General features: G+C 41.0%; 53 protein-coding genes, 1 pseudogene and 1 riboswitch (2 of these 55 cut by a window edge). Of the genes and pseudogenes, 22 read left to right on the plus strand and 32 right to left on the minus strand.

Annotated features, from left to right (window positions below):
• Together J7338_RS04185 and J7338_RS04190 are read left to right on the plus strand one after the other, a co-directional pair.
• Positions 1-331, plus strand: partial view of a VOC family protein gene (locus J7338_RS04185; protein WP_149980488.1) — the 3' portion only. The gene continues 68 nt to the left of window position 1, outside the view; the window shows 331 of its 399 coding nt (coding positions 69-399); its start codon lies off the left edge, out of view; the stop codon is at positions 329-331.
• Positions 332-460: 129 nt separating this feature from the next.
• On the plus strand, positions 461-745 hold the full coding sequence (locus J7338_RS04190; protein WP_145238054.1) for a hypothetical protein: 285 nt from the start codon (positions 461-463) through the stop codon (positions 743-745).
• A 45-nt stretch (positions 746-790) separates the two neighbouring features.
• Here the strand turns inward: J7338_RS04190 and J7338_RS04195 are convergent, their stop codons facing one another.
• Positions 791-2,683 (minus strand): methyl-accepting chemotaxis protein, encoded by a 1,893-nt coding sequence (locus J7338_RS04195; RefSeq protein WP_228732919.1) that lies wholly within the window; start codon positions 2,681-2,683, stop codon positions 791-793.
• A 186-nt stretch (positions 2,684-2,869) separates the two neighbouring features.
• Complete coding sequence (locus J7338_RS04200) at positions 2,870-4,357, minus strand: NAD(P)H-hydrate dehydratase (protein WP_210795892.1); 1,488 nt, start codon at positions 4,355-4,357, stop codon at positions 2,870-2,872.
• A gap of 188 nt (positions 4,358-4,545) precedes the next feature.
• Between J7338_RS04200 and J7338_RS04205 the strand changes: the two are divergent.
• Positions 4,546-4,683: pseudogene (locus J7338_RS04205) on the plus strand (VOC family protein); the annotation flags it as partial.
• A gap of 103 nt (positions 4,684-4,786) precedes the next feature.
• On the opposite strand, the gene speD reads toward J7338_RS04205, so the two are convergent.
• From speD to J7338_RS04250, 9 genes are all read right to left on the minus strand, one after another.
• Positions 4,787-5,599, minus strand: coding sequence for an adenosylmethionine decarboxylase (speD, locus tag J7338_RS04210; protein ID WP_210795893.1), 813 nt, complete (start codon positions 5,597-5,599; stop codon positions 4,787-4,789).
• An 88-nt stretch (positions 5,600-5,687) separates the two neighbouring features.
• Positions 5,688-6,101, minus strand: a complete 414-nt coding sequence (locus J7338_RS04215) for an OsmC family protein (protein WP_210795894.1) — start codon at positions 6,099-6,101, stop codon at positions 5,688-5,690.
• A gap of 81 nt (positions 6,102-6,182) precedes the next feature.
• A complete protein-coding gene (locus tag J7338_RS04220) occupies positions 6,183-6,530 on the minus strand; it encodes a DUF3802 family protein (RefSeq protein ID WP_210795895.1) in 348 nt (115 codons plus the stop codon).
• 140 nt (positions 6,531-6,670) lie between these two features.
• Positions 6,671-8,140, minus strand: coding sequence for a succinylglutamate-semialdehyde dehydrogenase (astD, locus tag J7338_RS04225; RefSeq protein ID WP_210795896.1), 1,470 nt, complete (start codon positions 8,138-8,140; stop codon positions 6,671-6,673).
• Positions 8,141-8,155: 15 nt separating this feature from the next.
• Entirely contained in the window at positions 8,156-9,172 is a 1,017-nt protein-coding gene (gene astA / locus J7338_RS04230; protein ID WP_210795897.1) for an arginine N-succinyltransferase, read from the minus strand.
• A gap of 87 nt (positions 9,173-9,259) precedes the next feature.
• Positions 9,260-10,465 carry an aspartate aminotransferase family protein gene (locus tag J7338_RS04235; protein ID WP_210795898.1) on the minus strand — a complete coding sequence of 402 codons (1,206 nt, stop codon included), beginning with the start codon at positions 10,463-10,465 and terminating at the stop codon, positions 9,260-9,262.
• A 695-nt stretch (positions 10,466-11,160) separates the two neighbouring features.
• On the minus strand, positions 11,161-12,321 hold the full coding sequence (locus tag J7338_RS04240; protein WP_210795899.1) for an HDOD domain-containing protein: 1,161 nt from the start codon (positions 12,319-12,321) through the stop codon (positions 11,161-11,163).
• Between the two features lie 55 nt (positions 12,322-12,376).
• Positions 12,377-12,958 carry an anthranilate synthase component II gene (locus J7338_RS04245; protein ID WP_210795900.1) on the minus strand — a complete coding sequence of 194 codons (582 nt, stop codon included), beginning with the start codon at positions 12,956-12,958 and terminating at the stop codon, positions 12,377-12,379.
• Positions 12,959-13,417: 459 nt separating this feature from the next.
• Positions 13,418-13,822 (minus strand): acyl-CoA thioesterase, encoded by a 405-nt coding sequence (locus J7338_RS04250; RefSeq protein WP_210795901.1) that lies wholly within the window; start codon positions 13,820-13,822, stop codon positions 13,418-13,420.
• A gap of 31 nt (positions 13,823-13,853) precedes the next feature.
• On the opposite strand from J7338_RS04250, the gene J7338_RS04255 reads away from it, so the two are divergent.
• Positions 13,854-14,558, plus strand: a complete 705-nt coding sequence (locus J7338_RS04255; RefSeq protein ID WP_210795902.1) for a 2OG-Fe(II) oxygenase — start codon at positions 13,854-13,856, stop codon at positions 14,556-14,558.
• Positions 14,559-14,645: 87 nt separating this feature from the next.
• On the opposite strand, the gene J7338_RS04260 is transcribed toward J7338_RS04255, so the two are convergent.
• The 6 genes from J7338_RS04260 to J7338_RS04285 all read right to left on the minus strand — a co-directional run bounded on the left by J7338_RS04260 (position 14,646) and on the right by J7338_RS04285 (position 23,272).
• Positions 14,646-15,878: a cysteine desulfurase-like protein gene (locus tag J7338_RS04260; protein WP_210795903.1), complete on the minus strand. Its 1,233-nt coding sequence runs from the start codon at positions 15,876-15,878 to the stop codon at positions 14,646-14,648.
• Positions 15,879-15,887: 9 nt separating this feature from the next.
• On the minus strand, positions 15,888-16,520 hold the full coding sequence (locus tag J7338_RS04265) for a 2OG-Fe dioxygenase family protein (RefSeq protein ID WP_210795904.1): 633 nt from the start codon (positions 16,518-16,520) through the stop codon (positions 15,888-15,890).
• A 229-nt stretch (positions 16,521-16,749) separates the two neighbouring features.
• Entirely contained in the window at positions 16,750-19,347 is a 2,598-nt protein-coding gene (gene acnB, locus J7338_RS04270; RefSeq protein ID WP_210795905.1) for a bifunctional aconitate hydratase 2/2-methylisocitrate dehydratase, read from the minus strand.
• Between the two features lie 276 nt (positions 19,348-19,623).
• Positions 19,624-20,688, minus strand: coding sequence for an OmpA family protein (locus J7338_RS04275; protein WP_210795906.1), 1,065 nt, complete (start codon positions 20,686-20,688; stop codon positions 19,624-19,626).
• A gap of 458 nt (positions 20,689-21,146) precedes the next feature.
• Entirely contained in the window at positions 21,147-22,562 is a 1,416-nt protein-coding gene (locus J7338_RS04280) for a protein adenylyltransferase SelO (protein ID WP_210795907.1), read from the minus strand.
• An 8-nt stretch (positions 22,563-22,570) separates the two neighbouring features.
• A complete protein-coding gene (locus tag J7338_RS04285) occupies positions 22,571-23,272 on the minus strand; it encodes a DNA-3-methyladenine glycosylase I (protein WP_210795908.1) in 702 nt (233 codons plus the stop codon).
• Positions 23,273-23,461: 189 nt separating this feature from the next.
• A riboswitch (Lysine riboswitch) is annotated at positions 23,462-23,655 on the plus strand.
• A 135-nt stretch (positions 23,656-23,790) separates the two neighbouring features.
• Between J7338_RS04285 and dapA the strand changes: the two genes are divergently transcribed.
• Genes dapA through J7338_RS04305 form a run of 4 tightly spaced genes read left to right on the plus strand, consistent with a single transcriptional unit; the run spans position 23,791 to position 27,763 of the window.
• Positions 23,791-24,675 carry a 4-hydroxy-tetrahydrodipicolinate synthase gene (gene dapA / locus J7338_RS04290; protein WP_210795909.1) on the plus strand — a complete coding sequence of 295 codons (885 nt, stop codon included), beginning with the start codon at positions 23,791-23,793 and terminating at the stop codon, positions 24,673-24,675.
• 15 nt (positions 24,676-24,690) lie between these two features.
• Positions 24,691-25,431 carry a 2,3,4,5-tetrahydropyridine-2,6-dicarboxylate N-succinyltransferase gene (locus tag J7338_RS04295; protein ID WP_210795910.1) on the plus strand — a complete coding sequence of 247 codons (741 nt, stop codon included), beginning with the start codon at positions 24,691-24,693 and terminating at the stop codon, positions 25,429-25,431.
• Positions 25,431-26,636, plus strand: coding sequence for a PLP-dependent decarboxylase (locus tag J7338_RS04300; protein WP_210795911.1), 1,206 nt, complete (start codon positions 25,431-25,433; stop codon positions 26,634-26,636). Before J7338_RS04295 ends, J7338_RS04300 begins: the two co-directional genes overlap by 1 nt.
• A 5-nt stretch (positions 26,637-26,641) precedes the next feature.
• A complete protein-coding gene (locus tag J7338_RS04305) occupies positions 26,642-27,763 on the plus strand; it encodes a succinylglutamate desuccinylase/aspartoacylase family protein (RefSeq protein WP_210795912.1) in 1,122 nt (373 codons plus the stop codon).
• Between the two features lie 115 nt (positions 27,764-27,878).
• On the opposite strand, the gene J7338_RS04310 is transcribed toward J7338_RS04305, so the two are convergent.
• Both J7338_RS04310 and J7338_RS04315 read right to left on the minus strand, forming a co-directional pair.
• The gene (locus J7338_RS04310; protein WP_210795913.1) at positions 27,879-28,103 is read right to left on the minus strand and encodes a hypothetical protein; all 225 of its coding nucleotides are present in this window, start codon (positions 28,101-28,103) and stop codon (positions 27,879-27,881) included.
• Positions 28,104-28,117: 14 nt separating this feature from the next.
• Entirely contained in the window at positions 28,118-28,828 is a 711-nt protein-coding gene (locus tag J7338_RS04315) for a hypothetical protein (RefSeq protein ID WP_210795914.1), read from the minus strand.
• 289 nt (positions 28,829-29,117) lie between these two features.
• On the opposite strand from J7338_RS04315, the gene J7338_RS04320 reads away from it, so the two are divergent.
• Entirely contained in the window at positions 29,118-30,155 is a 1,038-nt protein-coding gene (locus J7338_RS04320; RefSeq protein WP_210795915.1) for a phospholipase A, read from the plus strand.
• A 48-nt stretch (positions 30,156-30,203) separates the two neighbouring features.
• Here the strand turns inward: J7338_RS04320 and J7338_RS04325 are convergent, their stop codons facing one another.
• The gene (locus J7338_RS04325) at positions 30,204-31,097 is read right to left on the minus strand and encodes a bifunctional GNAT family N-acetyltransferase/hotdog fold thioesterase (protein WP_210795916.1); all 894 of its coding nucleotides are present in this window, start codon (positions 31,095-31,097) and stop codon (positions 30,204-30,206) included.
• Positions 31,098-31,314: 217 nt separating this feature from the next.
• Here J7338_RS04325 and J7338_RS04330 point away from each other — a divergent pair, with 217 nt between their 5' ends.
• Positions 31,315-32,004 carry a spermidine synthase gene (locus J7338_RS04330; protein WP_210795917.1) on the plus strand — a complete coding sequence of 230 codons (690 nt, stop codon included), beginning with the start codon at positions 31,315-31,317 and terminating at the stop codon, positions 32,002-32,004.
• Between the two features lie 13 nt (positions 32,005-32,017).
• On the opposite strand, the gene dtd is transcribed toward J7338_RS04330, so the two are convergent.
• From dtd to J7338_RS04345, 3 genes are read right to left on the minus strand one after another with little or no spacing between them, the layout of a single operon-like run.
• Positions 32,018-32,455 (minus strand): D-aminoacyl-tRNA deacylase, encoded by a 438-nt coding sequence (dtd, locus tag J7338_RS04335; RefSeq protein WP_210795918.1) that lies wholly within the window; start codon positions 32,453-32,455, stop codon positions 32,018-32,020.
• Entirely contained in the window at positions 32,443-33,396 is a 954-nt protein-coding gene (locus tag J7338_RS04340) for an alpha/beta fold hydrolase (RefSeq protein ID WP_210795919.1), read from the minus strand. Before J7338_RS04340 ends, dtd begins: the two co-directional genes overlap by 13 nt.
• A gap of 32 nt (positions 33,397-33,428) precedes the next feature.
• Positions 33,429-34,322, minus strand: a complete 894-nt coding sequence (locus J7338_RS04345) for a virulence factor BrkB family protein (RefSeq protein ID WP_210795920.1) — start codon at positions 34,320-34,322, stop codon at positions 33,429-33,431.
• Positions 34,323-34,410: 88 nt separating this feature from the next.
• Here J7338_RS04345 and J7338_RS04350 point away from each other — a divergent pair, with 88 nt between their 5' ends.
• Positions 34,411-35,067, plus strand: a complete 657-nt coding sequence (locus tag J7338_RS04350) for a DUF2959 domain-containing protein (RefSeq protein WP_210795921.1) — start codon at positions 34,411-34,413, stop codon at positions 35,065-35,067.
• A gap of 177 nt (positions 35,068-35,244) precedes the next feature.
• Complete coding sequence (locus J7338_RS04355; RefSeq protein ID WP_210795922.1) at positions 35,245-36,336, plus strand: MBL fold metallo-hydrolase; 1,092 nt, start codon at positions 35,245-35,247, stop codon at positions 36,334-36,336.
• Positions 36,337-36,672: 336 nt separating this feature from the next.
• On the opposite strand, the gene typA is transcribed toward J7338_RS04355, so the two are convergent.
• Positions 36,673-38,496, minus strand: coding sequence for a translational GTPase TypA (gene typA / locus J7338_RS04360; protein WP_210795923.1), 1,824 nt, complete (start codon positions 38,494-38,496; stop codon positions 36,673-36,675).
• Positions 38,497-39,016: 520 nt separating this feature from the next.
• On the opposite strand from typA, the gene glnA reads away from it, so the two are divergent.
• The 5 genes from glnA to J7338_RS04385 all read left to right on the plus strand — a co-directional run bounded on the left by glnA (position 39,017) and on the right by J7338_RS04385 (position 44,129).
• Positions 39,017-40,423, plus strand: a complete 1,407-nt coding sequence (gene glnA, locus J7338_RS04365) for a glutamate--ammonia ligase (protein WP_210795924.1) — start codon at positions 39,017-39,019, stop codon at positions 40,421-40,423.
• Between the two features lie 140 nt (positions 40,424-40,563).
• The gene (locus tag J7338_RS04370; protein ID WP_210795925.1) at positions 40,564-41,076 is read left to right on the plus strand and encodes a DUF4124 domain-containing protein; all 513 of its coding nucleotides are present in this window, start codon (positions 40,564-40,566) and stop codon (positions 41,074-41,076) included.
• Between the two features lie 90 nt (positions 41,077-41,166).
• Positions 41,167-42,237 (plus strand): nitrogen regulation protein NR(II), encoded by a 1,071-nt coding sequence (gene glnL / locus J7338_RS04375; protein WP_210795926.1) that lies wholly within the window; start codon positions 41,167-41,169, stop codon positions 42,235-42,237.
• 18 nt (positions 42,238-42,255) lie between these two features.
• The gene (gene ntrC, locus J7338_RS04380; RefSeq protein WP_210795927.1) at positions 42,256-43,641 is read left to right on the plus strand and encodes a nitrogen regulation protein NR(I); all 1,386 of its coding nucleotides are present in this window, start codon (positions 42,256-42,258) and stop codon (positions 43,639-43,641) included.
• Between the two features lie 29 nt (positions 43,642-43,670).
• Positions 43,671-44,129 carry a Crp/Fnr family transcriptional regulator gene (locus J7338_RS04385; protein WP_210795928.1) on the plus strand — a complete coding sequence of 153 codons (459 nt, stop codon included), beginning with the start codon at positions 43,671-43,673 and terminating at the stop codon, positions 44,127-44,129.
• On the opposite strand, the gene J7338_RS04390 is transcribed toward J7338_RS04385, so the two are convergent.
• The 3 genes from J7338_RS04390 to J7338_RS04400 form a co-directional block, all read right to left on the minus strand.
• Positions 44,118-44,927, minus strand: coding sequence for an arylamine N-acetyltransferase family protein (locus tag J7338_RS04390; protein WP_210795929.1), 810 nt, complete (start codon positions 44,925-44,927; stop codon positions 44,118-44,120). The genes J7338_RS04385 and J7338_RS04390 overlap by 12 nt on opposite strands.
• An 83-nt stretch (positions 44,928-45,010) precedes the next feature.
• Complete coding sequence (locus J7338_RS04395) at positions 45,011-45,673, minus strand: hypothetical protein (protein WP_210795930.1); 663 nt, start codon at positions 45,671-45,673, stop codon at positions 45,011-45,013.
• A 55-nt stretch (positions 45,674-45,728) separates the two neighbouring features.
• Positions 45,729-46,016: a hypothetical protein gene (locus J7338_RS04400; RefSeq protein WP_210795931.1), complete on the minus strand. Its 288-nt coding sequence runs from the start codon at positions 46,014-46,016 to the stop codon at positions 45,729-45,731.
• A gap of 264 nt (positions 46,017-46,280) precedes the next feature.
• Here J7338_RS04400 and J7338_RS04405 point away from each other — a divergent pair, with 264 nt between their 5' ends.
• From J7338_RS04405 to J7338_RS04420, 4 genes are all read left to right on the plus strand, one after another.
• Positions 46,281-46,664 (plus strand): RNA-binding S4 domain-containing protein, encoded by a 384-nt coding sequence (locus J7338_RS04405; protein ID WP_210795932.1) that lies wholly within the window; start codon positions 46,281-46,283, stop codon positions 46,662-46,664.
• Between the two features lie 76 nt (positions 46,665-46,740).
• Positions 46,741-47,169 carry a hypothetical protein gene (locus tag J7338_RS04410; protein ID WP_210795933.1) on the plus strand — a complete coding sequence of 143 codons (429 nt, stop codon included), beginning with the start codon at positions 46,741-46,743 and terminating at the stop codon, positions 47,167-47,169.
• A gap of 197 nt (positions 47,170-47,366) precedes the next feature.
• Positions 47,367-50,114: an aconitate hydratase AcnA gene (gene acnA / locus J7338_RS04415; RefSeq protein WP_210795934.1), complete on the plus strand. Its 2,748-nt coding sequence runs from the start codon at positions 47,367-47,369 to the stop codon at positions 50,112-50,114.
• A gap of 267 nt (positions 50,115-50,381) precedes the next feature.
• Complete coding sequence (locus J7338_RS04420; protein WP_210795935.1) at positions 50,382-51,224, plus strand: substrate-binding periplasmic protein; 843 nt, start codon at positions 50,382-50,384, stop codon at positions 51,222-51,224.
• Here the strand turns inward: J7338_RS04420 and J7338_RS04425 are convergent.
• From J7338_RS04425 to J7338_RS04445, 5 genes are all read right to left on the minus strand, one after another.
• Positions 51,221-51,751 carry a DUF4124 domain-containing protein gene (locus tag J7338_RS04425; protein ID WP_210795936.1) on the minus strand — a complete coding sequence of 177 codons (531 nt, stop codon included), beginning with the start codon at positions 51,749-51,751 and terminating at the stop codon, positions 51,221-51,223. The genes J7338_RS04420 and J7338_RS04425 overlap by 4 nt on opposite strands.
• A 34-nt stretch (positions 51,752-51,785) precedes the next feature.
• Entirely contained in the window at positions 51,786-52,556 is a 771-nt protein-coding gene (locus tag J7338_RS04430; RefSeq protein WP_210795937.1) for a substrate-binding periplasmic protein, read from the minus strand.
• 103 nt (positions 52,557-52,659) lie between these two features.
• Positions 52,660-53,400, minus strand: coding sequence for a phosphoadenylyl-sulfate reductase (locus J7338_RS04435; protein WP_210795938.1), 741 nt, complete (start codon positions 53,398-53,400; stop codon positions 52,660-52,662).
• Between the two features lie 41 nt (positions 53,401-53,441).
• Entirely contained in the window at positions 53,442-55,139 is a 1,698-nt protein-coding gene (gene cysI / locus J7338_RS04440) for an assimilatory sulfite reductase (NADPH) hemoprotein subunit (RefSeq protein WP_210795939.1), read from the minus strand.
• A gap of 61 nt (positions 55,140-55,200) precedes the next feature.
• A complete protein-coding gene (locus tag J7338_RS04445) occupies positions 55,201-57,009 on the minus strand; it encodes an assimilatory sulfite reductase (NADPH) flavoprotein subunit (protein ID WP_210795940.1) in 1,809 nt (602 codons plus the stop codon).
• Positions 57,010-57,416: 407 nt separating this feature from the next.
• On the opposite strand from J7338_RS04445, the gene J7338_RS04450 reads away from it, so the two are divergent.
• Positions 57,417-57,671 carry the 5' portion of an endonuclease gene (locus J7338_RS04450; RefSeq protein WP_210795941.1) on the plus strand. 1,374 nt of this gene lie beyond the right edge of the window, so only the first 255 of its 1,629 coding nucleotides appear in the window; it begins with the start codon at positions 57,417-57,419; its stop codon lies off the right edge, out of view.

The raw sequence follows: 57,671 nt of genomic DNA on the forward strand, positions 1-57,671 counted from the left end.
ATTTTACACTCAAAAACTAGGGTTTGATTTAATCGAAGATACTGATCAGGGTAATGGCAAACGCTGGGTATTAGTATCACCACCTAACTCTAATGGCACTAATTTATTACTCGCACAAGCAAGTACTCAACAGCAGTTAGAGGCTGTGGGCAACCAAACTGGGGGCCGGGTGTTTTTATTTTTACATACCAATGACTTTTGGCGAGATTATGAATTAATGCAAAAAAATGGCGTTAACTTTAATGAACAGCCCCGTGTAGAAGAATACGGCACCGTTGTGGTATTTGAAGATTTGTATGGTAATAAATGGGACTTACTACAATTAAATTAAAAGCAGTCTGTGAGAGGTCACTAATCGCGATAAATCACAACCTACTGGCTTAATATGGAACCTCTGGTTGACTTGATATTGTTCAATTAACCCTCATTAACTAACTATTAGTAACCATATTAAAAACAAATGGATTTATTAGATAAGGTTAGTCTTGGAACATTACTGCTGCATTGGCTTGTAGTGAGCATATTATTGCTGATTGTGTTTTGGGCCATGATGAAAATTGTCGCTTGGGGTAAAACCATGTCACGAGGGGCTTTTTTATTTTTGTCGTTCTTTCCACTTATTTCGTTATTCCCTATTCCACCCCCGCAATTTGAGAATGTACAAAAAGCCAAACAAGAGCAGCGTAAACGCAAAGAAGACTCAGGCGATCCACCAGAAGAGGACGAAGGTGAAGCATCGCGCTGATACTCTCAGCTAACGATGCTTGATAAATACTATCAATGAATCACATTATTGCTGACTAATTTGATATAAACGCTGTGCTTGGCTATTTGAATCTTTGCTGACGCTACGAAACTCTTCAGCATCACTGGCATTTTGCACAGAGATCTCACGAATTCGCTCTGCCAAGTTTTTCACATTTTCGGTTACCTGTGATTGCTCTTCAGTCGCTACGGCAATGCTTGATGAACGCTCTTTAATATCATTAAACGCGGTAACAATACTTTCATACTGTGCACGTGTTGTTGCCGAGCGCTCGTTCACTACTTCAGAGTATTCACGGCATTCTCCAATAACGTTAACCCCTCTACTAGCGGCTTCTTGTAATTGGCTGATCATGGTTTCAATCTCGCCAGCCGATTGCTGAGTACGATGTGCCAAGGTTCTAACTTCATCAGCCACTACCGCGAAACCACGTCCTGATTCACCTGCTCGAGCGGCTTCAATGGCAGCATTAAGCGCAAGTAGATTAGTTTGTTCAGAAATATTCATGATCACATCAAGCACCGAGCCCACTTGTTTTGAGTCTTGTGCAATCCGTGAAATGGCTTCTGATGATTCCGTTAATTTATCAAATAATAGCTGGATTGATTCGGCATTTTTCTCAATAACATCAAAACCAGAATTCACTAAATCAGCTGATTGCGTAGTAATATCTGCAACGCTCAAAACATCTTGTGAGGCTGATGAGGCTGCTATCGACATTTCATGAATTGCCTCAGCCAACATGTTGTTTTCTTCCATTAACTCTTGCGTACGAATTTGGCTGTTATTACTTAAGTTATCCATGGCTTCAGCGTTGTTTTTAACCGCAGCGGCTTCTGCTTGGATCTGTTCTAAAATCTTCATCAGATGATCGCCATAGTCATTAATCGCTTCACATAAGTGGCTCATTTCATCACTTCCGCGCACGGCCAGTTTTGAATTCGTGCGACCTTGCACCAACATTCTAACTTGCTTTGTGGTGGTGTTAATTTGCTGCACCAGACGATTACCAAAAATCAGTAATACTGATACAAAAGCGAGGATAAGGGCGATAAATGAACCGTATAAGTAATAAGTGAGGGTGTTAACGGTTTTCTTAGCAATTGCGGCAGGAATAATAACCCCTGAGCGCCAATTTTGCTCTGCCAATGAGTAAGTTACTAAAATAGATTGGTCATTATTAACCACACCACTGGCAAATTCAGCAACAGTTGTATTGCTGTTTTGCAAGGCGCTGACTAATGGCTTTAAGCTACTGTCTTTACTGGCAACCTGAGTAAGGCTCATCATTGCTAAGTTAGTATTGCGTATCGATGGAATAGATACCAGTTGCTCGGCGCTATCTAAAATAAAGTTATAGGTGCCCGTAGCATTGTTCTCTGCAATCAATGAGCTTTCGATAGATGCCAGTTCAACGTCTAAGGTGGCAACCCCCCAAAATTGGTTATCACGGATTATTTTTACCGAACAGGTAACCATCGGCACATTCGATACCGTATCGACATAAGCTTCGGACCAAACGCACTCACCCCGATTAGCGTTAATGGCATTTTTATACCAAGTTTCTTGTTGATAAGCGCTGCTGTCGGGCTGGTTATAATCATCTAAAAGTTTATATTGGCCATCACCTGTTTTCGCCCAGAAAAGAGATGCCTTTTCTGCTGATGGCAGCATTTTATTGGGCTCAGGCCAGATACCACCACCTGCAACACCTTTGCCGCTTGCAATCAAAGGAGCAATATTTTCAATAAAGGCTACTTGCTGCAATGGCAAAGTCTCTGCTACCACGGCTAAGCTTTGCGTTAAGGTGGCACTTTTAGCTAAATTTTTTGCTAACGATTCGCCGATCACCTTTGCTTGTAATTTTGCGCTGGATATAGCGTCATTTTTAATAATTGGCGTAACAACTAGCTGCATTATTCCTGACAGAATAATTAAAGCAAACAACAGCAGCAGAAAACTCCCTAGGTACATTTTTTTTTGTATCAACATCTTATCCTTACCTCAGTAGTAAATAATAGCCGCGCAAATTAGAGTATAGGGACTGTAGTGTATTTAGCAAAACAAGTTCCCCAAAACAGTTGCGGTAAGTATATTTATCCGTTATTTATCATTAATGAGCTGTCTGACTATCTTAAATAAATCACTGGCCAGCATACCTTTTTCACCATCGCGCTGTGCAGCGATGTCACCGGCTTTGGCATGTAACGTTACGCCATAACGAGCAGCATGCTCTGTAGTTAGCCCTTGTGCGATAAGCGCAGCAATAATGCCAGTAAGTACATCACCGCTGCCGCCGACAGCGAGTGCTGGGTTGCCATCGGTACAAACCCAAGTATTAGTGCTATTAGTAATAATACTGCCCGCTCCTTTAAGCACGCAACAAGCACCATAATTTTGAGTAAGTTGTGTAGCACTGTGATAACGATTAGCTTCGATATCACTCACAGAGCAACTCAATAACCGTGCAGCTTCACCTGGATGAGGTGTGAGCACCGTATTTTTCAATGAGGTTACAGACGATCTTTGAGCAATAAGGTTTAGCGCATCAGCATCTATCACTAGCGGTTTGTTATATGTGCAACAATATTGCATCACGGTTTCGAAGGTGGTGGTTGACCATGCATCTTGCCCAAGCCCTGGACCAATTGCTACACAGCTAGCCCACTTGAGTGCTGTAATTAAATCAGTCGCGGTGACCATCAACTCAGAACGACCAATACTCACAGCAAGTACTGACTCAGGATGAGTGTATACTTTCACCATACCAGCACCACTGTACAGCGCTGCCTCGCTAGTTAAGCGTATTGCTCCCGCAGTACCAGTATTCCCGCCAACACATAACAATTTACCATGGCTACCTTTATGGCTATTGTTATTTCTTTTCACTAAGCCTTGAGATGTTTGATAACCTATAAGCTCAGCACTTGGCGTCGCTAATTGCATAAACACATCACCCACAGATAAATCATCAAACTCACACAGGCCTGCACAGGCACGCCCTGCACCCGTAACAAGTCCTTGCTTAATAGCAACTAAAGTGACTGTAATATCAGCCTCAATTGCTACTCCCTGCACCATCCCCGTATCAGCGTTAATACCCGATGGCAAATCAATTGCCACAATTGGCGCGCAACTGCTATTTGCAGCTTCAATCAGTTCAATAAAAGGAGTACGTACATCACTGTTTATTCCTGTGCCTAACAAGCCATCAATAATGATATCCGCGTTATCTATAATTTGCTGATGAAATGCCGTTATGTCACCACCAGCTGCTAACCATGCTTTTTGCGCTGTAAGCGCATCGCCCGTTAATGGTTTATCAGGTACTGCCGCAATTACTGTTACTTGCTTTACGGCCTGTTTAGCGAGGCTTGCAACAATATAGCCATCACCTGCATTATTGCCCACACCAACCAAAACAACATAATTCTGAGCTTGCGGAAAATGCTTAATTGTCTGATCAAACACCGCTTTACCAGCTCGCTCCATCAGCCTATACATAGCTACGCCAGATTGCGCTGCGGCGTCGGGCTCGTGAGTTCGTACTTGCTCGGCACAAAACACATGTTGAGATAAATTAGCTGACATATTGATCCTTTAGGTGGGATTTTAACCAGCATATAGGTGGTGAGAATAGCAGTCAAATGATTACCAAAACCCAAGCTTTTTGCATCGTTCTTGTGATGCACGACCTAATACAGCCTTTTGTTCCTCTGATGAATTGTTTTGATCTGGTAAAACACCTAGACACAGTTATTAATTCGTAAGGTCGGTCAATGTCTAATATAAAACAACAAATAGGAAGCATCGCGTTAGTCGTTGAAAGTTATGATGACGCCATTGCATTTTACACTCAAAAACTGGGGTTTGATTTAATCAAAGATACCGACCTTGGTAATGGTAAACGCTGGGTTACTTGTAAGCTTTACTCTCACTAACTACCACAATACGCCACAAACAAAAACGGCGCGTAATTTTCATTACGCGCCGTTTTAAGAATCCACTAATTCTGCTAGTTTATTCTGTATCAGGTAAGTTACGACCGTAGAAGATTTCTTGCATCTCGCGGGTTAACTTAGAACGAATTTCTTCTTCTTCCTGTTCAGATAAGTCGCTAGTAGTGACACCAAATAAATAGGTATTTAAATCGGTCTCTTTTAACATCATCTTAGTGTGGAACAAGTTTTCTTGATACACGTTCACGTCCATCATTTGGTACGCTTCTTTGGTATCTTCAGTCATGTAGTTTTGAATTGAATTGATCGCGTGATCAATATAGTGCTTAACGCCATCTACATCACGAGTAAAGCCACGTACGCGGTAGTCAATTGTTACAACATCAGACTCTAAGCTGTGAATTAGGAAATTCAACGCCTTTAATGGTGAAATAATGCCACAGGTTGATACTTCTATATCAGCACGAAAAGTACAAATACCATCATCAGGATGCGCTTCAGGGTAGGTATGAACGCAGATGTGGCTTTTATCTAAGTGAGCAACCACAGTCTCAGGTAATGGGCCTGGTGCTTCATCAACGTCATAGGTTTGCTGCTGCTCAATTGGCTCTTCTGAGATCAGAATTGTTACGCTGGCACCTTGTGGATCGTAATCTTGACGCGAAACATTTAAGATATTCGCACCGATAATATCCACTACTTCACCTAAAATATCGGTTAGTCGATCAGCACTATACTGTTCGTCGATATATTCAATATATTCTTTACGTTGTTGCTCTGTCTTTGCATAGCAAATATCGTAAATACTAAAGCTTAAACTTTTGGTTAAGTTATTAAAGCCATGAAGTTTAATTTTATCGAAGGGTTTGTTCATGATAAACCAACCTATAAACACATGAAATCTGCCAGAGCAGAATGAAAAGTTCGCGGATTTTATACGAATTTCACCCCAGGAAAAAGCGTTATTTTCCCTGTTCGTGTATAACTTCGTGTGTATGGGTAATTTCTACTGTTTTATCAAGCATTAATGCTACTGAACAATACTTCTCTGCCGACAGCTGTACAGCACGCGCAAGGTGTTTTTCAGAGACGTTATCGCCAGTCACAACAAAGTGTAAGTTAATTTTAGTAAATACTCGTGGGGCAGATTCTGCGCGTTCAGCGCTTAATTGCACTTGAACATCTGAAAACTGTTGTTTAGCTTTTTTTAAAATACTAACTACATCAACCGATGAGCAACAACCAACAGACATTAGTACCATTTCCATTGGGCTTGGTGCGGCGCTATCGCTACCTGCATCAAACACAACATTGTGACCAGAATTAGAACGTCCTAAAAAAGTATCGCCTTCAACCCATTTCACATTCGCTTGCATTTTATGACTCTCAAAGAAGTTATTTCCTTGATTGTAAAGAAGTCACACGCAGTTGCAAATTAAAAACGATAACTCGAATCATTATACGCTTTCTACAACGGCGCTATCAAAGAGGTTTTTTACCAAGGCGGAGAACTCATCAATAAAGGCATGTTGCTCTATGGTAACTTGATTACTGGTGACGCTGCTGAGCACTTCTTGTAAATCGTATACAATACCATCTACTTCACGCACAATTTGACTACGTTGTTCAGTGGAAAGCTCTGTATGTTGCTGACATAACAACATGACATTTTCAGCAATATCATCTTCTATTAGCTCCATAATAGTAGGAGCGCCTGGTTTTATTTCGCCGGACTTCTCAAATAATGCTAAATTTTGAGTAAGATACATGATGAGATCATCATATCCTTGCCTATCTAAAACCATAATTATCCACACCTAATTAAAACGACTGTATTGATTTAAGCAGAAAGCGCTTTTAATTGCTAGCTTTGAGCATTAACCAATACAAAAAAAGCAGCCAAGGCTGCTTTTTTAGTTATTTATTACTATTTGACTAAAATCGATTAATCGATTTTTAAGCCAGGGCTTAATGTTGCTGGCATTGCTACTTTTTCAAGTTCAACAGAGGCAACTGGATATGCGCAATAATCAGCTGCATAGTAAGCACTTGCACGATGATTACCCGATGCACCAATACCACCAAAAGGAGCTGCACTTGAGGCACCGGTGATTGGGCGGTTCCAGTTAACAATACCGGCACGGATACGACGTAAAAAATGGTCGTAATCTGCCGCATTATCACTGAGTAAACCCGCAGACAAACCAAAGCTGGTATCGTTGGCTTTATCAATCGCACTATCAAAATCTGTAAAGCGGAATACTTTTAATAATGGCCCAAAATGCTCTTCATCTGGGAAGTTAGCAACATCTGTACATTCAATAATACCCGGCGTTACGAAACCTGTATTTTCTGTATGCTTAAGCTCAACTAATACTTCAGCACCAAGCTCAACGAGTTGTTGCTGCGCTTTTACCATACCAGCGGCCGCAGCTGATGAGATCATCGAACCCATAAACGGTTGCTCTGCATCATCGTAGTTGCCAACTTTGATGACTTTAGTCGCGGTAATTAAACCCGCTAAAATTGCATCACCTTGCTCACCTGCTGGTAAAAACAGCTTGCGTGCACAGGTACAACGTTGGCCACTGGAAATAAATGCTGATTGAATAATATCGTGAATAACGGCTTTGCTATCGGCAACATCAGTAATAATAAGCGGATTGTTACCACCCATTTCTAATGCTAAGATTTTGCCTGGTTGACCGGCAAATTGCTCATGCAGAATATGGCCTGTGCGTGATGAACCGGTAAAGAATAAGCCATCAATACCTTTGTGAGCAGCAAGAGCCTTACCTGTGGCTACTTCGCCTTGTACTAGGTTAATAACCCCTGCTGGTAAACCGGCTTTTTCCCATAACTTAAGTGTTAACTCTGCAACAGCTGGTGTCAGCTCAGATGGTTTAAACACCACGGTATTGCCCGCCAAAAGTGCAGGAACAATATGGCCATTAGGTAAATGACCAGGGAAGTTATAAGGGCCAAATACCGCCACTACACCATGTGGTTTATGGCGGATCATTGCACGGCCTTGCGGCATTGGGTTTTCTACGTCGCCAGTGCGCTCTAAAAATGCTTTTTCAGAGATAGCTATTTTACCGATCATAGCACCCGCTTCAGTGCGAGTTTCCCATAACGGCTTACCCGTTTCTTGGGCTATTACAACAGCAAGCTCTTCGCTGTGCTCTTTTAGGGTTTCGGCAAACGTTTTTACAATCGCTAAACGTTCTGCAAATGATTTATCAGCCCAGCTATAAAATGCTGTACGCGCAGAGTTAACAGCGGTGTCAACTTGCTCGCTGGTAGCTGAGTTTGCTTGCCAAATAACCTCGTTATTGGCTGGGTTTACTGAATTAAATGCATCGCCTAGGCCTTGTGACCATTGACCATTAATAAATTGTGCAGGATGAGTCATGTACTTTCTCCTAAATTATAAGCTTGTTGCGGTAACTAAATCGCCCGCTTGTAAGTGCAGCGCATCAGCCATTACTTGAGGTAATGTAAGCTCTGAACTGGTTGCATCAAAGTTTAGTTGTGCAACGGTTGCTCTAAAGTCATTAAGTTTTTCGTTGGCTAACATCACAGCAGTGTCGCCACTGTTTTTACCAATTGTTACGGTAAAGTTTTTTGCATTACGAATAGTCGCAATGTTATCTACTTTTGCTTCAACGGTTGGGCCGGCATCAAAAATGTCAACGTAGCCATTAAAAGTGAAGCCTTCACTTTTTAACAACTCAATCGCTGGACGCGTGTTATTGTGCACTTTACCAATTACCGCTTGCGCGTCTTTACTTAGTAAGTTGACGTAAATTGGGTACTTCGGCATAAGTTCAGCAATAAATACTTTTTGGCCAATGCCAGTTAAGTAGTCCGCTGTTGGAAAGTCCATTGAGAAAAAGTGCTCTTCAAGCCATTGCCAAAATGGGCTATTGCCCTGCTCGTTCGAAACACCGCGCATTTCTGCAATAACGGTTTCAGCAAAACGCTCTTGGTGTTGCTTGATAAACATAAAACGTGCTTTTGAAAGCAGCTTACCGTTATTATTTTTACGGTAACCATCTTTTAAAAACAGCGTACAAAGCTCTGTTGCCCCTGTGTAGTCATTACACAAAGTTAAAATATCAACTGCTTTATATACATTCAATGTACGAGATGAATGAATGGCTTTGCTTAAATGATAATGATAAAACGCATCATCTAAACCTACCGCAGCCTCAATTGCCGAGGTACCTACCACCTCACCAGTTTCGCTATCTTCAAGAACAAACAAGTAACCTTCATCACCTGGGTGAGATGCACTTTTTGCGAATGAGCTTATAGAATGGTCAATCTTTTTTTGTAATAACGCTTCGTTATTAGGTAAAGACGTAAAACCATGCCCTGATTCGTGGGCAATTTTCAATAAAGCTGGGTAATCACATTGCTGGATTGGGCGAAGGATCATCATGAGTCCGCTTGCTCCCTTATAAATAACGGTAAATTAAGAATAGTAGGGCAAGCTTGCTGCCTGCCCTATTATGATGAGACGTGTTGCTTAACCGTTCACAACTTTGGCAACCGCTTTTTCAAAGCGTGCCATACCTTCGCGGATATCCGCTTCTGGGATCACTAGAGAAGGTGTAAAGCGTACAACATCAGCACCAGCGACTAAAGACATCACGCCCTCAGCGATCCCTGCAACTAAAAACTCTTTAGCGCGACCTTTAAATTGCTCAGTCACTACTGCGCCAATTAACAAACCTTGGCCACGAATTTCTGAAAACACTTGGTGCTTATCGTTAATTGCAGTTAGTAACTCATTAAACAATGCAGCTTTTTCTTTAACGCCAGCGAGTACTTCCGGTGTATTCACAGTATCAAAGGCTGCCTCACCAACAGCGCATGCTAACGGGTTGCCGCCATAAGTAGAGCCATGCGTACCGACTTTAAGATGCTTAGCAATTTCTGTTGTGGTGATCATTGCACCAATCGGGAAACCGCCACCAAGCGCTTTAGCTGTAGTTAAAATATCTGGAGTTACATTCAAACCTTGGTACGCATAAAGCTCACCAGTACGGCCAACGCCTGTTTGTACTTCATCAAAAATAAGCAATGCATTATGTTTAGTACATAATTCACGTACGCCTTTGGCAAATTCGTCAGTAGCAGAAATAATGCCGCCTTCGCCTTGCAGAGGTTCCATCATTACCGCACAAGTGTTATCAGAAATAAGCGCTTCAAAAGCGTCTAAATCGTTAAAATCACAATGCACGATATCGCCAGGTTTTGGACCAAACCCATCAGAATAAGCAGTTTGACCACCTACCGTTACGGTGAAAAATGTACGGCCATGAAAGCCTTTGTTAAACGCAATAATTTGCGACTTTTCAGCACCAAAGTTTTCAAGGGCTAAACGACGTGCAAGTTTAAGTGCAGCTTCGTTTGCTTCTGCGCCAGAATTGGCAAAATATACTTTTTCAGCAAATGTCGCATCTACTAGCTTTTTAGCTAAGCGTAATGCTGGCTCATTAGTCATTACATTAGCTACGTGCCAGATTTTTTCACCTTGCTCTTTTAATGCTTTAACCAATGCTGGATGACAATGACCTAGACAGTTAACTGCGATACCACCGGCAAAATCGATATATTCACGGTCTTGCTGATCCCAAACGCGTGAGCCTTCGCCACGAACAGGAATAACACTTGAAGGTGCGTAGTTAGGAACCATTACTTGATCAAATAATTCGCGATTGACTGTCATTTTATATCCTCTTAATTGTGATCCTACAGAAAGTTTAAAAAATAGGATTGATGATGCACTGTTGTACCATCTCCTTTGGCGTAAATCAGCATAGCTCACATCGCCAAAAAATACTCTCTGGTTCAGTTTTCAGATAATCATTATTTCAGAGTTTTTCGTTATTGTCTCTTATAAAACTTTCATGCAGCCCTTGTTATTAAAGGCTTTGAGATATAATTTCAGAGATAGTGAATAACTATCTGAATAACGAATTATAGGGTTGTTTATTCGATATCGCTGCCCCACCCCCACCAAACAGAGCTTTGCAAGATAAAATATGGGTGAGAGTAGCTATTAATGGTGAATGAATAGTCGTAAAAAAATTAACAAAAAATTTATGAAATAAGGCCGTGTTGACCTTTCAGGATTAAAATTCGTTCAAATTAGGGGCGATTTAATCACGGCGCGAGATTTGTAACCTAGTGGGCTAAGTAAAAATTGAGCAAAGCTTCCGCGTCCTGCTCACGCCCCTTACTTACATCCATGTAAGTAACAAAGAGTTAATCGCCCCTAGGAAGAACCCGAAGGGCAGCGCGTGTTTGGCATTGATGCTGCGTTATCGCCTATTTATGGGGAACAACCACACTACATAGCCCCTGCCTTGCCTAAATACCAAACACACTGCTGCAAATTCAACCTCGAAAGATAAACACGCCCTAGTCTATTTTTATATGGAAATGCTGCAAATTGGTTTTTTCAAGCTGTTCTAGTTCCTGTTTTGATAACCCAACGTAATCAAACCAGAGTGATTTTTCATCACTTTCCACCAGCTGATGTTCGCTCAAAGTAACACACTGGCTATAACAACGTGCCTTTTGCATTAACATCGCTAATGGTAACTGTGGATCTCCTTTGGGCACACCATTAATCAACTGTGATAACACGGCATTAAAAGGCAAATATCGAAATGCCATTTTATCAATCACCGTCGCCGTGACTTGTAGTGCATGTTGGTTGAGTAAAGTACTTAAAAATAACGGATCAGGTTTCAGCTCTAACAATGCGGTGTGAAGATCTTTATGTTGATCTTCTCGGGCAAGGGTTACTTTGCGCTGCCAGACTTGTTCGAATGTGCGTAAATAGAGTCGAATCAAAGCTATCTTGCCAACATCAAGCAACATGCCTAAAGTAAATGCATGCACTTCATTAATATCATTGAACTTTGCCAACTCTTGCGCCGCAATCGCACAAGCTATCGAGTTATCACGTAGGCGACGCTTTAATAATGGAAATGGTTCGGTGCTGTGTGGCATCCAATGTCGTACCGCAAAGGTAGGTACTACAAACTGTAAGTTATCCAAACCTATATAACGCAGTGCTAAAGAGGGGGTATCAACTTTTACCGAAGTATGTTTATTGCGCTGCGCGCGGTAGTAAGGCAAGTTTACAAAAGCAACTAGCTCACGCCCTAACCAAGTTAAATCTTTAACTAATGGCTCAAGGCGTCCTACCGATGCTGATTTCACTGCAAGTATGTCTAAAATCGCAGGCACATTATCTTCAATACCAATCGTTTCATGTAGTACAGTATCAATATCGGCTAACTGTTTTTTCATGGCGATATCAATTACTTGATGTAACTGCTGACTAGCTTGAGCACGATACTTATGGTGAGAAGTACTGGAGAGTTTGCGTATTTTTTGCGCCGCAACCTCAACCTCGAGTAAAGTGCGCTGCTTTATCGCCTCACCATGATTTATATCTAGAGTATGAATATAGCCAATTTGACGTTGCGCAAAGCTATGCCCAAGCAATAAATCATGGGCTCGTTGTTCTAATGCCTGAGCTGTCCTTTGTTGGCGTATTTCATCTGTCATTAATGGTTATCTTTTATAAAAATGAAAGGAAGCTATTACGTTTATTAGCATAAGCCTAGAACCGAGTTAAAAAGTTAGCAAGTAATTCAAGCCCTCGCTCCGTTAAAATTGCCTCAGGGTGGAACTGTACACCTTCTAGCGCCAAACTATTATGAACTAAGCCCATTATTTCATCCAACTGACCTGTTTCAGTTTCAGTCCATGCGGTGATCTGCAACTCATCTGGAATACTATCTTGTTCAACAACCAACGAATGGTAACGGCACACTGTTAATGGATTAGGTAAGCTGGCAAATACACTTTGGTTGGTATGATAAATTGGCGACGTTTTACCATGCATCACTTGCCTTGCTCTAACAACATTTGCACCTAATGCTTGTGCTATTGTTTGATGACCTAAACAGATACCTAAGATTGGAAAATGACCTTTTAATTGCTCAACAAGCTCTAAAGATATACCCGCTTCATTTGGCGTACCGGGCCCAGGTGATATCACGATATGTTGAGGATTTAACTGTGCAATTTGACTAACCGTGATCTCATCATTGCGCTTTACTAGCACCTCTTGCTCTAAGCGCTGAAAGTATTGCACTAGGTTATAGGTAAACGAATCGTAATTGTCGATCATTAACAACATCTGGTTAGTAACTCACTGGTAATTATAGGTTGCAAGGCAAGGGAGTAATTGAGCCGCATTCTAACTCAATAGCACAGAACTTTCAGTTAATTGTCGATTGAAAAAGCAGAATCCAATGCCTAGCATATTTTACAGCAGCTTTTATTCCCCAAAAAAATCTTTAATAAACTCTTTCGTATAAGAATGGCGAAACTTTAAGTGAAAACTTTCACCAGAAGTTAAAGCGCAACTTGAAAAATTGGCATAGTTTGCGCACTAGCTTAAACAAGCTAAATAGCTTTAACCCCTTTATGGTGAGGAAATCTGCTGTACTTTTCCTGCAACTCAGCAATGTTTAACTGGTAGTGATATCACCATCCATTTACAGCAATCAGAATGGTTGCTTTTGATTTTTTGATACACCGTACACTGCTGCTTAATCACGCTACGCGCATTTTTAATGAAGTAAACATTAACCTATCAAGCTGGGTTTTGGTTATCTAAGTGCGCTTGCAACGCCAACTTCTCAAGCGTTGATAAAGGGGTAGCACTCTTAGTTATGAAATCGTAACGTACCAGTACTGTTTTACCGATTGCGCAGCATTTATCTTGCTGCCACGCCTCTTGGCGAAGCACAAATGAGCTACTACCAATATGCTCTACCGATGTTTTAATACTTACTTCATGTGAGTAAAACAACTCACCTACAAACGACACCTCAATTTTAGCAATAATAAGCTTCCAATCGCGAGGATTTAAATCGGGGGTAAAAAATTTAAAAATAGGTGCTCGTGCGACTTCAAACCAAACAGGGAGTACGGTATTGTTGATGTGTCCGAGTGCATCCGTTTCGCTAAAGCGCGGCATCACTTTTTCAATAAACATAATAATCCAATAATAATTAAACAGGTAACTCATGACGGACTTTATCCGCGTGTATGACAACGCGCTCAGTAATGACTTTTGCGATAACTTTATCGCCACCTTTTCGCAAAGCCCGCATATAAAACAAGGGATGACATCAGGCGGCATAGATCTTAATAAAAAAGATAGCCACGACCTGCACTTAAACAATCATCCTGAATACGCTGAGCAATTAAAACATATTCAACAAACTACTGCACAATATGTTTTTAACTACATTGAAGAACATATTTTTATAATGATTGGGGCGTTTGGTTTAAAAGTATATCACCCAAAAACAGGCCAGCCAGTTGATTTAACTCAAGCTAATTTTGACGAGGTAGGTAAACCAATGTTACCTTTATTGGTACAGCAAGTTTTTCGACTCGGTAATATTCAAGCGCAAAAATATGAGGTAAATAAAGGCGGCTACCCATATTGGCACAGTGAAGTGTACCCACAGTTACAGCATAACGAAGCACTGCACCGTGTATTGTTATTTATGTTTTATTTAAATGATGTTGAAGAAGGCGGTGAAACCGAGTTTTATTATCAAAATCGTAAGGTAGCCCCAAAAAAAGGCACTATGGTGATTGCCCCAGGCTACTTTACTCATACTCATCGCGGGAATAAACCAGTGTCGAATGATAAATATATTTTAACGTCGTGGGTGCTGTTTAACCGCGCAGAGCAAATATACGGGCAGCCACAGGCCTAAGCGGTAAGCCAAAAATCTACTCAATTCAGATTTTTGGCTTACCAAGCACTCGGGGCGCTTAAAACTTACAGCTTATGACTTATAGCTCTAAAGTAATTCATCAAATAAATCAAATAACTTATCTAGCTCTTCGATGGTGTTGTAGTGCATGCAACCAATGCGTACAACGCCGCCAGTATCCAATACACCCAATTGCTTGCATAAGCCCTGCGCATAGAAGTTACCATCCCACACACATATATGTTGCTTACCTAAAAACTCAGACACCTGACGTGGTTCAAGCCCTGCAAAGGTTAAAGCAAAAGTTGGGGTACGTTCAGCTAAACGATCTAAATCATCAATACCAAATAGTTTGATCTTAGGATAGTTAACTAGTCGAGTAAGGAAATACTCACTTAACGCCATTTCATGGTGTTTAGTTTTTGCAAAAGCTGAAGCTAATTTGTCGCGGCGTGAATGGCTATCATCAAGCTCACTAATATCTGCAATGTAGTCAACAGCAGCAATTAAACCTGCAAGTGCTTCAAAGCTTTGCGTGCCGGTTTCCCAGCGCCCAGGAATAACATCTTTGGCAGGCTCGACCTTATAAGGCGTAAATCCTTCAAGGTGTTCGCGCTTACCGTAGACCATGCCTAAGTGTGGGCCAAAAAACTTATACGCAGAGCAGGCTAAAAAATCACAATCAAGGGCTTGTACGTCAACCAGTTCATGGGGAGCATAATGCACTGCATCCACATATACCAAAGCACCTACTGCGTGAGCCATTTCAACAATACGTTTAATGTTGTTTATAGAGCCGGTAGTGTTTGATGCATACGTAACGGCTACTAATTTGGTTTTAGTGCTCAGTAAGCTTGTAAAATGCGCTAAATCTAAGCTGCAATCAGCTTCGTTAATCAATACAGTATTAACCTTTGCACCTTTATCTTCAGCAGCCTGCTGCCAAGAGGATACATTTGAGAAGTGATCTGCATTGGTCACGATAATCTCATCACCCGCTTGCCAATCACGAGAAATCGCACGGCTAAAGCTAAAAGTCAGACTAGTCATATTCGCGCCAAATACAATTTGATCGCGCGACGGCGCATTGAGTAAATCTGCCGCTGCTTGACGCGCATTAGCCATTAGCTCAACGGTTTTATCACTTGAGAAAAACGCACCACCTAAATTCGAATTGTAATAGCCTAAATAAGCCGACATTGCACTGAGCACTGTTTGGGGGACTTGTGAGCCACCTGGGCCATCTAAAAATATTGGCGACTTACCCGCAACTTGTTGCGTTAATGCCGGAAATTGACGACGTAATTGTGTTAAGTTCATTGCTATTCCTTAAGCCGTTAGTACGAAACAATCTAGGTAACCGTCTTTACTTGCATCAATTTTATTCATCGGTGTCGCGTTATGCCAAACTTCACGGTCATTGATTAATGCAAACATGCCATCTTTAATTTCCATTTTGAAACAGGGCTCTGCTTGCTTGTTTTCATACACCAATAACTCACCACCTTCTAAGTTTTCGTGTGATACACCACAAACACAAACGTGATCAAAGCCATCTTGATGGATACCTTCAGGCGCAGGTGGTGTATCGCTGTCGATTGCTAGCATTCTAAACTGGTGAATTTCAATATCACGGTCTTCGTCTATACCTGTGATAGCACGAAACTCATTAACGATACTTTTCATGCCTTCGCTTGCCAATAAGCTTGACTCTAAATTCTCATACGTACGCTCAACATTGCCTTGAAAGGTATTAATTGAATCATCTTGTACAAAGGCTTTAGTGGCTTGTAGTTTTAGTTTGCCACCTTGTGCTTTGATCACTGAATAGCGGCGTTTACGAAACGCACCATCGGCATAAGGATTCACCGGAAGATTGGCAAATGATGGCTTAACAGCCTCAATATGAGCTTGGTTTACAAAGCGAAGTTGTAAGAGGTTCTGGTTGTTTAATGCTGTCATAAAGATCTTGCCCCTAGTTAAAAATATGGCAAGAATTTTAATGTAAATAAGGTGGATAATTGATTTTATATTGTTATGGATAAAAAATAGTTAGCATTTTATATCTACAAAAATAACATTTAATAGATAAAAAACCATTTATTTGAAAAAATGAAAAGAAATATATCTACATTTTTTAGTTACAAAAATAAAAAAGCCCGCAGCGCGGGCTTTTTTACTTTCAAATAAGTTAAACTGCTTGTTGAATAATCACATTATCTGCTTTTTTAGTGTAAGCAGGCATACGATGGAAGTTTAAGTAACGGTATGTATCTGATGCTGTTGCATTTATCTTCGCTGCATACTGTTGATATTCAGCAGATGTTGGTAACTTACCTAAAATAGCCGCTACGGCTGCAAGTTCAGCGGATGCCAAAAATACATTAGCACCATTACCTAAACGATTAGGGAAGTTACGTGTAGAGGTAGACACAACTGTTGCTTGATCTGCAACACGCGCTTGATTACCCATACACAGTGAGCATCCTGGTGTTTCGATACGGGCACCAACACGACCAAAGATACCGTAGTAACCTTCGTCGGTAAGCTGATCTTTATCCATCTTAGTCGGTGGAGCAACCCAAAGCTGAGTCGGTAATTGACCTTTAAAGCCATCAAGCAACTTACCAGCAGCACGGAAGTGGCCAATATTCGTCATACAAGATCCAATAAATACCTCGTCGATTTTCTCGCCTGTAACATCAGATAATAAACGAGCATCATCAGGATCATTTGGCGCACACAAAATTGGCTCTTCGATTTCAGCTAAGTCGATTTCTAGAACGTGCTTATATTCTGCACCTGCGTCAGCTTCCATCAACTCAGGGTTAGCTAACCATTCTTGCATGGCATTGATACGACGTTCAATAGTACGTACATCACCGTAACCTTCTGAGATCATCCACTTGAGCATAACAATGTTTGATTCAAGATATTCGGCAATCGACTCTTTAGAAAGCTTAACAGTACAACCTGCAGCTGAACGTTCTGCAGATGCATCGGAAAGCTCAAATGCTTGCTCAACAGTTAAGTGCTCAACACCTTCGATCTCAAGTATACGACCAGAGAACTCATTGATTTTGCCTTTTTTCTCAACTGTTAATAGGCCTTCTTTAATAGCGAAGTAAGGAATTGCATGAACCAGATCACGCAATGTGATACCAGCTTGCATTTTACCTTTAAAGCGCACCAAGATTGACTCAGGCATATCAAGAGGCATAACCCCTGTTGCTGCTGCGAATGCTACTGCACCTGAACCTGCAGGGAATGAAATACCCAGTGGGAAACGTGTATGTGAATCACCACCAGTACCGACGGTATCTGGTAATAACATTCGGTTTAACCAAGAGTGAATAACACCGTCCCCAGGTCGAAGCGAGACGCCGCCACGATTCATGATGAAGTCTGGCAGTGTATGATGCGTATTAACGTCTATAGGTTTAGGGTACGCCGAGGTATGACAGAAAGACTGCATTGTTAAATCTGCAGAGAAACCTAAGCATGCTAAGTCTTTCAGCTCATCACGCGTCATAGGGCCTGTTGTATCTTGCGAGCCTACAGTGGTCATTTTAGGCTCACAGTATTGACCTGGGCGAATACCTGCAATGTTACATGCTTTACCAACCATTTTTTGCGCTAGTGTGAAGCCTTTATCAGACACTTCTGTTGCTGTTGGAACTTTAAATACATCAGTTGCACCTAAGCCAAGTGATGTACGCGCTTTGTCAGTTAAACCACGACCAATGATTAGTGGGATACGACCACCAGCACGAACTTCATCTAAAATTACCTCAGATTTAAGTTCAAAAGTAGAGATTATTTTATCAGTACCATGGCTCTTAACAACACCTTGGTACGGGTAGATGTCGATTTGCTCACCCATGTTAAGCTCATCAACATTTAATTCGATTGGTAATGCGCCTGAATCTTCCATTGTGTTGAAGAAGATTGGCGCAATTTTATTACCTAAACATACACCGCCAACACGTTTGTTTGGTACGAACGGAATATCATCGCCCATAAACCAAAGTACAGAGTTAGTCGCTGACTTACGAGAAGAGCCAGTACCAACAACATCACCTACGTAGGCAAGTGGTAAGCCTTTAGTTTTTAATTCTTCAAGTTGTGTAATTGGACCAACCTCACCAGCTTTATCAGGTGCAATACCGTCACGTTCAATTTTTAGCATTGCTAAAGCATGAAGTGGAATATCAGGACGTGACCAAGCGTCTGGTGCTGGTGATAAATCATCAGTATTTGTTTCGCCAGTTACTTTGAATACCGTCACTGATATTTTTTCAGCAACCGCTGGTTTATTGGTAAACCATTCTGCTGCAGCCCAAGATTCAATAATTTGCTTAGCGTATTCATTACCCGCTTTTGCTTTTTCTTCAACGTCATAGAATGCATCAAACATTAATAACGTATTTGAAAGACCTTTAACAATGATTGGCGCAAGCACTTCTTCGTCAAGTAGCTCAATCATAGGCGCAATGTTGTAACCACCAAGCATAGTACCTAATAACTCAGCTGCTTTTTCTTTTGAAATTAGCGGTGAAGTTGCCTCACCTTTCGCAACTGCGGCTAAAAAACCAGCTTTGATGTAAGCTGCGTCATCTACACCCGGCGGCACACGATTTACTAATAAGTCTAAAATAAACTCTTCTTCACCTGCAGGTGGTGTTTTAACTAGCTCGATAAGATCAGCCGTTTGCTGAGCATCCAATGGCGCTGGTACGATACCTAACGCGGCACGTTCTTCTACGTGTTTACGATAATCTTCTAGCACAATATTGCCCTCTTGGTGACGTGAAAGTATTCAGCAGTGCGCGTTCTCGCGGAAAATTACCCAATACTTATAATATTTTAACGATTAATTATAGAGCTTTTAAATATAGATGAAAATCCGTGCAACCAAGCAATATTTTATATTCATTATAAATACTGTGAATATAAAGTTAGGGAGGTACTATTTATATGAATGTTGGTTAACTGCGGATCATTACTAGTTATTAGGCATAAAAAAACCCAGCATATTGCTGGGTTTTTCATAAATCAAATGCTATTAACGCTTAACTTTCACACGCTCAATTGACTTAAGGTGTGCTTCTACACGACGGTTTTCCGCGTGTGCAGCTGGCGTGTTGCCTGTATTTTTAAGACGCTCTTCGCCAAGACCAACTGTAGTAATGCGATCTTCAGCAATGCCATCAGCAATTAGCTTCGCAGCAACTGCATCAGCACGCTTTTTCGATAACCACTTGTTGTACTCAGCTTTACCAACAGCTGAAGAATGACCTTCAAGTAATACTGTTGTGTCTGTGTGCTCTTTTAAGAAGCTAGCAACTTGGTCAATACCGCTGTCATATTCACCAGCAACTTTTGAAGTATTGTTAGGGAATTTTACTAACAAACTCTTAGTTACTTCACGGTCTTCATATAAAGTACAACCTGTTCCATCAACAGCATCTGTCATTGGTGTGTTTGCACATTGGTCATCTGCATCAGGGATGTTATCACCATCGCTATCTGCAGGGGTAACTGCTACAGGTACTACTGTAGCCGGAGCTGGAGCAGCTTTCACAGGCTCAACCGCAGAACTTTGCTTACCAAATAAATAGCTAAGACCAAGTTTAGCACCTACATCTGTGTAACCACGGTCAAGACCTTGATATAGTGATGTTTCTACATTAAACGCAAAGTTATCAGTAAGGTAATGCTGATAACCGGCACCCACATTTGCAAAAGTTAGGTTTTCTGTAATATCAATCTGTTTAAGACCGAAGATGCCATAAAAAGGGCCACCGTTGATGTGATAAAGACCGTCAATACCTAAACGATCGCCGTCCATACTTGTTGCAGTCATAGCTGGATTTGCATTTGAAATATCAAAATCCATATCAGCATACTCTAAACGCGCACTCCAGTAATCGTTAAAACGATAACCAATTTCTGCACCCCAACCAGTTGAATCATCAACATCAGTACCTGCGCTGCCACGGATATTTTCCCATGATGCATCGTAATAATCGCCAAAAGCACCAATAAAGAAACCTTCTTTTTCAGCAGCGAAACTTGAAGCGCTAGTTGCAGCTAGTGCTAAAGCAATAGTCAGTGATTTTAATTTCATTGTTTCCTTCCCGTTTTCATAATTAAAATTGCAGCTAAGAGATCCTAGCTCAATAAGTTTTACAAAGAGTACCGTATCTTTAGTTAATCATTACTTAACGAAAATGTTTAAATGCATATTTGCAATTTAAATATTTATTAAAATAAAGCGCTCTACATTATAGTTCAGATAAAAAACTTTACCTAACTTATACATATATCGATTGTCAGCATTGTAATTGCTATCTATGCAATTTCAGCCACAACGTTTCTAATATCTTTGGCTTTACTAATTTAAATGCTGAAGCTAATGGATGTATTATATTGGTTAATTTTAAATCAACAAGTGGTTAAGCATATTTATTCTTATAATTATGGATAAATAACAGCTTTTAACGACTAATGGATGTAGAACTCTCATCACCCATTAGTCGCGGCTCAATTTATGAACCGCAACTGACAACAATGAGCGCTTCGATATTATGTACCACAAAATGTTTGGTAATTTGTATCTCCATCGACAGGCGGGGAGTACCAAAATGCAGGGCTTACCAACAATTGGTTAGGCGACCTCAAGGCCGTTAAATATTCATCTAACATGCTGCTTTCACCATTACTTTCATACTGCTGTATTATGCTTTCGACGATATGATTACGCGGTATCAAGCGTGGGTTGGCTTGGCGCATCAGCTGATAGCTTTGCGTACTTGTTCTGGCTAACCACTTGATAGACCAACCAGCCAAATCACTCGGAATAGCAGTCTGACCTTGCAGTGATTCTGTTAAGGCGTCAAAAGTATTGGTGTAATCAAGTTGATGGTTTTTCAGTAATGTTAATAACTCGGATACTAATTCAGCATCACCGTCTTGATGACCATCTAGCCCTAGCTTTTGCGCCCACATCTGTGTAAAGGCTTGATGAAACTGCTCAGCAAAACCATTTATTAATGGGCTTAGTAGCTCAACAGCCCGCTCTTCGTCATCGCTAATTAAAGGAATTAAACTTTCAGCTAAACGTGCACAATTCCAATTAGCAATATTAGGTTGATTGCCAAAAGCATAGCGGCCTTGGCGATCAATAGAACTAAATACAGTATCAAAATCAAACTGATTCATCATTGCACAAGGGCCATAATCGATGGTCTCACCACTGACGAGCGTATTATCAGTATTCATTACTCCATGAATAAAACCAACGCGCATCCAGCTAACAATCAGGCTAACTTGCTTTTCAATCACCGCACTTAAAAATGCCAAATAACGCGCAGAGCCCGTAGACTTTATCTCAGGATAATGACGCTCAATAGCTAAATCAGCTAAAGTTTTTAAACCAGTAACGTCACCTTGCGCAGCTAAATACTGAAACGAACCGACACGTATATGACTACTAGCAACGCGGGTAACAATGGCTCCTTGTTGTGGTGGTTGACGGTAAACTGTTTCACCACTGGCAACAACTGCCAAACAACGTGTCGTCGGTATGCCAAGCCCGTGCATTGCCTCACTCATTATATATTCACGTACCGCAGGACCGATTGCACAACGGCCATCACCTCCACGTGAAAATGGCGTAGCACCAGAACCTTTGAGTTGAATGTCCCAAAGCTGTTGCTGCTGATCAGTGACAGCCCCTAATAAATGTGCTCGCCCATCACCTAAACGCGGTGAAAAATGTCCAAATTGATGCCCTGAGTAACCTAATGCCACAGCAGCAACATCGCTGTTATTAAGATTACCAGAAAAAATTACCGCACGTTCTGATGTGGCAACCTCAATATTAAGCTGCCTAGCTAACGTATCGTTCCACAACAGTAAGTTTGGAGCAATAACAGCACTTGGCTGATCCGCCACAGCAAAATCATCAGCAATCTGGGTGTAACGAGCAACTAATTTCATAGTATTCCTTAGGCTTGGGTTGTTTGTATGCCAACGCGATTATCGCCCACGCTGTATGCAACTAACAAACTGAGCTCTTGTAGGCTTAATCCGCTTTGTTGCTGCAGTTCATTAAAAAAATGTTGAGCGCTGGTAAGTGACTTTTTAGTTTGTAAACCGCCATCAATTATTTTGTGAGCACGGAGATAACTTTCTACATCACGCGATAATAAAAAAGTGTCTTTCCCTAAGGTCCGCAATGCATAAGGGCCGGTGTTACCACCTAAACGCGACCCATGCTTTTTTAAATACCCCCACAAACCAATAATATCGTCGCTCGGCCAATCTGCAATAAACTGACTAAAACTGCCATGTTCACTTGCCACTTCATGGATCATATACGCATTTTCTGGGATCGTTTGCACTTTTTTAAAGTTACGAACGATTCGCTCATCGGTGGCTTTTTGCTCAAGTATATCTGGCGGCATCATTAATAATTTAGCCACACTAAAATCCCAAAATACTTCCCGAAAACCTGGCCATTTATTGTTGATCACTGACCAATAAAAACCACTTTGAAAAATTTTGCGGGTAAACTCTTCAAGCCATGCATCATCAGGTAAAGCAGTTAATTGCTTTGCATTTTGAGGGGCAACAAGTAATTGCTGTAACATTACTTCGCTACCTTTTCGCTGTGCCGCTCGTTGATATATATCTTGAAATTTTTCCATTACTCACTACCACTACTTGTTATTACGCTTACTGTAACGCTATTTACGTTGTAAAAAAATGTCAGGAGCACATTGCACTAAAAATAAACTTAAAAATATCCAGCCTTGACACCTAGACGGCTAAAATGCTTTAATCTTCCGTATTACCCCTATTAAAGGTGTGAGTTTTAAACGATAAAACTTGCACCATGGGCTAGAAGAGGTGCGTTATTCAGGTAACGTATGTGAGGAGCACACACTCCAGTGATCATACGTGAGGGGAATTAACGCCGAGAAGTAACACTTTTTGTGAAGTTTTATTTCGGGCGACTGGGTTGAATCCCAGCGACTGTCACCAACAATGGCGATGCTGTTGATAAATTTGGTGGAGAGCTTCTGGTCTTAACATAGTAAGGCCACGCGCCCTATTGTATTAAGCCCATTCGCTCTTCGAATTATATTAGTTCGAATGACGACGATGCGGCGCACTCCATGGTAGCCCAACATACTCATCGAACACCCTAATAAGTTCGTTGCAGATGAAAAACAATTTTGATTTAAACGATTACCCATTGTGGACTGCGCTTGTCACGCCTTTTACTGACGCAGGCGAAGTCGACTATAGCGTACTTGACCAATTAGTTGCACAACAGCAAACGGCTAACAATGGCATTTTACTACTTGGCAGTACCGGCGAAGGCTTAGCCCTTACCCTCAAAGAACAACAAGCAATTGTTGAACATGTTTGTCAATTAGCACCAACCGTACCTTTAATGGTTGCCGTCGGCGGCATGAACCTCAAACAACAAGTCGCCTGGGTTGAATACTGCAACCAATTACCTATTCACAGTTATTTACTGGGCTCTCCTCTATACGCCAAACCAGGTGTAGTTGGCCAAACCCACTGGTTTGAAAGCTTGCTGAATGCCAGTAAGCATCCATGTATGCTTTATAACGTACCTGGGCGCAGTGCTGTTGCTATTCCACCGACCGTAATTGGTAATTTAAAAGATCACAAAAATTTATGGGCACTTAAAGAAGCCAGTGGCGATATCGCTAAATTTGAAGGCTTTAGAAATGCCGCACCAGAGCTTGCTATTTTCAGTGGCGATGATGCCCTCATGCCATACTTTGCCCAAGCTGGCGCGAAAGGCTTAGTCTCTGTTGCTGCGAATGCGTGGCCGGTGCAAACCCATGAATTTGTAAAGCGCAGCCTCAGTGGTCAACACCCCAATTTATTTGCCGATTGGTCACAAGCAATCCAAAGCTTATTTGCCGTGGCAAACCCTATTCCCGTAAAGGTTTTGATGCACTTACAAGGGCGTATAACAAGCCCGTACTTGCGTCCACCTTTGACGCATCTTGAGTTAACGCAAACAGATTGCATTAACAACGCAAACAACACCATTTTATCTTGGCATTAAACACAGGTTTTTATAATGAGCTGGTTAGAACTATTAAATAATTTAGAATCGGGCGCAGTACGCGCAGCAACACAAGACGAAAACGGCCAATGGCATGCGAATATTGAAGTTAAACAAGGTATTTTAGAAGCATTTAAAAATGGCACTAACACCGAATTCCCTGGTGGTTTTGTTGATAAGCATAACTTAGCACCACAAGGTTTCGCAGCCGATGCTGGAGTGCGTATGGTACCTGGTGGCTCAAGCGTTCGCCGTGGCGCACACGTTGCTAAGGGCACGATTATTATGCCACCAGCATATGTAAACATTGGTGCGTTTATCGACGAAGGCACTATGGTTGATAGCCACGCGTTAGTGGGGTCGTGTGCGCAAGTAGGTAAAAATGTACATTTAAGCGCTGCAGTACAACTAGGCGGTGTACTTGAACCTATTGGAGCAAGCCCGGTGGTAGTAGAAGACGATGCATTCATCGGTGCAGGTTGCGTGATTGTTGAAGGCGTAGTAGTGAAAAAAGGCGCGGTGCTCGCACCAGGTGTACGCTTATCAGCAACTATTCCAGTTTATGACTGTGTTAATGAGCGCCAGCTGGCTAAAGGCGAGCCTATTCCTGAATACGCGATTGTTATTCCAGGCTCTCGTCCAGCTTCTAATACTTGGGCCCGCGAGCAAGGATTAAGTATGTCGTGTGCATTAATTGTAAAATACCGTGATGAACAAAGTGATGCATCATTACTTCTTGAAGAGGTTTTACGTTAATGACCTTTTTGAGCACGCCTGTTAAAACCGCCATTGCTGAGCTATCAACTGCGCTTGATACGCCATTTTTTATTTACGACCTTGATACCCTAAACGCACATTTAGCGCGTTTAGTGGCGCAAAGCGAGGTCAAACTGTGGTATGCGGTAAAAGCTAATCCATTATCTAAAGTCATTCAAAGCTTAGATAACGCGGGTTTTAACTTTGATGTAGCAAGTAAAGGCGAACTTGAGCAAGTTCTGGCACAAGGTATTAACAGCGAGCGCGTGCTCAATACAGGGCCTGCCAAAAGCCCAAAACAAATTAAACACTTTATTGCGCGCGGCGTACGTACCTTTGTTGCCGAAAGCCTTAATCAAGTACGCTGGCTTAACGAGCAAGCAAGCTTACAAAACAGTCAGTTACAGGTATTACTGCGAGTGCAATTACGCTGGCCTGAAGGGGAAAAAAACCCACTTGGTGGCGATAGCCTTACTCCATTTGGTTTAGGTTGCGATGAATGGCAAGCGCTAAATACTAGCGACTACCCAGCGCTTAGCTTTGATGGCCTGCATATTTTTCAATGGGGCAACATGCTCAGCAGCGACAAGCTAGCTGAACTTTGGTCACAAATGATTGCACCGCTAACAAAGCTTGCCAACGACTTAGGTATTCACTTAAAAGTACTCGACTTAGGCGGTGGTTTAGGTATTCCTTACACTCTTGATGCACCAACCTTAAGTTGGGATGCGCTCATTGATGCATTAGCTAACATTAAACATGCCGCAGGCGTACAAGAACTCTGGATGGAGCTTGGCCGTTATGCTGTGGGCGAATGCGGTCATTACGCAACGCCTGTCGTTGAGCGAAAACTTAACTATGCCCAACAACAAGTGATCTTAAGCGGCGGTATTAATCATTTATTGCGCCCTGCAGTCACCAGCCAAGATTTCCCGGCACGATTATTACGAGACTCAACTGCTGCATACCAAACTATGAGCTTATATGGGCCATTATGTACAGCACTTGATTGCTTAGGTGAACACCAATTACCTAGTGATTTAAATGAGCAAGACTGGCTGGTGTTTAGCCAATGTGGCGCGTACGGCTTTACCGAAAGTATGCCGTATTTTTTATGTCATGAGCTAGCCGCTGAATACACATTACAAAATGGCGAGCTTAACTGTATTCGCACAGCTGAAGATGCCAGCTACTACTTAAGGTAATTGAGATGAGTACGACTAAAGCTATAAGCCAAGAAAACATAGTAGTTGGTGAAGTTGCCAACGGCCTACCGCTCACAATTCCTGTCTATCGTTTAAAAGGCGATGGCACTGGGCCAAGTGTATATGTGCAAGCTAATATGCACGGTGCAGAAGTACAAGGCAATGCGGTTATTTACCAATTACTTGAGCAGCTTAAGCATCTTGAACTCAAAGGCGACATCACCCTGGTGCCTTACGCGAACCCAATTGGTTGCAATCAAAAATCGGGCGAATTCACCCTTGGTCGTTTTGATCCAATCACCGGCACCAACTGGAACCGCATGTATCACTGCAACAGTAAGCTCGCGAGCCAATTTGCTGAGCAATATAGTGATGCCGATGAGCAAACCTTAAAAAGTGAGTTTAAAGCCGCACTGATTGATGAAGTAGACCAACAACTAAGCGGTCCAGCTTATCGCCTAACTACAGGCAAACGCATTGCACTTAACTTGCAAAAATTGGCACACCAAGCTGATATCGTGCTCGACTTACACACAGGCCCCATTTCGAGTCAGCATTTATATTGCCCAGATTATGCCAAGGCCAGTGCCAACTACTTTAATATTCCTCATGCATTAATCATCCCTAATGATTTTGCAGGAGCAATGGATGAAGCAAGTTTTTGCCCATGGTGGCAATTAACCGAGGCATTAGCTCAACAAGGGCGTGAATTTAATGTTCAAGTTGAAGCTTTTACGGTCGAACTCGGCAGCCAAGAAAAAATCGATTTAACTGCCGCCCTTGATGATGCTAATAGTATTTTAAGTTACCTAAATCATAAGCAGGTATTCGTTGATGCCCCCTATCAGCCAAAAGTAATGAAGCGCTACGGCTGTGATTTAAATGATTACCTTGCTTACTATGCACCTATGGGCGGCATGGTTGAGTATATCGCGCCACTTGGCGGCCATATTAAAGCCGGCGAGCCCATAGCTAAAGTATTGCGTATGGAGCGCTACCTCGCAGAGCAACCATTACAAACCCTAACCCTTGATTGTGATGCGATCGCTATTTTGCATTTTGCCTCAGCAAGCGTAAACCAAGGCACCGAGCTATATAAATTTTTTACCAACGTATTTGAGCTTTAATTTTTATATAAAGCTCACCCTTCTCTTTGCGTGAGAGTAAGCAAAGTAAACACAAATTTTGCTTACTAAAGCTTGGCGGAAACTACAACTACCACCAAGCTTTTTAATAGCAATGTTACTGCGATTGCTTTTTCTTAAAGATTGCCATTAGAATATATCCAACACTGAACCAAATATTTAAATATGGAGGCAGTGCTGCTGCAATAGCATAGCGAACCTTGTAGCCTTTTACTTTTGAAACTATGACGTTAATTGACATACTCACTAAAATAGTAAAAACAGCCACCGCATGCATTGGATGTATTTCACCCGACCTCAACATTGCTAGAATATCATACATATAATTTACCCTTGTTAATATCGACTTATATCTGTGATAGTTACTCTTTTCCTTCCGCCAACGCTGCCCGAATGGACTACTACATACCTAATTCCATACCGTGATAGCTTACCTAGGAAGTTTGATAAGTTGCGTTCATTACTAAACGTATACTCACCTTGTACTGACATTCCTGCATCTGGGATTCTGTTACCGTCTGCATCTTCAGCACTCATTGCCTTGTAAGAAAGTTTTAACCTTGAAGAAGTCGTTGTTGATGCAACCATAATTAAAGAAGAGTCATCAGAAAATACAATCTCCCATTCAGTTCCAGCTAAAGGAGACCATAGGGCGCCACCAAAAGTGGATGAAATTTGCCTAGACCAATAATTGATCGAATGATTTTCTTCAAGCCAATCATCTAAACGTGACCTATTACTGGTATTCTGAGTGATACTCCACGCACTTTCAAATCCACTTTCGATTGGTACAAAAAGTTTTGAAGACTTTTCCTTGTATTGATTCCATGCAACACTAGTTTGGTTAACTAAATAACTTGGCGCTGGGATCGCTTGAGTTGAAATTAATGTTTCTAATTCTCCATGGCGATTGATTCGAGGTTGTGAACTTACAACGAATGATTTAACAACTCCTGTTGATACACTAATAACATGAGTATTATGTACTGAACTCATACTGTCATTATCAGTAAGGTTTGCAATTTTATTAAATGCTTTAGATTGCATTGAAGAATAATCACATGAATTACATGTTATATATTCATCGGCACTAGCAACATAGCTTAAAGTAGACAGTAATATTTTTCATTAAATACATCCTTTTATTTGTTGTAAACAGAAAAACCAAACGATTAACAATCAAAATCACAATGTATACAAAAAACAAACATAACACAACTTAATTTATAACTAGCCAAAAATAATAAAACTACATCTAGTTCAGTAAAAGTTCACGGTTACTTATGTAAAAAAGCAGTATACTTATAGATATAAGTTTCTCTTACAAGGAATAGCAATGAAATGGTACTGTTGGCTAATAGCGACTAGCTTAATGTCGGCCACTGTGTACGCGCAGACCGAAGAAGCAAGAAAGAACGAACAGGGTGACGGTTTAGAGCTGGTAAAACAGTGTATTTTAAATGAAGCAATTGGTGGAGATGATAGCCAAACTCTGGCTCAGTTGCGTGAAAAATGCAGTAAACTTGATGAAAGTAAAACGATTACCGCACTTGATAAACGCAAAGCACGCGAACAGGTCAGTGAAAAAAATCGTAACGTGATCACTCCGCACCGACGTAACTATATTTTACCGCTGTCTTATGTTTCAAATCCGAATGAACGCCCCTTTGATGGCTTTGACGAACTGAATACTGAGCAAAGTGGCGAACCGCTCGATAATTTAGAAGCAAAATACCAGCTTTCAATTAAGGTGCCTATTTTCGATGATTTTTCTGATGAAGACCAAGCTATATTTTTTGCCTTTACATTACAGTCATATTGGCAACTTTATAACAAAGAAAGCTCTTCACCATTTCGTGAAACCAACTATGAGCCAGAAATTTTTTGGGTTAATTATTTAGATAAAGAGCACGTGCCATGGGGCGACGAAATGGCAGTGGTGCTTGGTATTTCGCATCAATCTAACGGTAATAGTCAGCCAGATTCGCGCTCATGGAACCGTATTTATGCAAACTTTTTGTGGGAAAACGATGGCTTTGTGTTTAGTTTTAAACCTTGGTACCGTATTTCAGAAAGCGAGAAGGAAACGCCATTAGATCCAAGAGGTGATGATAACCCTGATATTTACAAATACATGGGTTACTTTGAATTTAGCGGTGCATATCGACTTAATGATAATGAATTTAGCTTTATGACCCGTAACAACTTAAATTCAGACAATCGGGGCGCAATTCAGCTTGATTGGTCATTCCCTTTATGGGGACGGGTGCGTGGTTATGCCCAATACTTTAACGGTTACGGTGAAAGCTTAATTGATTATAACGCTGATATAGAGCGTATTGGTGTGGGTATATTGTTAACTGACTTACTATAAAAGTTAAGGCCAAGCACTTGCTTGGCCTTTTTTTGCTCTTAATTTTAGCTACTTAATAATTTTAAATGTGCCTTCAAATTCAGCGACCAGTGACTCACCATCGTAAATCTCAACGGGCACTACATAGCTTGCTTTACCATCCGTTTCCAGCTCCGCCAATTTGCCTTTACAGCCACTTAAATCCACACTGCCACGCGGGTCGTTATTGAGTGGTTTTAAATATTTAATATTAGCATCGGCTAACACAATATTACCTTCAAGGCCGGCTTCTTTGAGTGCTAAATACGTTGCGCCCCAGCCGGTTAACGTCGCTAAACTATAAATAGAGCCAGCAAACATAGTGTTATGCAAGTTTAAGTTCGCATTTAGATCTGCACTGGTGGTAAATTGCCAATCAGTGTAACTTTCAACTTTAATGCCCATAGCATCGCTGATCGGGATAGATTCGCGCCATGTATTTTGCAGAATTTGGGTCCAATTAGGATGACGGAACCAGCCTGGCTCAGACGGTTTTTGTTTCACCATTTTCCAGTGTTGTACATCATCGTAAGCTAAGTGAGCCTTTTCTTTTAATTCATAACCATGGCGCTTATAAAATTCTAATGCCCGTTCACGAGCGAATAAAACTAACTCATCGGCGTCTTGAGTCCAAGCGATTTTCTCAAGCTCATGCAATAAACGACTACCGATGTGTTGATTACGGTTACCTTGTGCAACCGCCATATAACGGACTTGCGCTTGTTGTTGATTATTAAAATGCAGTCGTGCAACACCTAACACTGCCCCCTCTTTATTTTTAATAAAGCGATGCTCAGCATCTTGCTCTAAATCATCCTGCTCAGAACCACGCGGTTCATTCCAAGGTGCGCGCAATACTTGCCAACGTAATTGATAATACGCTTGCCAATCTTCGCTACTTTGTGGTGTTGTCACCTGAAACATAATCACTCCTGTTGCTACCAAGGCCGCAAACGCTTGTTAATTCAAGATGCGTTTATCTAACTAAAAATGCGGTCAGTTATTATTTGCAAACTACCATACTCCATCTGGTAAAAACTTGGAATACGACTTTGGTGAGCAACGCAAAATAACTACTTTACCTGTAAAACTTGATAGACATATTGGCACTTTAGGTTGACTCGTCTATGCTGATGTAACTATGGAACATTTTTTTGAAGACAACGGGGCAGTAAAGCACAGCTTTATCGAAGATTGTCACCGTATCGGGCAACTACTCTATTGGCACAAATATGGCGCCGATTGCATTCAGGTACGCCAACATAAGCAGTTACGTTGGTTATTGATCAATGAAACACTACAGTCAGTGGTCGAGAAAAGCAGCCCAAGCCATTTACTGTTTCCGCATTTACAATATTTAGCGCAATTATGGCAACCACTCCCAGCACCAAATGCCGTACTTGAACTGGGCTTAGGTGGCGGCGCCATCCGCAATTATTTACAATACACCTACCCTGATAGTCAGCTATTATCTGTAGAGAAAAACCCTAATATCATTCATTGCTATAAGCGTTTTTTTGGTGGTGATCATGCAACAAATTTACGTTGTTTTGATGCTGAAGCTGTATTAGAGCATGGCCCACAATACGATTGGATCATTCTTGACCTATTTAGCCAATTAGATGCGCCATTATTTTTATACACACACCGCTTTTACGAAAAACTGCGCTGTGCTTTAACTAAAAATGGCTATTTGTTTATTAATTTTTTATCTGGTCATGAATCACAATTAAAGCAGTTAGAACATTTGCTGATCACCACTTTTGGTAAAATACCTAGCATCGAAAAAATTCCAGGTTATGCCAACAACATCGTCGTGATCAGAAAATAACTGTTACCCTTAACTACACTGTTAAATTAAATGTCACCGGCCCATCATTACATAAACTTACTTGCATATCCGCAGCAAATTGCCCTGTAGCTACGCTTAAACCCATAACTCTAGCTTGGCTAACAAAGTATTCGTATAGCTCATTAGCTTGTGCAGGTGTGGCTGCTGATGAAAAGCTTGGCCGCATGCCTTTTTTAGTATCTGCCGCTAGAGTAAATTGCGATACCACCAATAACTCACCTTGAACATCTTGCAGGCTTAAATTCATTTTGTCGTTTTCATCGCTAAATACGCGGTAATTGCTAACTTTATGTAGCAGCTTATCAGTGCTTTGTTGGTCATCATGCTTTTCAACTCCAAGCAACAATAAAAGTCCCTGCTCAATTTGCCCAATCACCTGGCCATCCACTTCAACTTTTGCGTGTTTTACGCGCTGAATTAATCCTTGCATCTATTCCTCGATAATTTGATACACATAAGATCGGCTGCACGCCGCACTGCCGCTAAATATACATTACTATCAACACCATGCCCAACACCATCTAAAATAAGCAACTGAGCATTGAGTTGCTCGGCTAAATGCTGTACGCCATTAAAACGACACACTAAATCATGCCTGCCATGAATAAACCAAGTAGGAATTTTACTAATTTTTTTATAGTGTTCACCAATGAAGTTATCAGCAATAAAACACTGAGCAGTAAAGTAATGGACCATTAAACGCGCCATATTAAGCCCCAACTGTGGTGAACTTAACCCCCATTGATGTTGCTGTTTACCATGGCTCAATACGTTTTCCCATTGGCACCATAATTTAGCAAAGTGATTTGCATTAATTTGATTATCATCACTTAATTGCCGCCGATAAAACGCAAAAATACTGGCAACATCAGGTAACTCCTGAGAAAAACGCGCATATAATTCAGGATAAAAATGTGCAGCAGCACCATGACGACTATATAACCACTGAAAATCGGCTGAAGTAGCCAAAAATGTGCCTCGTAAAATTAACCCATGTACATGTTGAGTGTGTTCAATGGCATACAGTAAACACAAAGTTGCTCCCCACGAACCTCCGCTTAACACCCACTTTTCTAGCCCTAAGTAAGTGCGTAAATAATCAAGGTCAGCGACCAGTTCAGTGGTTGTATTAGCGCTAGTTAAATGAGGAGTTGATTGCCCACAGCCGCGTTGGCTATATAAAATAATACGATAACGGGTAGGATCAAAGAAACGGCAATTATCAGCATGCAAACCCACGCCGGGCCCGCCATGGCAAATTACCACTGGCAAGCCAGCTGGATCACCGAACTCTTGTACATGAATTTGGTGCCCACTCCCCACACTCAAATGAAAGTCATGGTATGGGGTAATATTTGGATATAACTGCATAATACCGATTCTCCTATCAGCGATGCAGTGAATTACTTATTAGCATCGCCCTCATCAAGGATAATATCGGGTGTATCTTCGATATGTTTAGGGCCAATGCACACTGTAAACTCTGCACCGAGTAACACAACCACCCACGACAAATACACCCACACAAACAAAATTGGAATAGTTGCCACCGCACCATAAATCACTTCGTAAGAAGGAAAATGACTGATATAAAGCGCAAAACCTTTTTTAGTTAATTCAAACAACAAGGCCGCAAATAAAGCACCTGGCACTGCGGCTTTAAAAGGTACGCGAGTATTAGGCACTAAAGTATAGAGCATAATAAAGCCAGCCATAGAAATTAAATAAGGCAGCAACTTTAATAAAAAGCCACTAAAGCCCGGAATACCCTGATCGGCAAATGAGACTAACGACACAATATATGAAGTAACACCAATACTTGCGCCTAATAACAATGGCCCTAAACTCAATACCATCCAATATACCGCGAAAGAAATCATCATTGGTCGTTTGGTTTTAATCCGCCAAATACGATTCAGCGTCGCATCAACATTACGGATCAGTAGCAATGCTATTGCTGCGAGAAAACCAATACCTACAGCGGTCATTTGATTGGCATTACCTGCAAAAGACGTTATATGCTCTTTAATTACATCTGATGAGGTAGGCACAAAGTTAGTAAATAAAAAGTTTTCAATAGCAATACGGGTATCTTCAAAGCCAGGAAAAGCCGAGAAAATAGCCACGCCAACTGCAATTAAAGGAACCAATGAAAGTAAGGTTACATAGGCTAAATAACCAGCATTTACAGTGATTTGGTCGTCAATGCAGCGATTAATATACTGCATCCACCACGTTGGCTGCTGACGTATAAGTACCCTCAACTGCTGTTTATAATGTGCGACCTTTTCATTCATAAAGTTAACTTTCTGCTAAAATAGTTTTGATTATCATAGCAATCCACCACATAATTTACAGCACTAACGGATTTAAAAAGGGATCTCGATGAAAAAACTGACTTTACTCAGCGCACCAATATTGGCCTTATCACTGGCTTTATCTGGCTGCCAATCTGCATATTACTCGGCTATGGAATCAGTTGGTGTGCATAAGCGTGACATTTTAGTGGATCGCGTAGAAGCAACTAAAGAATCTCAAGAAGAGTCTCAAGAGGAATTCCAATCAGCACTTGAACGTTTAACAACATTGATTAACTTTGATGGTGGAGATGTACAAGCAGCCTATGATCAACTCAACGATGACTACGAGTCTAGCCTAGCAGCAGCTAATGACGTTACCAACAACATCAACAAAGTTGAAGATGTAGCTGAAGCATTGTTTGAAGAATGGAGCGAGGAATTAGAACAATATTCTAACCCTTCACTTAAACGTGAAAGCAATAAAAAGCTCACCGCAACCAAACGTGACTTTGATAAACTATTACGCTCAATGCGTAATGCTGAAAGCAAGATGGAGCCGGTACTGTCATCACTGCATGACAATGTTTTATACTTGAAGCATAACCTTAATGCACAAGCTGTATCAGCCATTCAAGGTGAATTCACTAATCTTAAGCGCGACATAAAAGTGTTAATGGATGATATGAACAAGTCGATTGCTGATTCTAATAAATTTATTGAGCAAATGAGTAAAGCAGGCTAAATCAGCTGTGAGTTTGCCTGTCACTTATCAAGAGCGCTAGTTTGCTAGTCGCAGAGTAATCAAAGCCTACATTTATGTAGGCTTTTTTGTTGTTATATCTTGTTACTTTTTAAGTGTTTTTTCATCGGCTATTTTTGCTACAATTCTACCTAATTAGAATTATAAAAACATTAAACAATGAAAATACGTGCAGTTAGTTTAATTATCGCATCAAGTTTATTAGCTGCGTGTAGCACTGCCAATCATGTGCAAAGAATTGCAGGCGCTGATACTGTTGTGCCACTTCATCAAGAGGGTGAACAGGCTGGGCGCTACCACAACCTCTATCCAGGGAAAAAAACCTATCCGATTAGCTGCGAAAGCGATTGTTACCCAAGTAATGCTAACTTGGTATGTGAAACTCCGGGTGAAAACTGCCTCTATCAAGGCGCGCAACTAGCACCACAACTAAATACCGGCTACACAGTACGCTGGCTCGGTCACGCCGGGTTTATGATCAACACTCCTAACGGCCAGCAAGTTGTATTTGACCCAGTAAAAGAGCAATTTGACTCCCCTGTTGATTTAGCTTTTCGGCTTGCTTCTGGGTTTTACCGTAAACCTGGCGATTGGCTTAGCGAAAGCGAGCTTAATAATCTAGACGCAGTAATTTATTCTCATATTCATTACGATCACTTCAATAAAGCAGACATTGAAAGCATCGGTAATAAACCTCGCTACTTAACACCACTTGGTATGGCAGATAACTTTCCTACCGGTGGTTTTAATATCAGCGAAATGGCGTGGTACGCAAACACTGACATTGATGATTTAACCATTCATGCGCTACCTGCACATCATTTTAGCGCCCGCGTGCTGGTACCTTTTATTTATGAAGATCGCGATAAAGATTTATGGAATGGCTGGTTACTTGAGCAAAATGGCAGCACTTTATTTTTTGCAGGCGATACTGGCTACTCCCAACATTTTAAGGATATCCAACAAAAATACGGTGATATTGATATCTGTTTAATGCCGATTGCCTCTTATTACCACGAAGAGAATGGCAACTGGTATCGTTATGTACATACTACTCCTGAGGATGCCTTAACAGCCGCACAGGAGCTTAATTGTAAAGTTATGATACCGTGGGGCTATGGCAACTCAAGTTGGAAGATGGGCGATCACAGCAGCCATTCTGCATTGCTGCGCTTATTGCATATGTATGATGAGATGAAGTCACAAATCCCGCTGTATATTTTAAATGAAGGGCAAAGTGCGCAATTGTAGTAATTAACAGGCTTTGAGTACTCGACAATATTAAGCCCTCTCTTTTACTTCTCATTCTCTTCTCCTTGTGCAAAAGATCTTTAAGTAAATTATTCACAAAGAGGTTAAGAGGCGTTGCGCTTTAGGGAAAAGTTATTTCAGGGATAGATTCTGTTGCAAGGTTTTTCAAAGTCTAGCGCCTTTCGCCTAACAATTATTACTAACACCAAACTATCCAACTGCACTGTTCTAATCTGACCGCTTCACGCTTACAGCTCCTATTTCACCCACTAAAAAGCCGCTGTATTTTTGCAATACAGCGGCTTTTAAAAAAATCACTTTATTTAAATAAGGTGATTATGCTTTAGGTGCACGACCCGCACGTTTACGCTCATTTTCAGTTAAATGACGTTTACGAATACGAATGTTCTCTGGTGTAACTTCTACTAGTTCATCATCAGCAATAAACTCAAGCGCTTGCTCAAGTGAATAGTTAAGTGCTGGTGTTAGTGTTTGTGCTTCATCTGTACCAGATGCACGAACGTTAGTAAGTTGCTTACCTTTAAGTGCATTAACTGTAAGGTCGTTATCACGGCTATGAATACCGATAACCATTCCTTCGTATACTTCAACACCGTGACCGATAAATAAACGGCCGCGCTCTTGTAAGTTAAATAATGCGTTAGTTAGTGCTTTACCAGTCGCGTTTGCAATCATTACGCCGTTCTTACGAACACCTAGCTCGCCACCTTTGTGCGGACCGTAGTGATCGAACGTATGGTAAAGTAAACCAGAACCAGATGTTAACGTCATGAACTCAGTTTGGAAACCGATTAAACCACGGCTAGGGATCATAAAGTCCAAACGCATACGGCCTTTACCATCTGGGGCCATATCAGTAAGTTCACCTTTACGAAGACCAATTTGCTCCATGATAGAACCCTGATGTTCTTCTTGACAGTCAATTGTTAGTGTTTCATACGGTTCTTCTAACACACCATCAACAGTACGTAAGATTACTTCTGGACGAGATACAGCAAGCTCGTAACCTTCACGACGCATGTTCTCGATTAAGATACCAAGATGTAATTCACCACGACCCGATACACGAAAGCTATCTGGGTTATCTGTATCAGCAACACGAAGTGCTACGTTGTGTACTAATTCTTTGTCTAAACGCTCACGGATATTACGTGATGTTACAAACTTACCTTCTTTACCACAGAAAGGTGAGTTATTTACAGAGAACGTCATTGTTACAGTTGGCTCATCAACACTTAGTGGTGGTAATGCTTCAACGTTGCTAGGGAAACAAACTGTATCAGAAATCTTAAGCTCACCAATACCTGTTACTGTTACGATGTTACCGGCATAAGCTTTATCAGTTTCGATACGCTCAAGACCTAAGTAGCTTTGTACTGCACCAATTTTACCGTTACGTTTAGAGCCGTCAGCGCCAATGATAGTAACTTGTTGGTTAGGAGCAACAGAACCACGCTTGATACGACCTATACCGATTACACCAACATATGAGTTATAATCAAGTTGCGAGATCTGCATTTGGAAGTCACCTTCAGGATCTGCATCCGGTGGTGATACTTCGTCAACGATCATCTTGAACATAGGTTCCATGTTTTCTGATGGCTCGTCTAAATCTAATGTTGCCCAGCCGTTGATTGCTGATGCGTAGATTACTTTAAAATCTAACTGTTCATCAGTTGCGCCTAGGTTGTCGAATAAATCAAAGATTTGATCCATAACCCAATCAGGACGCGCACCTGGCTTATCAATTTTATTGATAACAACGATTGGCTTTAAGCCTTGCGCGAATGCTTTTTGCGTAACAAAACGCGTTTGTGGCATTGGACCTTCTTGAGCATCAACAAGTAGTAATACTGAGTCAGCCATCGAAAGTACGCGTTCAACTTCACCGCCAAAGTCCGCGTGTCCAGGGGTATCTACGATATTGATATGGTAGTCATTCCATGAAATGGCTGTGTTTTTAGCCAAAATGGTAATACCACGTTCTTTCTCAATGTCGTTTGAGTCCATCACGCGCTCTTCGTTACCGCCGCGTGTTTCTAATGTACCTGATTGCTCAAGTAGTTTGTCAACCAGTGTTGTTTTACCGTGGTCAACGTGCGCGATAATCGCTATATTTCTTAACTTTTCGATGCTCATATTTTTACTCAGAGAAATTAAATTCTCAATGATCCTGCAAGATCTACGCACTCATCTGCGTTTTCACGAGATGTCCCAGCATAGGATTTAAAAGGGCGCATATTATCCCTTATTAATGACATGGATGAAAGTTTATCCAATATATATTTCAAAACTTTCTTCATACTTCTAATAAGTATATGTTTTATATATGACATTTTCATTAATTTAATTTTTCAATTTGCCACTATTTTGCTCATACCTAGCTATAATTGTTATTATTTGGCAGTATTTGCAAAGTAAGTTAACAAAATAGTAGTGTTCGTTATATGTACAGCTTGTTCGTAAATAGCATTCACTTAATGCATGCACCAAAATGATCTCGCCACGCTCCATCTTGGTGCAATAATACCGAAAGATAGCAACCAACAGCACATTTAAACGATTAAAAACAAAGGATTAAAAATATGGCATGGAAGCCGCTTACTAGAAAGCAAAAGCAATTATGCAGCAAAAATAAAACCCAACAGTTGGAGGACACATGTCACAATCGGTTTTAGATTTTATTAAAGAAAATGACGTTAAGTTCGTTGATTTACGCTTTACTGATACCAAAGGTAAAGAGCAACATGTTTCTATTCCTCATCATCAAGTAGATGAAGATTTCTTTGAAGACGGCAAAATGTTTGACGGTTCTTCAATTGCTGGTTGGAAAGGCATTAACGAATCAGACATGGTATTACTACCGGTTGCTGAATCAGCTAAATTAGACCCTTTTACAGAAGAAGCAACTTTAATCTTGCGTTGTGACGTGGTTGAGCCTAGTACATTACAAGGTTATGAGCGCGATCCGCGTTCTGTTGCTAAACGCGCTGAAGAGTACATGCGTTCTACGGGTATCGCGGACACAGTTTTATTTGGCCCTGAGCCTGAATTCTTTGTATTTGATGATGTTAAATACAAAACTGACATGTCAGGTTCTATGTATAAAATTGATTCTAAGCAAGCTGCTTGGAACTCAGATAAAGAGTATGCAGATGGCAACACAGGCCACCGTCCAGGTGTTAAAGGCGGTTACTTCCCAGTTGCACCTGTTGATGATTTTCAGGATTGGCGTTCTGCAACATGTTTAGTTCTTGAAGAGCTAGGGCAAGTTGTTGAAGCACATCACCACGAAGTGGCGACTGCAGGTCAAAACGAAATCGCAACTCGCTTTAACACTATGGTTTTAAAAGCGGACGAAATCCAAGAAATGAAATATGTTATTCACAACATGGCTCATTTATACGGAAAGACAGCAACCTTTATGCCTAAGCCTGTTGTTGGCGATAACGGTTCAGGTATGCACTGTCACCAGTCTTTAGCTAAAGACGGCGTAAACTTATTCGCAGGTGATAAGTACGGCGGTCTTTCTGAAGACGCGCTTTACTACATTGGTGGTATCATCAAACATGCTAAAGCAATCAACGCTTTTGCTAACGCGTCAACTAACTCATACAAACGTTTAGTTCCAGGATTTGAAGCGCCAGTAATGCTTGCATACTCTGCACGTAACCGTTCTGCTTCTATTCGTATCCCAGTGGTTCCATCTGCAAAAGGTCGTCGTATTGAAGTACGCTTCCCAGATCCAACGGCTAACCCTTATTTAGCATTCTCAGCAATGTTAATGGCAGGCCTTGACGGTATCAAGAACAAGATCCACCCAGGCGATGCAATGGATAAAGATTTATACGACTTACCAGCTGAAGAAGCAGCTGAAATTCCAACAGTTGCATCTTCATTAAGTGAAGCACTAGCCGCACTTGATGCAGACCGTGAGTTCTTAAATCAAGGTAGTGTATTCACTAATGATTTAATTGATGCTTACATTGCACTTAAGTCCAAAGAAGTTGAAAAACTTAACATGACAACTCACCCAGTTGAGTTCGAGATGTACTACAGCTGTTAATCGCACTGTAGAAAAATTATCTATAGGATAATATATGTGTGTTCTCAAGGCCCGTTCTGCGGGCTTTTTTTATGGCTAATTTCCCCATTCTCCACTAAAGTTTAATTAGTGCAAAAAATGCAAGGTGGAAAGGTGGTAAAGTGAAAAATACGCTTTTATTACTAGTAACTCTAATTTTAATCAGCTTTCATGGCTATTCTGGCGATAAAAAAATTTATTCATGGAAAGATAAAAATGGTGTATCCGTATTTTCAGATACTCCTAAACCTGGTGCGCAAGAAATCAAGCTCACCAATCAAAGTTTGTCTATGCCGACTGTTGATACAAGCATTTTAGATGTACAGCAACCAACGACTGTAAAAAGCTATGAAGCAGTTATTTCTTCCCCTGCCGATCAAGACACGGTTCGTGAAAATACCGGCTCAGTGTATGTAACTAGCCGTATTACACCTCGCTTTGAGAATGGTTTTAAAATTCAACTACTGGTTGATGGTGCACCCTACGCAGCTCCTAGCAATATCAGTACTTTTGCTCTGCGCGAGGTAAACCGTGGCGAACACACATTGCAACTGAAGTTATTTGATCCACAAGGCACTGTTGTTTCCGTGAGTCCAGTAAGCACATTTTATATGCACAGAGCATCGTCTTTATAAAAACCATGTATTTCTATCAAAGATCATAATTTACTAAAAATATTTATGCTAAGCTGCTAACAATCATCAACGCACTAAAATGGTGCAATCATGCTCGATAATAAAAATTTTAACTCTGAACTACTCACTAGCATTTGGCAAAACCTGTCAACAGCAGTGATCTTACTTGATCAAAAATTCACCCTTGCTTACGCTAATAATAGCGCCAGTGAATTATTAGGGTTAGGTCCTAAGCGGATTCTCAATCAACCGCTTGACAGTCTTTTTAACTACCATTCCATTGACCTTAAACGCATTGCACAATACTCTTTGGTAGATGGTGTAGATTGCCACCAGCATAGAGCTGACGTGGTTTTTGTTGATTCTCGTCATGCCAAACTGGCAATTAGTTCACGTCGCGTAAAGTTACAAAATGAGTATTTTATCTTATTCGAGTGTCGCCAAACCGATGATGAAATTCGCCACGATCAAGCTTCTAATCAAATGCATCAATATCAAGCTGCTCGTAACCTAATTCGCGGACTTGCCCATGAAATTAAAAATCCTTTAGGTGGAATTCGCGGAGCGGCGCAATTATTGCAGTATGAGGTTGATCAGCAAGAACGGGATGAGTGTGCAGAACTGATCATTGAGCAAGCCGACCGCTTACGAGAGCTGGTAGACAGATTGCTAGGGCCGAATCAATTACCGCAAAAATCATACGGTAATATTCACCAAACCTTAGAGTCTGTAATTAAGCTCAGTACATTAGATAATTGCGCCAATATTAGTTTGGAAAAAGATTACGATCCAAGTATTCCGGATGTATTTATTGACCAAGGTAAAATTCAGCAAGTGGTTCTTAATATCGTTCGAAATGCACAACAAGCGTTAGTCTATGGTGGCGTGATAAAAATTAAAACACGCATCAATCATCAACAACGTCGCCCCGGCAAAGCCCCTAAAAAGGCACTGCTGATCCAAATTTCAGATGACGGACCAGGTATCGATTCCAGCATCAAAGAGACATTATTTTACCCGATGATCACTAACAAAGAAGGTGGTTCTGGCTTAGGTCTCTCTATTGCACAAACCTTGATCGATCAACACAATGGTTATATCGAATGCGATAGCTGGCCAGGTCATACAGAGTTTAATATATATCTGCCTTTTGCGGATTAATCAGTTTTTGGAGTTGGCATGAAAACAGTTTGGCTGGTTGATGACGATGCATCTATTCGCTTTGTACTTGAAAAAGCACTAACTCGCGCAGGGTTTAATGCTGAAAGTTTTTCTAATGCACAAGACGTGCTGTCAGCATTAAAGTTTAGCCAACCAACCGTGCTAGTCTCTGATGTAAGAATGCCTGGTATGGATGGCATGGCGTTGCTTGAGCTTATTGCAGAGCAAAATCCGGGCTTGCCGGTGATCATCATGACTGCGCATTCAGATTTAGATTCAGCGGTGAATGCGTTTCAAAAAGGCGCATTTGAATACCTAGCCAAACCATTTGATTTAAATGAAGCCGTTGCGTTAGTAGAAAGCGCGTGCCGCGCTAACTCAACTAAAAAAGTAAAACGTAAACCTGCACCACCTAAGAGTGCCCATATCATTGGCGAAGCACCAGCCATGCAGGAGGTATTTCGGGCAATAGGTAAGCTGTCAGCATCAAGTATGAGCGTACTTATCAATGGTGAATCTGGTACCGGTAAAGAACTGGTAGCCAGTGCCTTACATAACCACAGCCCACGCAAAGAAAACCAATTTATTGCCTTGAACATGGCCGCTATTCCAAAAGAACTGGTTGAATCAGAGCTATTTGGCCATGAAAAAGGCGCTTTTACTGGTGCTGATAGCGTACGTAAAGGTCGCTTTGAGCAAGCCAATGGCGGTACGCTATTCTTAGATGAGATTGGTGATATGCCGCTGGATGTACAAACCCGTTTATTACGTGTTTTAGCTGATGGAGAGTTTTACCGTGTTGGTGGTTACCAAAGCATTAAAGTTGATGTGCGGATCATTGCCGCGACTCACCAAAACCTTGAAGACTTAGTAAAACAAGGCAAGTTCAGAGACGATTTATTTCATCGCTTAAATGTTGTGCGTCTGCGCCTACCTGCACTGCGTGAACGTACCGAAGACATTGAACGCTTAGCACAACATTTTTTACATAAAAGCGCCAAAGACTTACAAGTTGAAAGCAAAATTCTCAGCTCAAAAGCCATCGACTTACTACGCTTGTTCAACTGGCCTGGCAATGTTCGTCAACTAGAGAACACCTGCCGCTGGCTTACCGTTATGGCTCCCGGCGAGCTTGTGAGTGAGCAAGACTTACCTCCAGAGATCTTAGCAATTGACGAGACTCAACAAGAAGGTGACTGGCTCGATGCATTTCAGCAATGGCTGAATATAGAGCTTAAACAAGGCAAAGAAAACATCTGGCCTAATATACAAGCGCAATTAGAAACCCGCCTAATTAAAACCGCATTGGCAAACTGCGCTGGTCACAAACAAGAAGCGGCGGTTAAAATTGGCTGGGGGCGCAACACATTGACCCGTAAATTAAAAGAGCGCAATATCAGCTAACATCCCATGCTCAAACAAAGGAAAATAAGTTGAAGTTAATCGAGCATATTCCATTAATAAAGCAGATGACGATACTCAATAGGCTGAGTTTTTTTAGAGAGTTCAGCCTCAATGAGCGCCAAGTATTGCTGGAGTCATTCAGTCACTTATACTTGATAAATAAAGACCGTTTTGTATTTAAACAATTTGATAACGACAAACAACTGTATATCGTGCTCAGCGGCGCTATTGTGGTATTTAAACATAGTCATTTAATGGATTTAGGCACCATTGAACCCGGCGAATTTATTGGTGAAGGAGCATTTATTAACAATCGCGAGCGTACCACTAGTGCTCGCGCTAAAAGCGATACTATAGTGTTAGCAATAACACCTGAAGCACTGACTCGTTTACCCAATGTGATCCGCGAAAAAATTAAAGACCGTATTATCGAAGGTATGAGCGAACGTATTGCAAAGCTTAATCACTATATTGAGTCACAAGGCTGAGCGCATTTTGGTAAATAGCCATTGTGTAGACTGTAGTGATATATTCAATAGGAAGACCTCTCTCAGTAACTGATATAAATGCTCACTACTTTCGATGGCTTGTTCTTTATGCATTGACTTTGCTTCATGCCAATAAGAGAAACAATGATTACGAATCAGATAGCGCTCACCATCAACAATTCGAGATACCACTAAGTTATTCACAAATGCCGCACTTGGGTGTTGATGGCTATAAAAATGTGCAATTTCACAATCACTTTCAAAAAACTCTGCGAGCTCAACGCGGTATAAAAATTTTTCCTCGGGCTGTTGCTGATGAACAGTAATAATATTGCCATCACGAACAATACAATATTTATTTAAACCATCAATAACAATACCACTTTGATCAATCGCTAAAGGCACTATCGGTGTACTCACGCCAAAACCCACATCCACTAAATATTTTTTTCCCTCAAGTGTTAAGAGCGTCAACCGATGTGAACGTGGATTGTCGTGCTGGCCATTTAGCATTACTCGTGCAATCAGTATTTCTACATCAAAACCTAATGCCTGCAAAGCGAGGTAAAAAATTTTGTTATGTTCAAAGCAATAGCCTCCTTGCTGTTCAGTAATTAAGCGTTTAAATAATTGCTCTGGGTCATTACTTAAAAACAGATTTTGCAATGCATTAACACTGCTAAAGCTATATTTAGCCACGTGGAGTGCCTGCAGACGAGCAACTAAATGTAAATCCTTATTCGCCTGTTCAAGGCTACACTGCAAAGTGGTTAAATAGTTTTTGATATAAGCGTGCATAAAGCGTCCATGTAATTAGTTTGATAATTTATGCACAGCCTAAAACCTCAAGTTAAGTTAAGGTAAAGCGTTTATTATAAAAATTAATCCATATACACAACTTGTAGCGAGCAGTTTAACCATTGCGGCCCTGCAATGTGTGCGTTATAGCGAAATGTGTCTGAGGGCTTTTCCCCAAAAGGAGTAGCAACCAAAGGGCTTAAATGCGTGTATGACTGCGAAGTATCTCTATAATTGATGACTAAATAATTTTCATAACGCTGCCAAACTAACTGAGCGCGGGCACCATTTAGTAAAGCAAATTCAACCAAGTTATCAACAAATCTAACTTTGAGACCATTGTAACGATCTTCAACGCAACCAGTAGTTCGCATTTGTTCTGGCACATCAAAACCTAGCTCTATTTGCTCACCACGCAAGTAAAAGCCAATATTGCCATTGCTATAATGATGATTTGCTGCCGACGCATAGTGTATCTGTGGCTGATAGCCCATTGCTTGCATAATATCAGCAAGCTGCTCGGTTTCAGCTGTAAGTAGCTTATCTTCGGAAGTTAACAGTGTCGCAGCGGCAAACTCTTTGGGTATCGGTAATTGAATAAACTGATACGGTAATGGTTGTTGCTGTAAGCGTATTGTTAGCTGTTGTTTTTCTAGCTCTGTTAACGCTTGCGTGTATACATATATTGTTGGTTGTTGGCACGCAGTTAGTAATAACAACATGCAGATTAAAATTCCATTTCGCATAACACCTCCAAATGATTACAAATGTAGTCTATTAGAGGTGCCCTATTATAGCAACTTAATTTATTTGGCTATTTAACCAAACATCAACGCTTTGTTTAGTGTATAGCACGTCTTTAAATAAACGATGACGTTGAAACTCCAGCAAACGCTCGCGGTTATTATCACCACTGAGTAATTGACTGTGATTATCATTAAACTTAGAAATTACCGAAAAACCTTTTTGCGTACTATGCGGCTGTTGTTTTACCTGTTGAGTTAGGTGCGCTCTGACATCATCAGCTGTTAACATATCTGAGTTATTTAAACCCATTAACTCTTTTCTCATTGCTAATCTTACGCCCATCTTCTACTCCATTTTTCAGTGCATGAGCACTTAACTTACTGCATCTAGCGGTTATTAATTTTCACCATTTATGGCAAATAACAGGCCAGATTTTACAAGGGCAGCTTACACCGCAATTACTGCAGTTTTTTTAAAGCCAGTCAAAAATACCAAAAAGTTATCGGTTATTTGTATTGAAAGTCTCGCAGAGATTAGATGGCTTGATGCAAAAGCCGCGCATAGCCTTTATACTACAAGCTATGCCCTACCTTAATGAGATCAAACATGAACGACGAATACATTGAAATTGAATTAGAAGAAGAACCGATTGAGTTATGTAAACTTTTAAAAGTTCTTGATTTAGTTGAAGGTGGCGGCCAAGCAAAAAACCTCATTACTGAGGGTTATGTGGGTGTTAACCATGAAATTTGTACAATCAAACGGAAAAAATTATACAGTGGTGATGTACTTGAATTTGATGGTGAGCTATTTAAGTTAACCCTAAGTGAAGATGCAACGCCTGTGCAACGTGCTGTGGAAAATACTCAATCTGAGAGTGTAAAAAGCCCTACACAAGAAACACCAGCGGCACCTAAAAACAAACGTAAACGTACTAAAAAGCCGAAAGTAGATGAAAAAACGGGCCGTCGTCCAATTTCATTTGGTTAATCACCTGCATAACTTGTAAAACACTTTGGGGTCGTCTTTAATTATTTTCTAAATAATTACAAATAGAAAGCATTTTATGACGACTTCAACAGCCCCTAGTTGGCTCAAAAGTATTGCTTGGGCCACATTAGTTTGGAATTTACTTGGGGTAATTGCATTTATTATGCAACTGCTGATGACTCCTGAGATGATTAGTAAACTTCCGGCAGATCAACAAGCTGCATATTCAAATACCCCTTTATGGTCTACCTTAGCATTTGCTGTAGCCGTTTTTTCTGGCACCTTAGGCTGTGTTTTCTTATTGCTTAAAAATGCCATTGCGCAAGTGTGTTTTACGTTGTCTTTAATCGCGATTTTTATCCAGCAGTTTTATAATTTCATCGTCATTAACAGTATTGAATTACTCGGTGCGAGTGCTGTATTTATGCCACTGCTGGTGATCATCATCGCGGTTTTATTGTTACAACTTAGCCATCGTGGCAAACAACAAGGCTGGCTGAGATAAAACATCACTGCAAGCTTGCGTTGCTTTGATTGATTTTACTACCCATGCCTTGAAATATAAATTTTCAGTATCATATACACTCTGTTATCTGTATTAAAATTGCGCAAAAACACACTGGTATATACTTTGCATTTTAATTCTTCAAAGAGAGGTTACATTTACCATTTAAGGACATTCATCTACTTTAGGGGCATATAATGAATAATAGTTTTGATACCCAAAAACAACTCACTATTAATGGCGAGCAGTTTCATATTCATTCACTGCAAGGGTTAGGCGACAAAGCCAAGCGACTGCCGTTCTCGCTCAAGATCCTACTCGAAAACTTATTACGCAATGAAGATGGCGTAAATATCAAAGCACCAGATATCGATGCATTATTAGATTGGGATCCACAAGCCAAACCAACCGCCGAAGTTGCATTTACGCCAGCACGCGTAGTAATGCAAGATTTTACCGGCGTACCCGCAATTGTCGATTTGGCCGCAATGCGTGATGCTATGGAAAGACTTGGCGGCGATCCAGCTAAAATTAACCCACTTTCTCCAGCTGAATTGGTTATTGACCATTCTGTACAAGTTGATGGTTATGGTAATGATGGCGCTTTTGATTTAAATGCCAAACTTGAATACGAACGCAACAAAGAGCGCTATGAGTTTTTACGTTGGGGTCAAACGGCGTTTGATAACTTAAAAGTAGTGCCACCAGCAACGGGGATTGTTCACCAAGTGAATTTAGAATACCTTGCCCGCGTTATATTTAACGAAGATCGCAACGGCCAAAAATTTGCTTACCCAGATACTTTAGTTGGTACTGATTCACATACCACTATGATCAACGGCTTAGGCGTGCTTGGTTGGGGTGTGGGAGGCATTGAAGCCGAAGCCGCAATGCTTGGCCAACCTATTAGCTTATTGATCCCACAAGTGGTAGGTATGAAACTTAATGGCCGTTTACCTGAGGGCACCACAGCGACCGATTTAGTACTGACCGTTACTGAAATACTGCGTAAGCATGGCGTTGTCGGTAAATTTGTAGAGTTTTATGGCGATGGCCTTGCTGATTTACCACTGGCCGACCGCGCAACCATAGCTAATATGGCACCAGAATACGGCGCTACTTGTGGTATTTTCCCTATCGATGATGAAACGATTAATTACCTTCGTTTAACCAACCGCGATGAAACCCAGCTCAAACTGATAGAAGACTACGCGAAACACCAAGGCCTATGGCGTAACGATGGTGATGAAGCAAATTACACCGACAAGCTCGAATTAAATCTAAATGATGTAGTGCCAAGCCTTGCCGGTCCGAAACGCCCACAAGACAGAATAGCACTGGATAAAGCTGGCGAAATTATTGCCAGTCATTTAAAAACTTTTCAAGATGAACGTCTTGCTAAACGCGATAATAGTGATGAACAACAAACACGTATCGAAGCTGAAGGCCCTGCAACTAATCCTGATGAGCCAACCAATGAAGCCCAATTTATGGGCGCTGCAAAGGTACACTTTAAAGGTCAAGAATTTGAGCTTAAAGATGGCGCTTGTGTTATTGCTGCTATTACCAGCTGTACCAATACCTCAAACCCAAGTGTTATTTTAGCTGCGGGTTTAGTCGCGCAAAAAGCTCGCCAGTTAGGAATTAACGTAAAACCTTGGGTAAAAACATCACTCGCACCGGGTTCACAGGTGGTCACTGACTACTTAGAAAAAGCAGGCCTAATGGATGATTTAGATGCCCTTGGCTTTAACCTCGTGGGTTATGGCTGTACTACCTGTATTGGTAATTCAGGCCCACTCGCCGAAGAAATATCTGACGCGATTCAAAAACATAAACTGGTTGTAAGCTCTATTTTATCAGGCAACCGTAACTTTGAAGGGCGTATTCATCAAGATGTGAAAATGAACTTTTTAGCCTCTCCACCTTTAGTTGTCGCCTATGCGATTGCGGGTCGTACAGATATCGATGTTTATAACGAGCCACTTGCGCAAGATGCTAATGGTAATGATATTTATCTTAAAAATATTTGGCCTAGCGTCAGCGAAGTAAATGAACTCGTGAAAAAAACCGTCACTAAAGAAATGTTCGCTACCAGCTACGGCAATGTTTATAAAGGGAATGATCGTTGGCAGCAGATAAAAATTCCAGATGGCAAATTGTATGATTGGAATGATGCCTCAACCTACATTAAAAAAGCACCATTCTTTGATGGTATGAGCATTGAACCTCCTGGTATTCCTACAATTAGCGGTGCTCGCTGTTTAGCTAAACTTGGCGATTCCGTCACTACCGACCACATCTCCCCTGCAGGCGCAATAAAAACAAGCGCGCCTGCTGGCGAATACTTACAAGAAAATGGCGTAGATAAATCGCAATTTAACTCGTACGGTTCTCGCCGTGGTAATCATGAAGTAATGATGCGTGGTACATTTGCCAATGTACGCTTAAAAAACTTGCTTGCACCAGGCACTGAAGGTGGTGTAACGCGCACTCAACCTGATGATGAGCTTGCCAGTATTTACGATGCAGCAATGGCGTATCAACAGCAAGGCGTGCCACTCGTGGTACTTGCTGGTGCGGAGTATGGTACAGGCTCATCACGAGATTGGGCAGCGAAAGGCTCGCTATTATTAGGTATTAAAGCGGTCATTGCGCAAAGTTACGAACGTATTCACCGCTCGAACCTAATTGGCATGGGTGTACTACCACTGCAATTTAAAGCAGGCGAGAGTCATGAATCACTGGGGTTAACAGGTCAAGAGCAGTTCGATATCGAAGGCCTCTACGATAAAACCAAAGAAGTTAGTGTCGTGGCTACTAATAGCGAAGGCAAAAAACGCAGCTTTAATGCCGATGTCCGCATTGATACCCCCAAAGAGTGGGATTACTACAAACATGGCGGCATTTTACAGTATGTACTGCGTAATATGTTAACTAGCTAATATATAATAACAGGGCTTTGCAAAATTAATTTGCTTTGCCCTTAATTTTTTGATGTAAAACAAGTCAGCTTACTCATTATTAACTACACTTAATTTATCTTATCATTAACACCTCCATACTATGACCGAGCAGAAGATGAGCACAGCTCTGAGGGTATTCATTGTACTTAGCCTATGCCTTATTGTGGCTGGATATTATTTATTCGTCTCGGATCTGTTTGATGAACATCGAGGCTGTGCATGACCAACATGTATAGCAGTAAGATCATGCAATTAATCGAACCATTTAATGCCTCTAAAACGATATTAATAATGGCTCTTTTAGTGGTCAGCTTATCTGCTCAATTGCGTGAAAATGAAAAACTGATTATTGCATCCGGTAATTTTGCACCTTATTTTATGCAAGATGACGTAATCGGCAATGGTTACTTCGATCAGCTTGTGGTTCAAGTGTTACTAATGCAAGGCTATCAAAACCTGCAACTGGTGCCGTTAAATAATGATGCTATTCAACGCTACTTCAATAATAAAGTCGCAGATATCGCGATCAACTATACGGCACAACCAACTACACAAGCATTTACTTCTCGTTATCGTGTACGATTTATGAACCGCGTGACCATGCTCCCTTCACCATGGACCGAAAAAGTAGCTACGTTGAACGATTTAAAAGATTTAAAAGTTGGCAGTTTTATAGGGGCCAGCGATATATTTGGGGCTGAATATAAAAATATAGCAACACAGGTGCTCACACATTATAGTGAAGTAGGAAATCAACAAGCACTAAATAAACAATTAGTTACCAATAAGATCGATGCTCGTGTCGGCGATTACTTAATGCTCTATTGGCATACCTCAACAAACACCCAACTTGACCCTGCAAATTTTATATATAAAGATATTTTAAACTACCAAGGTTCATACATTGTTTTTCAAGATAAGTCCGTCAGAGATAGCTTCGATGAAGGTCTGACAAAATTAATTGCCTCTGGAGAACTTATAATAGCTACTGAGCACTGGTTAAAAGCCTATAATCTGCCAAACATTAAGCAACAATTTTTTACGCAGCCTGACAAAGCACAGCCAAACAGCGCTATTGAAGCCAATTAATGCGTTTCTTGTAGCGATTTAGTACGCTGCTCTAACCGCTCTTTCACTTGCTCTGCATCCTCAAACAGCTTTTTCATCACCACAGGATCATAAACACTGCTTGAGTTTGGTATTAAAGACATATTAGTTGTTTTTGAGGTACCTTTTAAAATAGACGTATCTTCGGCGGCAAGTACCGTAATATCACGCGGATCGATAATTACTTTTTCACTTGTACCGTCTGGATTAGGCTGATCTGAGTAATGCCATTGGCCTTGCTGATCTTGCCATTTAAAAATAACGGTCGTTGCTACTGAGCTTTCATCGGTAATTGATTCTACAACTTTTTGGCTGGTCTCACTGACCAATTTGGCAGCCATGGCCAAGGTATCACTGGATAACGCGACCATTTGTTCAGTTAGCTGATTTGATTGACGACTAATCCCATCACTGGTTAACCACGTTTGACCATCAGGTCGTTGCAAATAAAATAATGCCGCAACACTGATCAGCAATACCATAATAGCTAGGTACGCAAAATACTTCATATTCAATCCTTTGAGTTAAAGTGCTCGATTGCTATCATTGATAGCGAGCTATTATTTTAGCTAGTCCACCATTATCTTTCAAGCTTTGTAAAAAATCATTAAATTCTTTCGCGTACTTTTTACCCCTTGTATTAAAAGAGAATTGCAACTGCAGCGGTGCCTTACCAACATTCACATCACTGATGGTTAAAATAGCAAGCTCGGGGTTCTTTTTTATATACCAGTTTACAACAGAGCGCGACATTACAGTAAAGCGTTTACTAGTATCAGTGTCTTTATACAAACTTTGCAATATTTCTAAGTCGGAATAAAAATTCTCACGGTGCAGAGCCCTGCTCTTTACTGGTAGCTCATATTTTGGATAAACATAACCAAATCGCCCGAGTAAAACACCGCCCTTTAAATTGTCTAATTCTTTAAAGTCAATTAGTTCAGCCCCGCGAGCTATTACCAGCACATCTTCGATCACCACTATCTCTTGGCTCCAATAATAGGGCCCATCATCTACAAGCCAAATTTCGGATTCCATTCGTGCATCCACATCACCTTGCTTCACCATCTTCGCCGAGCGCATTTCAGGGACGAAGGTGTAGTCGATTTGTATCCCTGTAGCCATCGAAAACGATGTAAGAACGTCATTTAAAATTCCTTTTTTTGAACAAACAAAGTGATAAGGGGGGTAATCTTGCTCGGGTAAGGCGATACGAAGGCTATCAGCAAAAAGACTATTAGAAAATAATAAAAAGAAAATTACGTAATGTGGTTTCATAAAAAACATGCGCATCAATTTATAACGACTGTTCATATTATAGTCAAAAAAATATAAAACGCAGCTAGGCTGCGCTTTAATAATCGTTATAGTTAGCAATCTCAGCTAAAGAAGTTTGCTTATATTTTTACCAGCAGAATTAGATCCCATCACCATCAATGTGTAGGCCACATTCACGGTTTAGACCAAAAAAGCGGGTCTCTTCTTCGGTCATACCTGGCTCTAGTTTACGCGTAGTATGCACATCGCCCATTGACACATACCCCTGCTCCCATAATGGGTGGTATGGTAAGTCATGTTTAGTTAGGTACTGATAAACATCGCGGTTTGACCATTCGATGATTGGATAAACCTTTACCGTGCCACGGCTAATTTCAACAACTTGCTTATTGGCACGCGTTGATGATTGATCACGGCGCAAGCCACTAAACCAAGTACCTGCATTAATGTCTTTTAATGCGCGAGTCATTGGCTCAACTTTATTAAGCTGGTTATATTGTTTAATACCCGCTTCGCCTAACTCCCATAACTTACCAAACTTGGCTTCTTGCCAAGCCGGGCTTAACTGCGACTTATACACTTTTAAATTTAGTGATAAACGTTCGGTCATTTGCTCAATAAACTGATAAGTCTCTGGGAATAAATAACCGGTATCAGTTAGCACCACTGGAATATCAGCTTTTTGTGACGTAACTAAATGCAACATTACTGCGGCTTGAATACCAAAGCTTGATGATAAAAATTGCGTATCTGGCAAGTTTTCCAGTGTCCATGCTACACGCTGTTCAGCGCTCATATCTTTTAATACGCCATTTGCATCAGCCAGCAGTGTTGCTTGGCTTTCTTTATCAAGCTGTAAAATATTTTTAAATTCACTCATAGTAAATTCCAAACCTTAGCAAGGCGAACGCTTGCTTTAAATTATGCGTAGAAATCGGTTGCTGAGACTTTAACTTCAGCAACAATGCCTTTGCGGATCACAAAATCACCAAAGCATTCGCCGTCATTACGTTCAGCTGCCCATTGACCTATTAATTTGTCAAAGGCCTCTAAATACACGTCTTCACCGACATTCTCTAAATACAACTTAGGAATGCGCGTACCTTCAAGATTGCCACCTAAGTAAACATTGTATTTGCCTGGACCTTTACCCACCAACCCTGCTTCTGCCAACATTGCGCGGCCACAGCCATTCGGACAACCTACAACACGCATAATAATACTGTCATCAGGAATACCGTGCTTAGCAAGCAGCGCTTCGGTTTTTTCAATTAAACTTGGTAAATAACGCTCAGCTTCCGCCATCGCTAAAGGGCAAGTCGGTAGAGAAACACAGGCCATTGAGTTTTTTCGCTGCTCAGAATCTTTGTCATCAATCAAACCGTGTTCACGAGCAATTTTTTCGATTATTGCTTTTTGATCAGCTGGCACACCGGCAATGATCAGGTTTTGATTTGCCGTCATCCGAAAATCACCTTGATGAATTTCAGCAATTTTGCGACAACCTGTTTTTAGTGGCTTGTCTGGGTAATCCAAAATACGACCACTTTGGATGAAGAGTGTTAAATGACTCTTTCCATCAATGCCATCAACCCAGCCGATGCGATCGCCACGATGAGTGAACTTATAAGGTCTAATCGGCTCAAATTTAACACCAACACGTTTTTCAACTTCAGCTTTAAATGCATCTGTACCAACACGATCTAACGTGTACTTTGTTTTTGCATTTTTACGATTTTCGCGATTCCCCCAATCACGCTGAACTGATAAAACATGTTCAGCTACACTCAATGTATGCTCAAGAGGTATAAAACCAAATTCATCAGCTTTGCGTGGGTAAGTTGCAGTATCACCATGAGTCATAGCAAGGCCCCCACCCACCAACACATTAAAACCAACTAGTTTGCCGTTTTGTGCAATCGCAACAAAGTTTAAGTCGTTAGCATGTATGTCAACCTCGTTATTAGGTGGAATTGTTACCGTAGTTTTAAATTTGCGCGGTAAATAAGTCGCCCCTAAAATGGGTTCTTCTGTGGTTTCTGTCTTTTCACCATCTAACCAAATTTCAGCGTATGCTTTGGTTTTTGGTAATAAATGCTCAGAAATTTTCACAGCCCATTGATAAGCCTCTAAATGCAGTTCGGATTCAACAGGATTAGTCGTACAAAGTACATTACGATTAACGTCACCCGCCGTTGCTATAGAATCAATACCAACACTATCGAGTAATTGGTGCATGCCTTTTATTTCTGGCTTTAATACACCATGAAATTGAAATGTTTGTCGGGTAGTTAAACGAATGCTGCCATACGTTGTTTTATCACCGGAAAAATTATCAACTGCTAACCACTGTGCGGGTTTAATGATACCGCCAGGCATACGCGCGCGCAGCATAACATTATGTAAAGGCTCTAATTTCTGCTTTACACGTTCAGAGCGTATATCACGATCATCCTGTTGATACATGCCATGAAAACGAATTAACTGAAAGTTATCTGCGGTAAAACCACCAGTAATTTCATCTTTTAACCCCTGAGCTATTGTGCCGCGCAAAAAGTCACTTTCGCCTTTTAAGCGCTCGTTATCAGAAAGCTTTACGTTTTTATCTTGTTCGCTCATTTTAAATCCTAAATTTATTACAGTTACGATAATTAGATGTTAAATAAAATAAGAAGCGCGGTTAGTACACATCTTTCTGATAGCGGTTTGCGCTACGTAAATCTTTTAAGTATTGCTCTGCGTCTTCCTTGCTCTTACCCGTATTTTCTTCAATGATGCCTATCAATACTTGATGAACATCTTTTGCCATGCGGTTAGCGTCACCACAAATATAAAAATGCGCGCCAGCCTCTAGCCATGCAAAAACTTCTTTACTATTACTACGAAGTTTATCTTGTACATATACTTTTTCAGCTTGATCGCGACTGAACGCGACATCCACTTTGCTTAATAAACCCGACTTTAAGTAACCTTGAATTTCTACTTGATATAGAAAGTCTTGGGTAAAATGAGGGTTACCAAAGAACAACCAGTTTTTACCTGATGCTTCACGGGCATCACGCTCTTGTAAGAAAGCCCGGAACGGTGCAATACCAGTACCAGGGCCGACCATGATCACAGGTGTTTCGTCGTTAGCTGGTAAACGAAAGTTATCATTATGCTCGCTAAATACTTTTACCTTGCAACCTTCTTCGGCACGACGTGCTAAATAACCTGAACAACCACCAAAGTGCTCACTACCAAAGGCTTCAAATTCAACCAGACCAATGGTTAGATGTACTTCATCTTCAACCTCAGCTTGACTTGAAGCGATAGAATATAAACGCGCTTGTAATTTGCGTAGGCAATCAACTAAAGTTTGTGCATCAAGCTTGGCTGGATTTTGGCGGATCACATCAAAGATTTGACGAGGTTCAATGTATTCACGCATAGCCGCTTTATCTTCAACGAGCCTTAGTAACTCAGGTGCACCCGTTGCGATTGCGTATTTTTCGACAAACCCTGGGTATGACTGAGTCAGTTCAAGCTTTTCAATCAATGCATCACGAACGTTTAACTCTTCATCAGCAACTTTTACTTGGCTTGCAGCATCGATTTGCGTCAGTGTTAGTACTTCATCAACCAACGCTTCGTCATTTAAAAAATACACACCCAGCGAATCCCCTGGGGTATAAGTAATATCTGAGCCTTCTAATGAAATTTCAACGTGACGCACATCTTTGGTTGAATCACGGCCAGTGATCTTTTGTACTAAACTCAGCTCTGCCGCAAATGGGTTTTGCTTGGTATATTGGCTGGCAGCAATTGCTGGTGCACCAAATGGCACCACTTGCCCACCAGTTGTACTTTGCTGCGCTTTTAAATCAGGTTCAAACGCATCAAGTGCACCCGTGATCCACGTTGCCGCTTCATCATCGTAATCAACATCTAAATCAGCGCGCTGATAAATAGTCTCTGCGCCTAATTTATTTAAACGCTCTTCAAAATCTTTTGCCGTTTGGCAGAAGAACTCATAGCTTGAATCGCCTAAACCAATCACCGCTATTTTAACACCATCAAGCTTAGGTGCTTTTTTGGTTGCTAAAAATTCATGCAATGTTTCCGCATCTTCTGGCGGCTCACCTTCACCGTAAGTTGAAACCACGACCGTAAGGAATTTTTCTTTTTTCAGGGCTGTTGGTTTGTAATCAGACATGCTTACTAGTTTCACGGCTAAACCACGTGATTCAGCCTGTTCTTTGAGCTTAGTTGCAACGCCTTTTGAGTTACCAGTTTGCGAGCCATATAAAATGGTCAATGCAGCTGCATCCCCAGCACTTGGTGCAGCACCAACAACACCACCCAAAGCTGTCGTATTGGCATTCGCAGCAAGATAGCCACTTACCCATGCTTGCTGAATTGGATTAAGCTCAGCCACTAAACCTTGTAGCTTTTGTACTTGCTCTTGCGATAGTGGACTTGCTAGCGCATTAAGTTGACCTAACAACATGAATTAATTCCCCGTAACCCTGAAAGTTATCGACAAAATGATTACTGATTGCAGTCATCACTTTGCCTAAAATTTGTGTCGACTTTAAGGCAAATAACTCAGGCCCTAAAAATTTCTCTTGAGTGAAGAATAACGGGGTACGCGCTAATAAAAAAAGAATAGAATCTGCTTTGTTATTCCATTTAGTTATTAATTTATAAATTAATCAGTAAAAACAGTTTAAAAAGGTAAGAATAATTGCTGACAATTTCAGCGCCACGCTTAGCCGCTCAGAAATATCATACAAGAAATTGTTCACTTCATTCTTTTTAAAATACACATTAACTTTTTTGCAACATAACACAGGTAGGCTATAGTCGATTGAGCCACATTCTGTGCGCCGACTATAAATACAATAAGGAAACACTATGTCACACGGGGCATATAGAAAACTCATACTCGCCAGTGCTGTTTTATCAACAGCACAGCCTTGCTTAGCCGCCATAGATAATGGTGATTTTGAAAATTGGTCAGGCAATACCCCGAGCGATTGGAGCATCATTGATTCCGGTATTGCACTATCAGCTTCAAATACCATAGTAAATTCAGGAACCCTTGCTGCAAAAGTAGTGGTTAATACCGCTAGTCAAAGTAATACTGATTTACGGCAAACAGTGACTGTT

This window comes from Pseudoalteromonas ostreae (assembly GCF_018069805.1).
Lineage (GTDB): Bacteria > Pseudomonadota > Gammaproteobacteria > Enterobacterales > Alteromonadaceae > Pseudoalteromonas > Pseudoalteromonas ostreae.

What these genes read in the sequence shown, in the direction of transcription:
- glnA (WP_210795924.1), top strand. Translation starts at nt 39,017, where the DNA reads ATGTCACAATCGGTTTTAGATTTTATTAAAGAAAATGACGTTAAGTTC.
- J7338_RS04240 (WP_210795899.1), bottom strand. Translation starts at nt 12,321, where the DNA reads ATGACAGATGAAATACGCCAACAAAGGACAGCTCAGGCATTAGAACAA.
- J7338_RS04245 (WP_210795900.1), bottom strand. Translation starts at nt 12,958, where the DNA reads ATGTTGTTAATGATCGACAATTACGATTCGTTTACCTATAACCTAGTG.
- J7338_RS04355 (WP_210795922.1), top strand. Translation starts at nt 35,245, where the DNA reads ATGAAAATACGTGCAGTTAGTTTAATTATCGCATCAAGTTTATTAGCT.
- J7338_RS04195 (WP_228732919.1), bottom strand. Translation starts at nt 2,683, where the DNA reads ATGCAGCTAGTTGTTACGCCAATTATTAAAAATGACGCTATATCCAGC.
- J7338_RS04400 (WP_210795931.1), bottom strand. Translation starts at nt 46,016, where the DNA reads ATGGGCGTAAGATTAGCAATGAGAAAAGAGTTAATGGGTTTAAATAAC.
- J7338_RS04345 (WP_210795920.1), bottom strand. Translation starts at nt 34,322, where the DNA reads ATGAATGAAAAGGTCGCACATTATAAACAGCAGTTGAGGGTACTTATA.
- dapA (WP_210795909.1), top strand. Translation starts at nt 23,791, where the DNA reads ATGAAAAACAATTTTGATTTAAACGATTACCCATTGTGGACTGCGCTT.
- ntrC (WP_210795927.1), top strand. Translation starts at nt 42,256, where the DNA reads ATGAAAACAGTTTGGCTGGTTGATGACGATGCATCTATTCGCTTTGTA.
- J7338_RS04265 (WP_210795904.1), bottom strand. Translation starts at nt 16,520, where the DNA reads ATGACAGCATTAAACAACCAGAACCTCTTACAACTTCGCTTTGTAAAC.
- cysI (WP_210795939.1), bottom strand. Translation starts at nt 55,139, where the DNA reads ATGAGCGAACAAGATAAAAACGTAAAGCTTTCTGATAACGAGCGCTTA.
- J7338_RS04340 (WP_210795919.1), bottom strand. Translation starts at nt 33,396, where the DNA reads ATGCAGTTATATCCAAATATTACCCCATACCATGACTTTCATTTGAGT.
- glnL (WP_210795926.1), top strand. Translation starts at nt 41,167, where the DNA reads ATGCTCGATAATAAAAATTTTAACTCTGAACTACTCACTAGCATTTGG.
- J7338_RS04405 (WP_210795932.1), top strand. Translation starts at nt 46,281, where the DNA reads ATGAACGACGAATACATTGAAATTGAATTAGAAGAAGAACCGATTGAG.
- J7338_RS04200 (WP_210795892.1), bottom strand. Translation starts at nt 4,357, where the DNA reads ATGTCAGCTAATTTATCTCAACATGTGTTTTGTGCCGAGCAAGTACGA.
- J7338_RS04300 (WP_210795911.1), top strand. Translation starts at nt 25,431, where the DNA reads ATGACCTTTTTGAGCACGCCTGTTAAAACCGCCATTGCTGAGCTATCA.
- J7338_RS04425 (WP_210795936.1), bottom strand. Translation starts at nt 51,751, where the DNA reads ATGAAGTATTTTGCGTACCTAGCTATTATGGTATTGCTGATCAGTGTT.
- J7338_RS04410 (WP_210795933.1), top strand. Translation starts at nt 46,741, where the DNA reads ATGACGACTTCAACAGCCCCTAGTTGGCTCAAAAGTATTGCTTGGGCC.
- J7338_RS04325 (WP_210795916.1), bottom strand. Translation starts at nt 31,097, where the DNA reads ATGTTTCAGGTGACAACACCACAAAGTAGCGAAGATTGGCAAGCGTAT.
- J7338_RS04350 (WP_210795921.1), top strand. Translation starts at nt 34,411, where the DNA reads ATGAAAAAACTGACTTTACTCAGCGCACCAATATTGGCCTTATCACTG.
- J7338_RS04395 (WP_210795930.1), bottom strand. Translation starts at nt 45,673, where the DNA reads ATGCGAAATGGAATTTTAATCTGCATGTTGTTATTACTAACTGCGTGC.
- J7338_RS04250 (WP_210795901.1), bottom strand. Translation starts at nt 13,822, where the DNA reads ATGTTTATTGAAAAAGTGATGCCGCGCTTTAGCGAAACGGATGCACTC.
- J7338_RS04435 (WP_210795938.1), bottom strand. Translation starts at nt 53,400, where the DNA reads ATGAGTGAATTTAAAAATATTTTACAGCTTGATAAAGAAAGCCAAGCA.
- J7338_RS04285 (WP_210795908.1), bottom strand. Translation starts at nt 23,272, where the DNA reads ATGGAAAAATTTCAAGATATATATCAACGAGCGGCACAGCGAAAAGGT.
- typA (WP_210795923.1), bottom strand. Translation starts at nt 38,496, where the DNA reads ATGAGCATCGAAAAGTTAAGAAATATAGCGATTATCGCGCACGTTGAC.
- acnA (WP_210795934.1), top strand. Translation starts at nt 47,367, where the DNA reads ATGAATAATAGTTTTGATACCCAAAAACAACTCACTATTAATGGCGAG.
- J7338_RS04320 (WP_210795915.1), top strand. Translation starts at nt 29,118, where the DNA reads ATGAAATGGTACTGTTGGCTAATAGCGACTAGCTTAATGTCGGCCACT.
- J7338_RS04310 (WP_210795913.1), bottom strand. Translation starts at nt 28,103, where the DNA reads ATGTATGATATTCTAGCAATGTTGAGGTCGGGTGAAATACATCCAATG.
- J7338_RS04190 (WP_145238054.1), top strand. Translation starts at nt 461, where the DNA reads ATGGATTTATTAGATAAGGTTAGTCTTGGAACATTACTGCTGCATTGG.
- astD (WP_210795896.1), bottom strand. Translation starts at nt 8,140, where the DNA reads ATGACTCATCCTGCACAATTTATTAATGGTCAATGGTCACAAGGCCTA.
- J7338_RS04330 (WP_210795917.1), top strand. Translation starts at nt 31,315, where the DNA reads ATGGAACATTTTTTTGAAGACAACGGGGCAGTAAAGCACAGCTTTATC.
- speD (WP_210795893.1), bottom strand. Translation starts at nt 5,599, where the DNA reads ATGAACAAACCCTTCGATAAAATTAAACTTCATGGCTTTAATAACTTA.
- J7338_RS04305 (WP_210795912.1), top strand. Translation starts at nt 26,642, where the DNA reads ATGAGTACGACTAAAGCTATAAGCCAAGAAAACATAGTAGTTGGTGAA.
- J7338_RS04420 (WP_210795935.1), top strand. Translation starts at nt 50,382, where the DNA reads ATGCAATTAATCGAACCATTTAATGCCTCTAAAACGATATTAATAATG.
- J7338_RS04275 (WP_210795906.1), bottom strand. Translation starts at nt 20,688, where the DNA reads ATGAAATTAAAATCACTGACTATTGCTTTAGCACTAGCTGCAACTAGC.
- J7338_RS04445 (WP_210795940.1), bottom strand. Translation starts at nt 57,009, where the DNA reads ATGTTGTTAGGTCAACTTAATGCGCTAGCAAGTCCACTATCGCAAGAG.
- J7338_RS04280 (WP_210795907.1), bottom strand. Translation starts at nt 22,562, where the DNA reads ATGAAATTAGTTGCTCGTTACACCCAGATTGCTGATGATTTTGCTGTG.
- J7338_RS04255 (WP_210795902.1), top strand. Translation starts at nt 13,854, where the DNA reads ATGACGGACTTTATCCGCGTGTATGACAACGCGCTCAGTAATGACTTT.
- astA (WP_210795897.1), bottom strand. Translation starts at nt 9,172, where the DNA reads ATGATGATCCTTCGCCCAATCCAGCAATGTGATTACCCAGCTTTATTG.
- J7338_RS04235 (WP_210795898.1), bottom strand. Translation starts at nt 10,465, where the DNA reads ATGACAGTCAATCGCGAATTATTTGATCAAGTAATGGTTCCTAACTAC.
- J7338_RS04295 (WP_210795910.1), top strand. Translation starts at nt 24,691, where the DNA reads ATGAGCTGGTTAGAACTATTAAATAATTTAGAATCGGGCGCAGTACGC.
- J7338_RS04215 (WP_210795894.1), bottom strand. Translation starts at nt 6,101, where the DNA reads ATGCAAGCGAATGTGAAATGGGTTGAAGGCGATACTTTTTTAGGACGT.
- dtd (WP_210795918.1), bottom strand. Translation starts at nt 32,455, where the DNA reads ATGCAAGGATTAATTCAGCGCGTAAAACACGCAAAAGTTGAAGTGGAT.
- J7338_RS04315 (WP_210795914.1), bottom strand. Translation starts at nt 28,828, where the DNA reads ATGCAATCTAAAGCATTTAATAAAATTGCAAACCTTACTGATAATGAC.
- J7338_RS04220 (WP_210795895.1), bottom strand. Translation starts at nt 6,530, where the DNA reads ATGGTTTTAGATAGGCAAGGATATGATGATCTCATCATGTATCTTACT.
- J7338_RS04390 (WP_210795929.1), bottom strand. Translation starts at nt 44,927, where the DNA reads ATGCACGCTTATATCAAAAACTATTTAACCACTTTGCAGTGTAGCCTT.
- J7338_RS04430 (WP_210795937.1), bottom strand. Translation starts at nt 52,556, where the DNA reads ATGAACAGTCGTTATAAATTGATGCGCATGTTTTTTATGAAACCACAT.
- J7338_RS04260 (WP_210795903.1), bottom strand. Translation starts at nt 15,878, where the DNA reads ATGAACTTAACACAATTACGTCGTCAATTTCCGGCATTAACGCAACAA.